At 30.8% G+C, this 57,671-nt stretch carries 40 protein-coding genes (2 of these 40 only partly in view); 25 read left to right on the top strand and 15 right to left on the bottom strand.

The genetic code is table 11. The features are described 5' to 3' along the window. Window positions 1-259, top strand: the 3' portion of a protein-coding gene (locus APAC_RS12030; protein ID WP_130233614.1) for a transposase. 917 nt of this gene lie to the left of the window's left edge; the window shows 259 of its 1,176 coding nt (coding positions 918-1,176); its start codon lies off the left edge, out of view; it ends in the stop codon at window positions 257-259. A 162-nt stretch (window positions 260-421) separates the two neighbouring features. Here APAC_RS12030 and APAC_RS13470 read toward each other — a convergent pair whose 3' ends face one another. The 10 genes from APAC_RS13470 to APAC_RS11980 form a co-directional block, all read right to left on the bottom strand. Then, window positions 422-673: a patatin-like phospholipase family protein gene (locus APAC_RS13470; RefSeq protein WP_130234340.1), complete on the bottom strand. Its 252-nt coding sequence runs from the start codon at window positions 671-673 to the stop codon at window positions 422-424. Between the two features lie 98 nt (window positions 674-771). Then, on the bottom strand, window positions 772-1,638 hold the full coding sequence (locus APAC_RS12020) for a lipid A-modifier LpxR family protein (protein WP_130234339.1): 867 nt from the start codon (window positions 1,636-1,638) through the stop codon (window positions 772-774). A 12-nt stretch (window positions 1,639-1,650) separates the two neighbouring features. Further along, complete coding sequence (locus APAC_RS12015; RefSeq protein ID WP_130234338.1) at window positions 1,651-2,232, bottom strand: MFS transporter; 582 nt, start codon at window positions 2,230-2,232, stop codon at window positions 1,651-1,653. Further along, on the bottom strand, window positions 2,229-2,843 hold the full coding sequence (locus APAC_RS12010; RefSeq protein ID WP_130234337.1) for an ABC-type transport auxiliary lipoprotein family protein: 615 nt from the start codon (window positions 2,841-2,843) through the stop codon (window positions 2,229-2,231). Before APAC_RS12010 ends, APAC_RS12015 begins: the two co-directional genes overlap by 4 nt. A gap of 3 nt (window positions 2,844-2,846) precedes the next feature. Next, window positions 2,847-3,806: an MlaD family protein gene (locus APAC_RS12005; protein WP_228255920.1), complete on the bottom strand. Its 960-nt coding sequence runs from the start codon at window positions 3,804-3,806 to the stop codon at window positions 2,847-2,849. A 1-nt stretch (window position 3,807) separates the two neighbouring features. Next, on the bottom strand, window positions 3,808-4,545 hold the full coding sequence (locus tag APAC_RS12000; protein ID WP_130234336.1) for an ABC transporter ATP-binding protein: 738 nt from the start codon (window positions 4,543-4,545) through the stop codon (window positions 3,808-3,810). Beyond that, complete coding sequence (locus APAC_RS11995) at window positions 4,545-5,666, bottom strand: ABC transporter permease (RefSeq protein ID WP_228255919.1); 1,122 nt, start codon at window positions 5,664-5,666, stop codon at window positions 4,545-4,547. The genes APAC_RS12000 and APAC_RS11995 overlap by 1 nt, the downstream gene beginning before the upstream one ends. Next, on the bottom strand, window positions 5,663-6,694 hold the full coding sequence (locus tag APAC_RS11990) for an AI-2E family transporter (RefSeq protein ID WP_130234335.1): 1,032 nt from the start codon (window positions 6,692-6,694) through the stop codon (window positions 5,663-5,665). The genes APAC_RS11995 and APAC_RS11990 overlap by 4 nt, the downstream gene beginning before the upstream one ends. Further along, window positions 6,681-7,262, bottom strand: coding sequence for a DUF2238 domain-containing protein (locus APAC_RS11985; protein WP_196781791.1), 582 nt, complete (start codon window positions 7,260-7,262; stop codon window positions 6,681-6,683). Before APAC_RS11985 ends, APAC_RS11990 begins: the two co-directional genes overlap by 14 nt. A 17-nt stretch (window positions 7,263-7,279) precedes the next feature. Then, window positions 7,280-8,122: a patatin-like phospholipase family protein gene (locus APAC_RS11980; protein ID WP_237673365.1), complete on the bottom strand. Its 843-nt coding sequence runs from the start codon at window positions 8,120-8,122 to the stop codon at window positions 7,280-7,282. A 459-nt stretch (window positions 8,123-8,581) separates the two neighbouring features. On the opposite strand from APAC_RS11980, the gene APAC_RS11975 reads away from it, so the two are divergent. The 4 genes from APAC_RS11975 (at window position 8,582) to APAC_RS13300 (ending at window position 11,048) form a co-directional block, all read left to right on the top strand. After that, window positions 8,582-9,502, top strand: a complete 921-nt coding sequence (locus tag APAC_RS11975; protein ID WP_130234332.1) for a transposase — start codon at window positions 8,582-8,584, stop codon at window positions 9,500-9,502. A gap of 63 nt (window positions 9,503-9,565) precedes the next feature. Next, window positions 9,566-9,862: a transposase gene (locus APAC_RS11970; protein ID WP_044416656.1), complete on the top strand. Its 297-nt coding sequence runs from the start codon at window positions 9,566-9,568 to the stop codon at window positions 9,860-9,862. Beyond that, the gene (locus APAC_RS11965; RefSeq protein WP_119173274.1) at window positions 9,820-10,740 is read left to right on the top strand and encodes an IS3 family transposase; all 921 of its coding nucleotides are present in this window, start codon (window positions 9,820-9,822) and stop codon (window positions 10,738-10,740) included. Before APAC_RS11970 ends, APAC_RS11965 begins: the two co-directional genes overlap by 43 nt. 164 nt (window positions 10,741-10,904) lie before the next feature. After that, window positions 10,905-11,048 (top strand): hypothetical protein, encoded by a 144-nt coding sequence (locus APAC_RS13300; RefSeq protein WP_170170167.1) that lies wholly within the window; start codon window positions 10,905-10,907, stop codon window positions 11,046-11,048. Between the two features lie 199 nt (window positions 11,049-11,247). Here the strand turns inward: APAC_RS13300 and APAC_RS11960 are convergent, their stop codons facing one another. Further along, a complete protein-coding gene (locus APAC_RS11960) occupies window positions 11,248-11,952 on the bottom strand; it encodes a response regulator transcription factor (protein WP_130234331.1) in 705 nt (234 codons plus the stop codon). 195 nt (window positions 11,953-12,147) lie between these two features. Between APAC_RS11960 and APAC_RS11955 the strand changes: the two genes are divergently transcribed. The 20 genes from APAC_RS11955 (at window position 12,148) to APAC_RS11865 (ending at window position 54,979) form a co-directional block, all read left to right on the top strand. Beyond that, the gene (locus APAC_RS11955) at window positions 12,148-13,980 is read left to right on the top strand and encodes a TolC family protein (protein ID WP_130234330.1); all 1,833 of its coding nucleotides are present in this window, start codon (window positions 12,148-12,150) and stop codon (window positions 13,978-13,980) included. A gap of 27 nt (window positions 13,981-14,007) precedes the next feature. After that, window positions 14,008-16,167: a type I secretion system permease/ATPase gene (locus APAC_RS11950; protein WP_130234329.1), complete on the top strand. Its 2,160-nt coding sequence runs from the start codon at window positions 14,008-14,010 to the stop codon at window positions 16,165-16,167. A 3-nt stretch (window positions 16,168-16,170) separates the two neighbouring features. Continuing rightward, window positions 16,171-17,736, top strand: a complete 1,566-nt coding sequence (locus APAC_RS11945) for an HlyD family type I secretion periplasmic adaptor subunit (RefSeq protein ID WP_130234328.1) — start codon at window positions 16,171-16,173, stop codon at window positions 17,734-17,736. 113 nt (window positions 17,737-17,849) lie between these two features. Continuing rightward, window positions 17,850-18,026: a hypothetical protein gene (locus APAC_RS13295; protein ID WP_170170166.1), complete on the top strand. Its 177-nt coding sequence runs from the start codon at window positions 17,850-17,852 to the stop codon at window positions 18,024-18,026. Window positions 18,027-18,040: 14 nt separating this feature from the next. After that, window positions 18,041-42,826 (top strand): Ig-like domain-containing protein, encoded by a 24,786-nt coding sequence (locus APAC_RS11940; protein WP_130234327.1) that lies wholly within the window; start codon window positions 18,041-18,043, stop codon window positions 42,824-42,826. 50 nt (window positions 42,827-42,876) lie between these two features. Next, entirely contained in the window at window positions 42,877-43,677 is an 801-nt protein-coding gene (locus tag APAC_RS11935; protein ID WP_130234326.1) for a sensor histidine kinase, read from the top strand. A gap of 85 nt (window positions 43,678-43,762) precedes the next feature. Further along, window positions 43,763-45,679 carry a transketolase gene (tkt, locus tag APAC_RS11930; RefSeq protein WP_130234325.1) on the top strand — a complete coding sequence of 639 codons (1,917 nt, stop codon included), beginning with the start codon at window positions 43,763-43,765 and terminating at the stop codon, window positions 45,677-45,679. Window positions 45,680-45,790: 111 nt separating this feature from the next. Continuing rightward, on the top strand, window positions 45,791-46,642 hold the full coding sequence (locus APAC_RS11925) for an NAD(P)-dependent oxidoreductase (protein ID WP_130234324.1): 852 nt from the start codon (window positions 45,791-45,793) through the stop codon (window positions 46,640-46,642). Between the two features lie 3 nt (window positions 46,643-46,645). Further along, complete coding sequence (locus tag APAC_RS11920) at window positions 46,646-47,038, top strand: tautomerase family protein (protein WP_130234323.1); 393 nt, start codon at window positions 46,646-46,648, stop codon at window positions 47,036-47,038. 124 nt (window positions 47,039-47,162) lie between these two features. Continuing rightward, window positions 47,163-47,480, top strand: a complete 318-nt coding sequence (locus APAC_RS11915) for a metalloregulator ArsR/SmtB family transcription factor (RefSeq protein WP_130234322.1) — start codon at window positions 47,163-47,165, stop codon at window positions 47,478-47,480. Next, on the top strand, window positions 47,481-47,834 hold the full coding sequence (locus APAC_RS11910; protein WP_130234321.1) for a gamma-glutamylcyclotransferase family protein: 354 nt from the start codon (window positions 47,481-47,483) through the stop codon (window positions 47,832-47,834). 1 nt (window position 47,835) lies between these two features. Beyond that, window positions 47,836-49,098 (top strand): arsenic transporter, encoded by a 1,263-nt coding sequence (locus tag APAC_RS11905; RefSeq protein WP_130234320.1) that lies wholly within the window; start codon window positions 47,836-47,838, stop codon window positions 49,096-49,098. Between the two features lie 12 nt (window positions 49,099-49,110). Further along, window positions 49,111-49,662, top strand: coding sequence for a manganese efflux pump MntP (locus tag APAC_RS11900; protein ID WP_130234319.1), 552 nt, complete (start codon window positions 49,111-49,113; stop codon window positions 49,660-49,662). Window positions 49,663-49,671: 9 nt separating this feature from the next. Beyond that, on the top strand, window positions 49,672-50,145 hold the full coding sequence (locus APAC_RS11895) for an arsenate reductase ArsC (protein ID WP_130234318.1): 474 nt from the start codon (window positions 49,672-49,674) through the stop codon (window positions 50,143-50,145). A 13-nt stretch (window positions 50,146-50,158) separates the two neighbouring features. Further along, on the top strand, window positions 50,159-50,560 hold the full coding sequence (locus APAC_RS11890; protein WP_130234317.1) for an arsenate reductase ArsC: 402 nt from the start codon (window positions 50,159-50,161) through the stop codon (window positions 50,558-50,560). A 1-nt stretch (window position 50,561) separates the two neighbouring features. After that, the gene (gene chrA / locus APAC_RS11885; protein ID WP_130234316.1) at window positions 50,562-51,704 is read left to right on the top strand and encodes a chromate efflux transporter; all 1,143 of its coding nucleotides are present in this window, start codon (window positions 50,562-50,564) and stop codon (window positions 51,702-51,704) included. Then, window positions 51,704-52,666: a permease gene (locus tag APAC_RS11880; protein WP_130234315.1), complete on the top strand. Its 963-nt coding sequence runs from the start codon at window positions 51,704-51,706 to the stop codon at window positions 52,664-52,666. The genes chrA and APAC_RS11880 overlap by 1 nt, the downstream gene beginning before the upstream one ends. Window positions 52,667-52,686: 20 nt before the next feature. After that, on the top strand, window positions 52,687-52,914 hold the full coding sequence (locus APAC_RS11875) for a thioredoxin family protein (RefSeq protein WP_130234314.1): 228 nt from the start codon (window positions 52,687-52,689) through the stop codon (window positions 52,912-52,914). 87 nt (window positions 52,915-53,001) lie between these two features. Then, entirely contained in the window at window positions 53,002-53,682 is a 681-nt protein-coding gene (locus APAC_RS11870; RefSeq protein ID WP_228255918.1) for a response regulator transcription factor, read from the top strand. Beyond that, a complete protein-coding gene (locus APAC_RS11865; RefSeq protein WP_228255917.1) occupies window positions 53,666-54,979 on the top strand; it encodes a sensor histidine kinase in 1,314 nt (437 codons plus the stop codon). Before APAC_RS11870 ends, APAC_RS11865 begins: the two co-directional genes overlap by 17 nt. Here the strand turns inward: APAC_RS11865 and ccoG are convergent. The 4 genes from ccoG to APAC_RS11845 form a co-directional block, all read right to left on the bottom strand. Further along, entirely contained in the window at window positions 54,972-56,315 is a 1,344-nt protein-coding gene (gene ccoG / locus APAC_RS11860) for a cytochrome c oxidase accessory protein CcoG (protein ID WP_130234311.1), read from the bottom strand. The genes APAC_RS11865 and ccoG overlap by 8 nt on opposite strands. Window positions 56,316-56,414: 99 nt before the next feature. Further along, window positions 56,415-56,627, bottom strand: a complete 213-nt coding sequence (locus tag APAC_RS11855) for a hypothetical protein (protein WP_130234310.1) — start codon at window positions 56,625-56,627, stop codon at window positions 56,415-56,417. Window positions 56,628-56,631: 4 nt separating this feature from the next. After that, window positions 56,632-57,474 carry a universal stress protein gene (locus tag APAC_RS11850; protein WP_130234309.1) on the bottom strand — a complete coding sequence of 281 codons (843 nt, stop codon included), beginning with the start codon at window positions 57,472-57,474 and terminating at the stop codon, window positions 56,632-56,634. A 1-nt stretch (window position 57,475) separates the two neighbouring features. Further along, on the bottom strand, window positions 57,476-57,671 hold the end of the coding sequence (locus APAC_RS11845; RefSeq protein ID WP_130234308.1) for a SulP family inorganic anion transporter. 1,295 nt of this gene lie beyond the right edge of the window; the window shows 196 of its 1,491 coding nt (coding positions 1,296-1,491); the start codon falls outside the window, past its right edge; its stop codon occupies window positions 57,476-57,478.

Below are 57,671 nucleotides of genomic sequence, written 5' to 3'. Positions count from 1 at the left end.
GAAGAACTCCAAAGAGTTAAAAGAAAAAATTCAACTTATAAAAGATGAAAAAAAGAAATTTAAAATTCTAAACCTTACTCAAAGTTTAGATACCCATCACTATAATCAAAGAAGTATGGTTGAGAGAGTCAATAAATACCTCAAAGAAGACTTTGGATGCAGTAATATTTATTATAAAGGAGCTACAAAAGTAGCTTCTGTTTTAGCATTTGGTATTTTATCAGTTTGTATTCATCAGAGTTTGAAACTGGTAACATAACTTTTAGCTAAAAACACTAAAAATTAGCCATTTTTAAAACTCAACCATCAAGCACGCACCCAATAATAGTTTTTTATCTAAAATTGACCCATAAAGCGGTAAAATGATTAAAAGTTTAAAAGATCTGCTTGATAAGCTTAGTAGGTTTACAAATTCACTAGTTTATGATGGTGGAATTTGCAAGCGGCTCTTATAAATATCATAATAGTTTAAAGTTAATATCCACTCTTTAAACTCTTGTAATTTTCTTGCTGCATAAAGTCCACCAATTAAAGCTCCCATAGATGAACCCGCTATTGATTTTATCTCATATCTTTGTGATTCAAGAGTCTCAATAACTCCAATATGAGCATAACCTCTAGCACCTCCACTTCCTAAAGCTAATGATATAGTTTTACTTTCTTTTATTTTCAAATATTTTTCCTCTTCAATTAGATTGTGAGCATAACAATAAACTGTTATTAAAACTAGGGTTAAAATTATTCTTATACTTTTTATTATCTATTTTAAATTTAATCGAAGATATAAGTATAAGAAAGACCAACCCATCTATCATAATCTTTATCCTGTAAAGCTGTATTCATCTGATCAAATTTTATAGAATAAATTGAATTACCATTATAATAATTAAATTTTATCCCCTCTCCAAAAAAATCTTTATCTCTATTTATATTGTATTGATCCTTATACTCATCTAGTATGTAAAAATAATCCAGATACTCATAATATATGTTAAAAGCAATATCCCAACCATTTGTTTTTTGAAGATTTATTTGTGAGTTAATGAAATTATCTGGATAGTTATTACCATATCTAAAAGACAAAATAGTTAATAAATCCCTTTTTGCATTACTTAATTCAGTATAAAAATTGTATGAAAAGTCTATTTTGTTTTTTTCAAACTCTTTTTTATATAACCTATGACCAAAATCATAAGAGACACCATAAATAGTTTTATCTCCTATTTGATTATCCCATCCTTGTGGATCATTTGCAGGAAGAATTGAATGTAGTCCCTCTTGAAGTTCTTGTGCATAAGCATACTTTCCTATATGTCCTAAAATAAGACCTAATGAATGATAATAGTTATTTGTAAATTTATAAAAATTATACTCTGTTTTTATGTATCCAGCATAGGGCATATCATAATCAGAAATATTTTTACTTTTAATATCATCAGGTGTATATATATCATGATTTATTAAAAAATTAAAACTATCATAATACTCACTGTCCATATTATCATACATCCATGACAACTTCATGTTATTTGTTAAATGCCTATCAGTATCATTGATAACATCATTTTCCATATGAAAAAGAAAAGAGTCGGCAAAAGTTAAATTAAAGCAAATTAAAAACAAAGCATATTTTTTCATTTAGTATCCCTATTATTTCACTTGTCCTACTTCATAAAATTTTCTAAAAAATTTATCAACTGGATTAATAAGTTTATAAATAACAGGAACAACTAAAAGTGTTAATATCATAGAACTAATAAGTCCCCCAATAATAGGTACTATCATAGGTGCAATCATCATAATCATAGATATGACAGAAAATACTTTTGCACCTTCTCTTCCATGATAGATATCCCTTACAATAGCACTGGTATTTACAACAGCAAATCCACCTCCAAGGGCTTGAAAAAATCTAAAAACCCAAAGTTGTTCAACACTAGAAGATAAACTAATTAAAAATGAGAAAATAATATATACAACTAATCCTGAAAAAATAAATATTTTTCTTCCATATCTGTCTGAAAGTGGACCACCTATTAATTGACCTAAGGCAAAACCTAAAAGGTATATGCTTAAAGTTATCTCTATTTGATCTATAGAGGTATAAAAATATTCAGACATCTGAATAAATGAGGGTAGATACACATCTATAGCCAAAGGAGTTATAGAAGTTAGCATAGCTAAAATCACTACAAAACCTTTTGGCATAATATATTTTTCATTTATATTCATTTAAGCTCTTTATTATTACAAATATTATTAAGCCAAAGTGAAACATTATTTAATATATTAAATAATGCATTATTTAGAGATTTGACTCCACCATATGAATCTAAAGTTTTAGTATCTATTTTGGATGTAAAAGTTTTTGAATCTACAATTTTATTTGTATGATTATCTATTAAAGATACTTGAATAACAGCTTTTACATAAGATGATTTTAAATCTTCACTGAAATATTGTTTAAAATCGATTATATTACTTTGTAAAATATAATCATCTTTAGTTATAGATTTATAACTTTGTACACTTTTAAAAATATCTAATTGATTTATCATATTAGTTAAATGAAATGAAACCATTTGATTAACGGGTGTGCTCCATCTAGCTTTTGAAAAAGGGTATTGTTTATGTTTTCCCTCAATATAGTTCATTTGTGTACTCATAAGAGTATTATCACTAAAGGATTGATTCACTTTGAGTGTTTTCTCTTTACACTGCTGTGAACCTTGGGCTTTTTGAAACTTTTCTATCTCAATTTTATACTCTGTGATATATGGCTGTTTTACAGCACATCCTGTCAATAAAATGATAAATACAAATACTGTAATAGTTTTTAACATGGGTTACTCTCCTGGACCTTTTTTAATCTCTTCTGTTTTAAAAATAATATCAGCTGGGCTTCTATTATAATTCTTCAATGACTCTTCAAGCTTTATCATAAGACTCTCTAGCTGTATCAAGGTATTATTAAGATTTGGTATGGTGTCTTTTGTGATCTCTTTAAAATTAAAATCCCCATTTACAATAGCTTTTTGCAGTTCGTTCATCGTAGCTCTTAAGGCTAAAAAACTTTGTGTGATCGAATCTAGATCTTGAAGAAAGCTTGTTTCAAAAGCACCTGTGTCACTTACTAGTTGATCTATTCTTGGGATAAGATTATCAGTTTTTTGAGTGATATTGTCTGCATTTTCTAAAATACTATGAAAATGGTTTATACTCTTTTCATCAAGGAGTTGTTCAAGTTTTGCCATAAATGATGCTGATTTGCTTAAAAGGATTGCTATTTGTTTTTGATTTTCATCATTTAAAAGATCTTCCCCTTTATTTAAGACATTGACAACCTTTTCAGAAACACTTCCCATAGAATTTTCAATATTTTTAAATAATGAAGGGGTTGTTTTTATAATAGGATACTCCTCCCCTTCTTTGGTTTTTAAAAATGGAGCATTATTATCTCCTAGATCAAGATTGATATAACTGAGTCCTGTGATCCCTTGGGAGGTAAGTTTTGCCACAGTTTGCTCTTTTACAGGGGTGGTTTTTAAAATAGTGATCAGGACTTCTACTTGTTCAGTATTTTTTGGATTTATTCTAATATCAGAAACTTTTCCTACATCAATACCTCTATATTTTACCACTGAATCAATATTAAGCCCCAAGACCGATTCATTAAAACGGATAAGGTATTGTTGTGTTGTATCTTCTTTGGCTGGTTTAAGTAACCAATAAGAAAATGAAAAAATCAACGTAAATCCGATAATTACTAAAAATCCTACAAATGTATAATTAACCTTATTGTTCATCTTAAATACCTTTTTTAAAAAATCTATCAATAAATGGACTCTGCACTGAGTCTATATGATCAAATGAGCCCTCATAAATAATCTTTTTATTATCAATAACCGCAAATCTATCCAAAGTATCATAGATAGATTTTAGATCATGTGATACCATCACTATGGTTAATCCCAACAGTTCTCTTAAGTTTAAGATCAAGCTATCAAAATCCCTTGCTGAGATAGGATCAAGTCCACTTGTAGGCTCATCTAAAAACAAAAGCTTTGGATCGAGAGCTAAAGCTCTTGCAAGAGCTGCTTTTTTTTTCATACCTCCACTTATCTGTGAAGGATAAAGATCAATATCGGAGAGTTGTAACCCTACGATACTAATCTTAAATTTAATGATCTCTTGTATCATAGTATCTTCTAGATCAGTATATTCTTTTAAAGCTAAAGCAATATTTTCTCCTATTGTTAAAGAGGAAAACAAAGCACCAAACTGGAAAAGCACACCCCATTTTTGTCTTAAAAACTGTGCGTCATCTACACTAATATGATTGAGATCATTTCCTAATATCTCTATAGTTCCCCCTTGGAACTCTTCTAACATAACTATTTGTCGTAATAAAGTAGTTTTCCCACAGCCACTTGGACCTAAGAGTCCATAGATTTCACCTTTGTTTATACTAAGGTTTAAACCATCATGAACCACTTTATCTCCAAAAACAGTTCTTACCCCTTGTACTTTTATGATCTCTTCCATTAGATACCCAAATTTGTAAAGATAATAGAAAATACCGCATCACAAATAATAACGGCAAAAATAGATTCCACTACACTTTTGGTCGTGTTGTATCCTATACTTTGTGTATCATCTTTTACCATCAAGCCTCTATAAATAGCGATAGATGCGATTAAGATAGCAAAAAATGGACCTTTAAAAATACCCACTAAAAAATGTCTTATCTCTATAACATTGCTAAACCTATCTAAAAATAGCTCAAAACTGATCCCCAAATTTACATTTGCGATCAACATCCCACCTAATATAGCAGAAATATCAGAGATAAAAATCAAAACAGGCATCATAATGATCAAGGCAAACACTCTTGGTAAAACCAAAAACATATGGGGATCAAATCCCATTGTACGCATAGCATCCAACTCTTGTGTGATCTTCATCGCTCCTATTTGTGCAGTAAATGCTGAACCACTTCGCCCAGCAATGATCACTGCAGTGATCACGGGAGACAACTCTCTTAACATAGAAAGACCTATCATATCTACTATAAAGATATTGGCTCCATACAGACTTAATTGATTGGCGGATTGATATGCTATCACTATCCCAACAAGAAAACTGCTCAGTGCAACTATAAAAAAAGCTTTTATAGCACTTTCATTTATCTCAAATAATATCTCTTTATATCGTATGGTTTTTGGTTTTTTTAGTATATAAAGTATATGGATAAATAACTCTCCCAAAAATGATAAAAAAGATAAAAGAGTCAGATAATAACTATACACTGTTTTTCCAAGTGATTTGATCATATTATCTTTCTTTTTCAAAGGTGTTGTTGAACTGCTTTGCATTGTATCTTGAATAAGTTTTAAGGTTTTTTCTACCTCTTCACTCTCAGTTTTTATTTGTATATTTTTGTTTTGTTGTAATAATTGATTATTGAGATCATGAATAAAGATTGCAGAAGCAGTATCTATAAAATCTAAATTTGTGAGATCAATTGTTATAGTAGTAACTTGAGAAAAATTTATATCATCAATCAAAAGCTGATATTTATGAATCTGATATAAGGTAAACTCTCCATTAAATAAAAGCGTCAAGCTATCATCTTGTATATCAAGTTTTAAAAATGAAGTTTTCAAGAGTTCCCTTTGTTTGATAAATTATCTTTTAAAAGCATTGAAACCCAATGGTATTTTTTAGAATTTTCACAAGCTAAATCAATAATCAAAGTTAAAGGGACAGCAAGAAACATCCCTAAAAAACCAAATATCCATCCCCAAATCACCATTGAACTAAAAACAACAAAAGTAGATAAGTTTAATCTATCTCCCATGATCTTTGGTTCTAAAAAATTTCCAACTACTATATTGACCACTAAATATCCCAATGAGATCAATACTGTATCAATCATAGTGAGTTGTAATAAAGAGATAAAAATAGCAAAAAATGCTGCTATAAGTGATCCTATACTAGGGATATAGTTTAATATAAAAGCTATTAAAGCGAAGAAAAAAGCATGGGGAAGTTGAAAATAAGATAATAATATCCAGATAAGAAACCCCGTCAATAAAGAGGTGAGTGTTTTAATTAAAAAATATCTATTGATGCTTTTAAAAAAAGTATCTATTATATTTTGATTCTCTTTTACATGTATAAGATGACTTAGCTTTTCTAAAATAGTATTTGATTCTAGTAATAAAAACATTAGTAAAAGAATAGTTAAAGATATATCCAAAAGGATATTCCCCATATTACTAAAAAAACCTGTGATATATCGGATCAGTTTGCCTGGTTCAATCGCTTTTATGACACTTCCCCATTCAAAAGATATATTAAACTGTTCAAAAAACAGGATAACTTTTGGGATCATCTCTTCATATTTATTTTGATAAAAACCAAGGTTTTGAATAATATCTTGATTTGTAGAGATAAAATAGGAGCTAAATAAAAATAGCATAAAAACAATAATAGAAAGTACCACTAAAGTACTGAATAGATTAGGTATAGAATATCTATTAAAAAACTTGATTAGTGGTAAAAATATAATAAAAAGAAAAAATGCTGTTAAAAAAGGCAAAATTATACTACTTCCTAGTTTTAATCCAACTATTATGATAATAAGATATGCCAAGGTAGCAAAAATATTTTTTTGTTCAGTGAGTATCATTGTTTTTCTCTTTTTTTAAATCTATAAACCAAAATAACCCTAAAGCAATTATCGCTCCAACCGTATCAGCTAACATATCCTTTTGAGCATCCCAAATATCCCCTTGAGAACCTAAAAACTCTATTCCTGTATTTCCGCCCTCTATTACAGCATATGCCCATTCTATTATCTCATAACTTGCTGCAATACTCATAATAAAAAACAAGCCAAAGAAAGAAGCGATAATTTTATTTGTATAGTGTTTTCGTACTAAAAACTCCACCATAGGATACGCATAAAAGCCTACCACAATATGACCTATTCTGTCAAAATGGTTTCTTTCAAAATGAAATAGCTCCGTTATAAAATCAAAAGGGACATTTGCAAAAGTATAATGTCCTCCAATAGTATGCCAAAACAGCCATAGTGACATTAAAGTATACGAAAGATTAGAAAATCGAAAGCTTTTATAAGTACTTATCAATAATAAATAGACAGCAACTACAGGGATAACTTCTACTATCCATACACTTCTATCAATAGGGTTTAAACCCAAAAGAATAAAAAATATTAAAAATATTACTGCCAAAATATGGGGGTAATGTCTCATTTTAAAACCTCTTTAGCTGCTAGTTTACCAATCTCTATCATTTGATATGCTTTTGTAAACTCATAAAAAGAACAACTTTCTCTTGATATATCAATGATAATATCAGCTTTATGATTTTGTATATAATATTTTGACAATACACTTTGAGCAGAATCTAAGGTCATACGTAATATTGAAGAGATATCATGTTTTATATCTTTTGGTTTTTGTTTATTTTTTTTACGTATCCAATTGAGTCGATATTTATCCGCAACACTACGTAACTCTTTTGGCAGTTTTTTTGGCAACAGACTTTCTGCTTTATTTAATAAAGTATTAAATTCATTATATAAAATCTCTTCCCTTGTAAACTGCTCTTTAGGAATTTCTATTATGTAAGTGTTTTTAATATTTGCATCTAAGTTAACGGCTATTTTTAAATCTGTTGCATCTTGTGAGATGAGATTTATAGGTAATGGGTTTAAAACTCCCCCATCTACTAAAATTTTATCATTTTTGTATACGGGAATAAAAATAGTGGGAATAGCGATAGAGGCTCTTATTGCATCTATTAATCTTCCTTTTTCAAATACTATGGTTGTTTGTGTGTTTAGATCTGTTGCTACTGCTTTGTACTTTATGGGTAAATCTTCAATATTAACATCCCCTATAAATGTTTTGATTTTATCAAATACTTTTTCAGCATCTACAAGTCCCCCATCAACGAGTGAAATCCCCAACAATTTGTATATATCGTAATAGTCAAGATTTAATACCCATTGTTTATACTCTTCTAGTTTTCCAACTGCATACAAGCCCCCTATCAAAGCTCCCATGGATGATCCAGCTATTGACTTTATCTCATAGCCTTTTTTTTCTATAGTTTCAATTACCCCTATATGAGCGTATCCCCTTGTCCACCACTGCCTAAAGCTAATGATACTGTTTTATTATTTTGTAGATCCAAAGTAGTTTCCTTTTTTAATCAAAAAATATAAGTATAAGAGATCCCAAACCATCTATCATGATCTCTTTTTTGTAAATGTATATTCATATGCTCAAAATTTAAAGAATAAATAGAGTCATCTCTGTAAAGGTTAAACTTAATTGATCCTCCCGTCAAGGTTTCATCTCTGTTTATATTATACTGCTGTTCATATTCATCCGTTATATAAAAATAATCCATATAATCGAGCCACTTGCAGATTATAAAAAACAACCCGTAATTTAAGCTGATTTAAATTTTAAAAAGTTGAATCAAACTTCAGATAAGTTATAATTTTTTACTACAAAAATTTAACAGAAGAGCGATTCAACTTATGGAAATTATTCTACCAAAAATATCTTCAAGTCTATCTAAAATGTGGACTAAGGTTTTAAATCTTGAAAATTCACTTTTTCCTTCTTTGAAAAGAGAGCTTCAATTAGAAGAGTTGTCAAATAAAGAGCAAAAGCTTATTAAGATATTAGACTTTGCTGCGATTGAAAAAAATATCACTGTCGTATCTATTACAAACACTCCAAAGCATAGAGAAGAGATTGCACGAGCATTTATTGCAAAGAGTGTTTACAATATCCAAACAACCAGAGACCTTATCGATAGACTTCATAGTGATAGAACGCTGAGGATCTTGTGTGGGTGGAGATATAAAAACGATATTCCAAGTGAGTCTAAATTTAGTAGAGTCTTTAAGGAGCTCAGTGAGCTTAAAATTGCACAAAAGACGCATGAGCAGTTTGTGAAGGAGTATCTAAGGGATACACTCTTTTTTTATAATGCAAGTGATGCAACAAAAATACCACTGAGAGAAAAACCTGTAAAAGTAGAAAAAGAAAAGTTTAAACCAAAAAGAAGAGGACGACCTAAAAAAGGTGAAACAAGAGAGCCTAAAACACCCAGTATCTTGCAGCAACAAGAAGATATGAAAACCACAAAGCAGATGCTATCTTTGGTATCAACGCAGTGTGGAGTTGGAAGAAAACAGAATTCCAAAGGCAACTTTGAAACATGGATAGGAGGGAAACTCCATATCAGTGTAGTAGATGGAGATATCCCTATTACTGCTATTTATTCAGGGGCAAATGTTCATGATAGCTCAGTAGCACTTCCTCTTATAAACGAGACAAGCAAAAAAGTATCATATCTTTATGACTTACAAGATGCAGGATACGACAGCAATATTATCAGAGATTTTTCCAAAAAACTAAATCATAGACCGCTTATTGATATGGAGTGGTAACATAAATTCAGACAAAGAATTTTAGAGATTCTGCGTTAAAATAAAAAATGAATAAGGGTTACCATGAGAAAATATAGTCAAGAGTTTAAAGACTCAACAGTACAATTAATTATTAACAATAATGAAAATGTAAAAGATATAGCAAAAGATTTAGATTTAAATCCAAAAACATTATATGCATGGGTTACTGCATATAAAAAAGAACATAATATTCCAATGAGGAATATTGAAATAAAAAGTACACTCAAAGAGAGTGAAGCTGAAGAGCTTAAACGCTTACGTAAAGAGAATAAGATTTTAAAGCAAGAAAGGGATATATTAAAAAAAGCAACAGCATACTTCGCAAAAGAAACTCTATAAAGTATGCCTGGATACAAAAACATACAAAGAGTTTCAATATCAATAAAATGTGTAAAATTCTAAAAGTAAATAGAGCTTCATATTATCATTGGGTAAAAGCTGGTTGTATTGTAAAAAAAGTAGATATTCAACTTAATGAACTTGTAAAATCTATATTTGTTTTTGGTAGAAATAATTATGGCAGTAGAAGAATTCAAGATAAACTAAAAGAACTCTATGGGCTTATTGTATCAAGAAGACGTATTTCTACTATTATGAAAGATTTGAATCTAAAAGTGAATATTAAAAGAAGATATAAAAATACTACAGATTCAAATCATAATCTACCAATAGCACCAAATATTTTAAATAGAGATTTTTATGCTTCAAATCCTAATGAGAAATATGTTGGTGATATTACTTATATTCCTACTGGAGAGGGATGGTTGTATCTTGCAACTGTAATTGATTTATATTCAAGAAAAGTTGTTGGATGGTCTATTGATGATAGTATGAAAGTATCACTTGTAAATGATGCTTTAGATATGGCAATTAAACATAGAAATCCACCTAAAGGACTTATTTGGCATACAGATCGAGGAAGTCAATATGCTTCTTATAGTCATAAAGATTTATTGCAAAAATATGGAATAATTCAAAGTATGAGTAGGAAAGGAAATTGTTGGGATAATGCAGTAGCAGAGAGTTTTTTTAAATCATTAAAAAATGAGTTAATTTATCAGAAATATTTCTATACTAAAAAACAAGCAAAACAAGAGATTTTTGAGTATATTGAGTTTTATTATAATAGAACAAGATCACATAGTTATCTTGGAAATTTATCACCTGTTAGATTTGAAGAAATCAATTTGATGTTACAAAATGAAATAGCTGCATAGAATTATAAAAAAAGTGTCTTATTTTAAGTTACCACTCCAATATCAATCCGAAGAACTCCAAAGAGTTAAAAGAAAAAATTCAACTTATAAAAGATGAAAAAAAGAAATTTAAAATTCTAAACCTTACTCAAAGTTTAGATACCCATCACTATAATCAAAGAAGTATGGTTGAGAGAGTCAATAAATACCTCAAAGAAGACTTTGGATGCAGTAATATTTATTATAAAGGAGCTACAAAAGTAGCTTCTGTTTTAGCATTTGGTATTTTATCAGTTTGTATTCATCAGAGTTTGAAACTGGTAACATAACTTTTAGCTAAAAACACTAAAAATTAGCCATTTTTAAAACTCAACCATCAAGCACGCACCCAATAATAGTTTTTTATCTAAAATTGACCCATAAAGCGGTAAAATGATTAAAAGTTTAAAAGATCTGCTTGATAAGCTTAGTAGGTTTACAAATTCACTAGTTTATGATGGTGGAATTTGCAAGCGGCTCAATTATTAATTAATATTCTAGTCTAAAACCTACCCCTGAAATATTGATTATGGTTTCTTTACCTATTTTTTTTCTTAGTTTATTCATTAGATTTTTTAGTGCTGAGTCTGTAGCTTCAAATTCATCATCCCAAAGATTTAGTTTTAACTCTTCATGTGAAACAACTCTATAACTATTTTTTATTAAAAAATCTAAAAGCATTAGTTCTTTTGAAGTTAGAGTAATGATCTCTTTTGTTTCTTTACTTGATAATATTTTTTTTGAAACATTATACTCAATACCATTATTGAAATCTATCATATATCTTGAATTGTCAATTATATCTTGAACACATTTTAATAAAGAATTTTTTAAAGTGTTAAAATCAATTGGTTTTGTTAAATAATCTACTAGTTTTAATTTTGTTGCTTCTAATAAATATTTTTTATCAGTATACGCACTTAGTAATATAACAGGTATTGTTTTATCTATTTTTCTTAACTCTTTAATGAAATCTATACCACTTAAAGTAGGAAGATTAATATCAGAGATAATTATATCTATTTTTTCTTTTTCTAGTATTTGCTTAGCTTCTTCTACATTATCCACATCATAAATGACATTACAAAATAATTCCAAAACTTTTTTTACATTTACTCTAATATTTTCTTCATCTTCCACATATAGTATTGATAAATTTTTTAAAATATTGCTTAATTTAGTATTTTCATTCATTTAGACTCTTAAAAAATAATAATAAAGGATATAATAATAAAATATAGATTAAACTAAGCAATGTTATAACAGTAAATATGTTTTTACACATAAAAATCTAATAAATATTTATGAAAAGCAAATATTAAGTAAAATCTAAGTAAAGTAACTCAAAAAATTATTCCAAATTATGTTTCAAAAAATTAGGAGAAAAATATGTTAGTTAAAAGAATACTTAAATATGCCTGTGTTTCTTTACTTCTTAGTTCATCTTTACATGCATTGAGCCTAAAAGATAGTGTTGAAAAAGTTATGGCTACAAATCCTGAAATAATTGCTGAAAAAAATAATCAGCAAGCGTTTAGGAAATATATTGATGAACGGGAAGCAAACTACCTTCCTAGAATTGATATTGATGGAAGAATAGAACAAAGTAGTATTGAAAGAGATTATGATGATAATAGAAATGGAACATTAACTGATGGTTCTGTTCAAGAAGATGGATATAATTTTGGAATTGCTTTAAATCAAATGCTTTATGATGGAGACTTAACACCAAGTCAAGTTAGAGAAGCAAAACATAATGATTTAGCTAATAAATACAGAACAACACTAAATATCGAGAATGTAGTATCTGATACAGTTAGTGCTTACACAGGACTTATCCAATATAAAGAAATGCTACAACTAACAAGAGACATGATTGAAACTAACCAAGATAATCTTCTAATAGCAAGAGAAAAAGAGGCTATTAGTGGAGAGGTTTTAGAAACTTATCAAGTTGAATCAAAATTAAGTTTTGTAAAAGAGAAATACTTAGAAGAAAAAGATTTACAAAGCTCTAGAATTAGTACTTTTAAAAGATATGTTGGTGTAGAACCAGATGGAAAAGAGTGTAGACCTTTTATAGATGAAAGTAAAATTCCTTCTTCTTTACAAGAAGCAGTAGAGTTAGCAGTTCTTAGAAATAGTGAAATTTTAGAACAAATTGAAAGAGTGAAAGCACAAAGAGAAAAAATAGCTCAAGCAGATGCTAAATTTTTACCAAACCTTAGTTTAGAATTAAAAGCTTTAACTGATAATGATTTATCATTAGATGAAAATGGTAAGGAAGATCAAGCTTTTGGTAGAATTAACTTAGCATGGAATTTATATAATGGTGGTGGAGACCATGCAGTTTCACAGCAAGAAGAATTATTCTTAGCTGAACAAAAAGAAAGACTAGATGCTATTACAAATAAAATTGTTGAATCGGTAAAAGTTAATTACCAAAGATATAACAAGAACAAAGATAGAATTAATGTTTTAAAAGATTATGTTGTAGCAAATGAAAATATTGTACAAGTTTATAAGAGTGAATTCGAAGCTGGAACTAGAACATTTGTAGATATTTTAGATGCTCAAACAGTTTTATATGAAGCGAAAAAAAGTTTATTAAATAGAGAATACGAACTATACTCTAATTACTATGAGATTTTAAATAGTTTCTCTATGTTAAGTGATACAATTTTAACATCAGAAACTCAATCTTGTTCAAATGAGATTAATACAACAACTACTGTTGCAAGTAATATAACTAATGAAGAAGTGGTAGAATCAAAACCTGTAAAAACAGCTGCTGTATCAGATGAGTTAAGTGCATTACTAGGGGATGAAACAGTTGAAGAAAAAGTAGAAGATACAGTTGAATCTCAAGTTGTTGAAACACAAGATATTCAAGCTTCTGAAAGCTTTGTAGATTCATCAAGTGTAGTTTCTTACACATCATTTTTAGATGCACCAGAAAAGAGTTATACATTAAATATTACAACTACTAAAGGTTTATCAGCAGCTAATCAATTTGTAATAAATAATGGATTAGATGATAATAACTCATTTAGATATGAATTTGGACCTGGAATGAAAAGTGCAAAGGTTATTTATGGTATATTCTCTTCTGTTAAAGAAGCAAAAGAAGCTATGAAGTCTTTACCAGCTTCAGTATTAGCTCATAAACCATATATTGATAATGTTAGTAAACATAAAAAATTATATGCAAAATATCACTAGGATTTACTAATATAAAAAAGGGATTTCTTGGAAAAGAGTCATTCAAATACAATTGAAAATGAAACACTAACAAACCTTAAAGACAGAAGAAAAGTAGATGACCTTTTAGGTTGTCTACTTTTTTTATCTAAGTACCACAATAGAGAAACTTCAGCAGAATCCTTAACTTTTGGATTACCTATTCATAAATCTTCTATGAATATTTCAATGTTTCATCAAGCTGCTTCAAGAATAGGTTTAAAAACAAAAACAGTTAAACGTACAAACATAAAGGATATAACAAAACTAGCCTTACCTTCAGTATTGATTTTAAATAAGAATAGAGCTTGTGTTCTTCTTGATTATGATTTAGAAACTGGAATAGCAAGTGTTATTTTACCTGGATTAATTGCTGGCGAAACTCAGATGCCCATTGAAAAATTAGAATCAGAGTATACAGGTGAAGTTATAATTATAAAGCCTGAATATAATTTCAATAATAGAATTGAAAAAGAAGTAAAAGTAGAAAATCCTAAAGAATGGTTTTGGGGAACACTTTTTAGAAATAAAGGAATTTATAAACAAGTAATTATAGTATCTTTATTTATTAATTTATTTATTTTAGCAACACCTTTATTTACTATGAATGTTTATGATAGGGTTTTACCTAATAATGCTATTGAAACACTTTGGGCACTATTTATAGGGATTGCTTTAGTAATGTTTTTTGACTTATTATTAAAGGTTATTCGAGCTCACTTTTTAGGAATAGCTAGTAAAAGAGCTGATACTATTATTTCAAATAAGATATTTAATCATTTATTAAATATAAAACTTGATGCTAAGCCTGCTTCAACAGGTCAATTTGTTAGTAGATTACAATCTTTTGAGAATGTTAGAGAATTTTTTACTAGTGCAACAATTGCAGCTTTAGTGGATTTCCCTTTTGTTATAATATTTATATTAGTTATATATTATATTGCTGGACCTCTTGCTTTAATTACTATTGCAACTGTTCTTATATCAATTATTTTATCTTGGTATTTACAAAGACCTTTAAAAACTATTATTGAAAAATCAGTAAAAGAAGAGCAGATTAAACAAACTACTTTAATTGAAGCAGTTGCAGGGTTAGAAATTATAAAAAGTGTGAAAGCACAAAATAGAATGAAAACTCATTGGGATCAATCTGTAAATAAAACTGTACATTATGCTGATAAAGGACATTTTTTATCGCAATCAATTACTTATACAACTGCTTTTATATCTCAATTTTCTAATATAGCGATTGTTGTTGGTGGAGTTTATTTAGCGCAAGATGGAGACATTACAATGGGTGCTATAATTGCTGCTATGATTTTGAACGGTAGGGTTATTGCTCCAATTTCTCAAATAGTAGGAATGATTATTCGATTTGATAGGACAATGTTGTCTTTAAATAATTTAGATGAAATTATGAAAATGCCAGTAGAAAAAGAGAATAAAACATACATTAGTAGACCAAATCTATCAGGAGATATAGAGTTAAAAGATGTTGAGTTTTCTTACAAAGACCAAAACCATCAAACACTTAAGAATATAAATTTAAAGATTAAAAAAGGTGAGAAAGTAGCTATTTTAGGAAAGATAGGTTCTGGTAAATCAACTTTATTAAAATTGATTAATAATTTATATGAACCTACAAAAGGTTCTGTTTTAATTGATAATTTAGATACTAGACAAATTGATCCAACAGATTTAAGGCATGCTATTGGATCTGTTCCTCAAGAACCATTTTTATTTATGGGTACAATTAAAGATAATTTAACTATTGGAGAACAATATGTTTCAGATGAAGAGATTTTAAGAGTTTCTAAAATTGCAGGACTTGATGAATTTTTAGGTAAGCATGAAGCAGGATATGATTTACTAGTAGGTGAAAGAGGTGAAGGATTAAGTGGAGGTGAGAGACAATCTGTTACTTTAGCAAGAGCTTTGATTTCAGATCCAAATATAATTATGCTTGATGAACCAACAAATTCAATGGATAGACAAACAGAGAAAGCATTTATTAATAGATTGCAAAATATAGTTGCTGATAAAACATTAATTGTAGTGACACATAAAACATCATTACTTCAATTAGTTGATAGAATTATTATTGTAGAAAATGGTAAAATTGTTGTTGATGGACCAAAAGAAGAAGTTTTCACCGCAAAAGTAGGTTAAAGAATGGACAAAAAATATGATAATTTAGATGATATTCTTAGTTTAGAAAATAATGAACATCTTACAATAGTAGAACCAACAATAAAAAGTAATTTAAACAATGAAGAAAAATCACAACAAGAGAAATTAAATAAATCAATAGAAACAAGTTTTGAAGAACCCAAATTAGAAAAAAAAGAAAAAACAGGTTTTATTAATTGGGTTAAAAGACTTTATGGCTTAGAAGAGGATGAAAAAGAAGATTTAAATTTTATTTACTCAAGCTATGCAACTTCAAATGAGGAGCCAGGAAGAGTATCTAATACTATTTTTCTTATTATTATTTTTGTTTTTATCTCTTTACTAGCATGGGCTGCAATTGCCGAAATTGATGAGTTAGCTAGGGGTGATGGTAAAGTAGTTCCTACTGATAAAATTCAAACTGTACAATCTTTAGATGGAGGTATAATTTCAGAGATTTTTGTAAAAGAAGGAGATACTGTAAAAAGAGATAATCCTTTAATGAAAATTGACACTACAAGATTTCAAGCAAGTTTGGAAGAGAGTAAACAAGAATACTTAGCTCTTTTAGCAGTAAAAGCAAGATTAGAAGTTGAAGCAAATATCAATATAGATGATCCTTTACCTAAACTTGAGTTTGATAAAAAAGTTTTAGATGACAGCTCAAGATATGATATTACTGAAAAAACACTTTTTGAAAACAGGTTTAGAGAGCTTCAATCTTCAATAAGAGTTTTAACAAGTCAAAGAAATCAAAAAAGACAAGAATTAAGAGAAATTCAAAGTACAATTTCAAAATTAAGTGATAGTTTAGGATATATAGAAGAGCAAAGAAAAACTATAAAAAAACTTGTTGCTAGAGGTGTTAAGTCAAAATATGATTTATTGGATATTGAAAAAGAGTATACTCAAACCAAAGGTGATTTAGATACTGCTAGATTATCTATATCAAGATCAAGATATGCAATTAATGAATCTGAAAGTAGGATTAATGAAAAGATAAATACATTTAGATCTGAAGCTTCAAATGAACTACAAAAAACAGTTAGTCAAATTAATAGATTTGAAGCTAAATTAGTAGGTGATCAAGATAAAGTTGCAAAAACAACTATAGTTTCACCAGTTGATGGTATTATTAAGCAATTGAACTTTAATACAATTGGTGGAGTTGTTCAATCAGGTGTTGATTTAATTGAAATAGTTCCATTAAGTGATGCTTTAGTTGTAGAAGCAAAAATTGATCCTCGAGATATTGCTTTTATTAATCCAAGTCAAAAAGCAATTATAAAAATTACAGCTTATGATTTCTCTATTTATGGGGGACTTGAGGGTAAGATTATTGATATTTCTGCAGATAGTATTATAGATAAAGAGTCTAAAGAAGGAAGAAGTTATTATAGAGTTTTAGTAAAAACAAATAAAAACTATTTAGAAAAAGATGGTAGAAAGCTTCCTATTATTCCTGGAATGGTGGCATCAGTTGATATTGTAACAGGAAAGAAAACAATTTTAGATTTTATTTTAAAACCTATACTTAAAGTAAAACAAGACTCACTTCATGAGAGATAATTTCATCTCTCACAAATTAAAAAAACACTACAAAATTAAAAAAAAACTTTTTAGAGACTTTATTTTTGTAATATATTAGAATATAAATATGTATTCTAATTAAGGCAAGAAATATGTACCAAAAAGATGACTTACTTATTGAAGATGAAATACTTGATATAAACGATATGGAGTGGATTAGAGAGTCTACAGAAATATTAGACAATGTTAAGTATAACGTATACCAAGGTGTTGGAAATAACTCATTGGTAAAATTACACATCATAGATGAAATATTATTTGAACTATAAATCTGGAGATAAAAATGAAATTAACTATTAAAACTGGAAGTAACCTAAAAAAAGTTGTAGAACTAAGTAAAGACTTAGAGTTTGATGTATCAAAAGGAGAGCAATATATTTTCTCTAGTGGATTTTCAAATTACATTTTAAACTTTGAAGATAATCAACAAACTATATTATTAGTATTTAATGTTGATGGAAAAACTGTAAAGGTTCAATTAAAAGGTATTGTTCCATTATTAAATGAAAATACTCCAAATATGGAAAATCCTACAGCAGTAATTATAAATAAGAATGTTAATGATAAAGATCTTGATGAACTTATTGAGAATAGTCAATTTAGTGGAAGTGAGATTATTGATAGATTAGAGATTATAGCATCAAGACCAGTAGAAACAGGTACAGGTGATAATTTAGCTTTAATTACGAATTTTCAAACATTAATTGAATCATTAGATGCAGCTGCAGCTGGTCCAGAGGCTGGAGAAGCAACAGGTAATGGTTCAACATTTAACTCAATTTTTGGTTCAACTTCTGATAATTTAAATGAAATTGCTCCATCAGATCAGTGGGTTAATTTAACAGAAAGTATTTCTTCTATTCCAGTAGATCCAGGTGATACTGATCCTGTTACAATTCCTGGAATTGTAGTTTCAGATTCAGCTGTAAATGAAGAAGATGGAGTATTAACATTTACAATATCATTGTCAAATCCAAGTAGCCAGATAGTAAGTGTAGATTATACAACAGCAGATGGGACAGCAGTAGAAGGAAGTGATTATTTAGGGACAGTAGGAACAATAACATTTGCACCAGGAGAGACAAGTAAAACAATAAGTGTACCAGTAGTAAATGATGATGTATATGAAGACTCAGAGAGTATGTATGTAAACTTGTCAAATGCAGTAAACGCAGAGATATCAGATGAACAAGGTGAAGGAAGAATCAGTGATGAGAGTGATAAACCAAGTATAAGTGTAAGTGGGACAGAAGTAGTAGAGGGTGGATATGCAGTATTTAATATACAATTGTCAAACCCATCAACGCAAGATGTAATATTTGATTTAACACCAAAAGAGGGTACAGCAAAAGAAGATGAAGATTATGTACCAGTAGTAGAAGTATCATATGATGGTGGAGTAACATGGGAAGAGACAACTGAAGGTAAAATACCAGCAGGTGAGACAGAGATTCTTGCAAGAGTAAAAACAACACAAGATGATATCGATGAGCCAGTAGAAGAGTTTAAATTAGAAGCAACAGTAACATCAGGGAATACAACAAATGAAGTAACTGAAGGTACAGCATCAATTTTAGATAATGATGGAATTCCACAAATAGTAATCAGTGATTCTTCAGTAAATGAAGAGGATGGAGTATTAACATTCACAATATCATTAAGTAACCCAAGTAGTGAGACAATAACAGTAGATTATGTAACAGCAGATGGGACAGCATTAGAGAATGGGGATTACTTAGGAGTAAATGGGACAATAACATTCGCAGCAGGAGAGACAAGTAAAATAATTACAGTACCAGTTGTAAATGATGATGTGTATGAAAATCCAGAGAGTATGTATGTAAATCTTTCAAACCCAGTTAATGCAGAAATAGCAGATGAACAAGGTGAAGGAAGAATTCAAGATGAAGCAGATAAACCAGAATTAACAGTTTCAAATACAGAAGTAGTTGAAGGAGAATACGCAGTATTCAATATTCAATTAAGTAACCCAAGTGAAGAAGATGTAACGTTTGACTTATTACCAAAAGAAGATAGCGCAACAGAAGATGATTATACTCCAGTAGTAGAAGTATCATACGATGGTGGACAAACTTGGGAAGAAGCAACAGAAGGGACAATTCCAGCAGGTGAGACAGAGATTCTTGCAAGAGTAAAAACAACACAAGATGATATCGATGAGCCAGTAGAAGAGTTTAAATTAGAAGCAACAGTAACATCAGGGAATACAACAAATGAAGTAACTGAAGGTACAGCATCAATTTTAGATAATGATGGAATTCCACAAATAGTAATCAGTGATTCTTCAGTAAATGAAGAGGATGGAGTATTAACATTCACAATATCATTAAGTAACCCAAGTAGTGAGACAATAACAGTAGATTATGTAACAGCAGATGGGACAGCATTAGAGAATGGGGATTACTTAGGAGTAAATGGGACAATAACATTCGCAGCAGGAGAGACAAGTAAAATAATTACAGTACCAGTTGTAAATGATGATGTGTATGAAAATCCAGAGAGTATGTATGTAAATCTTTCAAATGCAGTAAACGCAGAGATAGCAGATTCTCAAGGTGAAGGAAGAATAAATGATGAGAGTGATAAACCATCAATAAGTGTAAGCAATCCAGAAACAGTAGAAGGGGAATATGAAGTATTCCATATTCAATTAAGTAATCCATCAACAGAAGATGTAATTTTTGAATTAAGTACAACAGAAGGAAGTGCAACACAAGATGATTATGCACCAGAGACAGAAGTATCATATGATGGTGGAGTAACATGGGTAGAAGCGACTGAAGGAAGAGTTCCAGCAGGTGAGACAGAGATTCTAGCAAGAGTAAAAACAACACAAGATGATACAGATGAACCAGTAGAAGAGTTTACATTAACAGTAGATGTAACATCAGATAATACAACAAATGTAAGTTCAACAGGAACAGCAAGTATTATAGATAATGATGGGATACCACAAATAGTAATCAGTGATTCTTCAGTAAATGAAGAGGATGGAGTATTAACATTCACAATATCATTAAGTAACCCAAGTAGTGAGACAATAACAGTAGATTATGTAACAGCAGATGGGACAGCATTAGCAGGAAGTGATTATGTATCTGATAGTAATACAGTTACTTTTTTAGCTGGTGAAACTTCTAAAACAATTTCTATTTCTGTATTAGATGATAGTATTTATGAAAATCCAGAGAGTATGTATGTAAATCTTTCAAATGTAGTAAATGCAGAGATAGCAGATTCTCAAGGTGAAGGAAGAATTTATGATTCTGGAAATAATGATGATATTCCTACCTTATCTATTTCAGACTCTGTTGTAACAGAAGGAGACTATAACATCTTTACTGTTCAGATTTCAAATCCTTCAACTGAGGATATTAAATTTGATTTTTCAACAACAGATGGAACAGCTACAGCTAATGAAGATTATAGACCTGATTTAATGGAGTCATATGAAGTTTCATCTGATGGAGGTATTACTTGGTCACCGGCAACAAGTGGTATTATAAAAGCGGGTGATACTGCAATTTTAGTAAGAATTCCAACAGTAGAAGATAATATATCAGAAAGTACAGAAAACTATACTTTTACAGCTACAGTTACTGAAGGTACAACTACTAATAATACATATCCAACTGGACTAAATGCCACTGGTAAAGCTACGATTATAGATGATGATGGAATACCATCAATAATAATAGGTGATGCAGTAGTAAATGAAGAAGATGGAACAATCACATTTAAAGTAAGTTTAACAAACCCAAGTGATAGTGAGATAACAGTAGATTATGAAACAGTAGATGGAACAGCATTATCAGGGAGTGACTATACAACAACAAGTGGGAAATTAACATTCCCAGCAGATACAACAGTACAATATATAACAGTACCAGTATTAGATGATAGTATCTATGAAGATGATGAGAGCTTTAGCGTATTGCTAAGTAATGCAGTAAATGCAGAGATAGCAGATGAAGAGGGAGTAGGTACAATAAAAGATAATGACCTACCAAGTATAGAGATAACAGATACACAAACAACAGAGGGAGATTACGCAGAGTTTGTAGTAAGCTTAAGTAACGCAAGTGAAGAAGATATCAAAGTAAGCTTAACACCAACAGCAGGAACTGCAACAGAAGGTGATGACTATAATCCAACAGTAGAAGTACTAGTAAATGGAGTATGGACAGCAGCAAGTGAAGCAATAATACCAGCAGGTGAGACACAAGTAGTAGCAAGAATTAAGACAGAAGAAGATGCAGTATCAGAGAGTACAGAAGAGTTTACATTAACAGCAACAGTAATAGAAGGTACAACATCAAATACAGAAGTAACAGGAACAGCAGAGATATTAGATGATGATGAGATACCATCAATAATAATAGGTGATGCAGTAGTAAATGAAGAAGATGGAACAATCACATTTAAAGTAAGTTTAACAAACCCAAGTGATAGTGAGATAACAGTAGATTATGAAACAGTAGATGGAACAGCATTATCAGGGAGTGACTATACAACAACAAGTGGGAAATTAACATTCCCAGCAGATACAACAGTACAATATATAACAGTACCAGTATTAGATGATAGTATCTATGAAGATGATGAGAGCTTTAGCGTATTGCTAAGTAATGCAGTAAATGCAGAGATAGCAGATGAAGAGGGAGTAGGTACAATAAAAGATAATGACCTACCAAGTATAGAGATAACAGATACACAAACAACAGAGGGAGATTACGCAGAGTTTGTAGTAAGCTTAAGTAACGCAAGTGAAGAAGATATCAAAGTAAGCTTAACACCAACAGCAGGAACTGCAACAGAAGGTGATGACTATAATCCAACAGTAGAAGTACTAGTAAATGGAGTATGGACAGCAGCAAGTGAAGCAATAATACCAGCAGGTGAGACACAAGTAGTAGCAAGAATTAAGACAGAAGAAGATGCAGTATCAGAGAGTACAGAAGAGTTTACATTAACAGCAACAGTAATAGAAGGTACAACATCAAATACAGAAGTAACAGGAACAGCAGAGATATTAGATGATGATGAGATACCATCAATAATAATAGGTGATGCAGTAGTAAATGAAGAAGATGGAACAATCACATTTAAAGTAAGTTTAACAAACCCAAGTGATAGTGAGATAACAGTAGATTATGAAACAGTAGATGGAACAGCATTATCAGGGAGTGACTATACAACAACAAGTGGGAAATTAACATTCCCAGCAGATACAACAGTACAATATATAACAGTACCAGTATTAGATGATAGTATCTATGAAGATGATGAGAGCTTTAGCGTATTGCTAAGTAATGCAGTAAATGCAGAGATAGCAGATGAAGAGGGAGTAGGTACAATAAAAGATAATGACCTACCAAGTATAGAGATAACAGATACACAAACAACAGAGGGAGATTACGCAGAGTTTGTAGTAAGCTTAAGTAACGCAAGTGAAGAAGATATCAAAGTAAGCTTAACACCAACAGCAGGAACTGCAACAGAAGGTGATGACTATAATCCAACAGTAGAAGTACTAGTAAATGGAGTATGGACAGCAGCAAGTGAAGCAATAATACCAGCAGGTGAGACACAAGTAGTAGCAAGAATTAAGACAGAAGAAGATGCAGTATCAGAGAGTACAGAAGAGTTTACATTAACAGCAACAGTAATAGAAGGTACAACATCAAATACAGAAGTAACAGGAACAGCAGAGATATTAGATGATGATGGAATACCATCAATAATAATAGGTGATGCAGTTAAATATGAAAATGAAGGTACGATTTCTTTTGAAGTAAGTTTATCTAATCCTTCTTCTTCTGATATTACAGTTGATTACACAACACAAGATGATACAGCGTTTGCTTTAAAAGATTATATTGCACAAAATGGTACGATTACATTCTTAGCAGGTGAGACATCTAAGACTATAACTATTGATTTAGTTAATGATGATATTTATGAGTTTGATGAAAACTTCAATATTATTTTATCTAATCCTGTAAACGCTCAAATTGCAGATGAATTAGGTGTAGGAACAATCAAAGATGATGAAACAGCTCCAGAAGTTTCAATTGAAGCAGTTAATCCTTCAATTACTGAAGGTGAAGAAGCAGAATTTATTATCAAAATTGATACACCTGCTGATAAAGATATTACAGTAACATTTACAATTGGTGGTGAAGTAGCAGGAGATGATTATGTTGCTCCCTTAACATACAGTGTTGTAATTCCAGCAGGTCAAACAGAAGTACCTTTAGATATTGCAACTTTAGTTGATGATAAATATGAAGGAACAGAAGATTTAACTGTTGAGTTAAAAGATGCAACAGGGGCTAATGCTGTAATTGATACAACTAAAGATGATGCAACGGTTGAAGTAAATGATTCTTTAGATGCACCAAAAGTTTCTATTATCACAAATCAAAGTGAAATTCCAGAAGGAACAACTGCAGAGTTTGTAGTAAAAATTGATACACCATCAGATGAAGATATTACTGTAACATTTACGATAACTGGAGATGTAGATGGAGATGATTATGTAGCTCCTGTATCATATACAGTAGTTATTCCAGCATATCAAACTGAAGTGCTATTAAACATTGAAACAATTAATGATACTGTATTTGAAAATACAGAAGATTTAGTTGTAAATTTATTAGATACAGTTGGAGCTGATTCTACAATTGAAGTTGATACAGCAAAAGTTGCATTATTAGATGATGATTTAAGTGCAACAATCACATTAGATGAAAACATTACACCAGATGATATTATCAATGCAGCAGAATCAACACAAAATATTCCAGTAACAGGAAAAGTAGGTGGAGATGTACAAGAAGGTGATACAGTAACATTAACAGTAAATGGAAAAGAGTTTACAGGAACTGTAGCAGCAGATAAAACATTCTCAATTAATGTACCAGGAGCAGATTTAGCAGTAGATCCAGACTTAACAATTGATGCAAAAGTTACAACAACAGATGCAGCAGGAAATAGTGCAACTGCAACAGATACAGAAACATACTCAGTAGATACAGAGATTACTGCAACAATCACATTAGATGAAAACATTACACCAGATGATATTATCAATGCAGCAGAATCAACACAAAATATTCCAGTAACAGGAAAAGTAGGTGGAGATGTACAAGAAGGTGATACAGTAACATTAACAGTAAATGGAAAAGAGTTTACAGGAACTGTAGCAGCAGATAAAACATTCTCAATTAATGTACCAGGAGCAGATTTAGCAGTAGATCCAGACTTAACAATTGATGCAAAAGTTACAACAACAGATGCAGCAGGAAATAGTGCAACTGCAACAGATACAGAAACATACTCAGTAGATACAGAGATTACTGCAACAATCACATTAGATGAAAACATTACACCAGATGATATTATCAATGCAGCAGAATCAACACAAAATATTCCAGTAACAGGAAAAGTAGGTGGAGATGTACAAGAAGGTGATACAGTAACATTAACAGTAAATGGAAAAGAGTTTACAGGAACTGTAGCAGCAGATAAAACATTCTCAATTAATGTACCAGGAGCAGATTTAGCAGTAGATCCAGACTTAACAATTGATGCAAAAGTTACAACAACAGATGCAGCAGGAAATAGTGCAACTGCAACAGATACAGAAACATACTCAGTAGATACAGAGATTACTGCAACAATCACATTAGATGAAAACATTACACCAGATGATATTATCAATGCAGCAGAATCAACACAAAATATTCCAGTAACAGGAAAAGTAGGTGGAGATGTACAAGAAGGTGATACAGTAACATTAACAGTAAATGGAAAAGAGTTTACAGGAACTGTAGCAGCAGATAAAACATTCTCAATTAATGTACCAGGAGCAGATTTAGCAGTAGATCCAGACTTAACAATTGATGCAAAAGTTACAACAACAGATGCAGCAGGAAATAGTGCAACTGCAACAGATACAGAAACATACTCAGTAGATACAGAGATTACTGCAACAATCACATTAGATGAAAACATTACACCAGATGATATTATCAATGCAGCAGAATCAACACAAAATATTCCAGTAACAGGAAAAGTAGGTGGAGATGTACAAGAAGGTGATACAGTAACATTAACAGTAAATGGAAAAGAGTTTACAGGAACTGTAGCAGCAGATAAAACATTCTCAATTAATGTACCAGGAGCAGATTTAGCAGTAGATCCAGACTTAACAATTGATGCAAAAGTTACAACAACAGATGCAGCAGGAAATAGTGCAACTGCAACAGATACAGAAACATACTCAGTAGATACAGAGATTACTGCAACAATCACATTAGATGAAAACATTACACCAGATGATATTATCAATGCAGCAGAATCAACACAAAATATTCCAGTAACAGGAAAAGTAGGTGGAGATGTACAAGAAGGTGATACAGTAACATTAACAGTAAATGGAAAAGAGTTTACAGGAACTGTAGCAGCAGATAAAACATTCTCAATTAATGTACCAGGAGCAGATTTAGCAGTAGATCCAGACTTAACAATTGATGCAAAAGTTACAACAACAGATGCAGCAGGAAATAGTGCAACTGCAACAGATACAGAAACATACTCAGTAGATACAGAGATTACTGCAACAATCACATTAGATGAAAACATTACACCAGATGATATTATCAATGCAGCAGAATCAACACAAAATATTCCAGTAACAGGAAAAGTAGGTGGAGATGTACAAGAAGGTGATACAGTAACATTAACAGTAAATGGAAAAGAGTTTACAGGAACTGTAGCAGCAGATAAAACATTCTCAATTAATGTACCAGGAGCAGATTTAGCAGTAGATCCAGACTTAACAATTGATGCAAAAGTTACAACAACAGATGCAGCAGGAAATAGTGCAACTGCAACAGATACAGAAACATACTCAGTAGATACAGAGATTACTGCAACAATCACATTAGATGAAAACATTACACCAGATGATATTATCAATGCAGCAGAATCAACACAAAATATTCCAGTAACAGGAAAAGTAGGTGGAGATGTACAAGAAGGTGATACAGTAACATTAACAGTAAATGGAAAAGAGTTTACAGGAACTGTAGCAGCAGATAAAACATTCTCAATTAATGTACCAGGAGCAGATTTAGCAGTAGATCCAGACTTAACAATTGATGCAAAAGTTACAACAACAGATGCAGCAGGAAATAGTGCAACTGCAACAGATACAGAAACATACTCAGTAGATACAGAGATTACTGCAACAATCACATTAGATGAAAACATTACACCAGATGATATTATCAATGCAGCAGAATCAACACAAAATATTCCAGTAACAGGAAAAGTAGGTGGAGATGTACAAGAAGGTGATACAGTAACATTAACAGTAAATGGAAAAGAGTTTACAGGAACTGTAGCAGCAGATAAAACATTCTCAATTAATGTACCAGGAGCAGATTTAGCAGTAGATCCAGACTTAACAATTGATGCAAAAGTTACAACAACAGATGCAGCAGGAAATAGTGCAACTGCAACAGATACAGAAACATACTCAGTAGATACAGAGATTACTGCAACAATCACATTAGATGAAAACATTACACCAGATGATATTATCAATGCAGCAGAATCAACACAAAATATTCCAGTAACAGGAAAAGTAGGTGGAGATGTACAAGAAGGTGATACAGTAACATTAACAGTAAATGGAAAAGAGTTTACAGGAACTGTAGCAGCAGATAAAACATTCTCAATTAATGTACCAGGAGCAGATTTAGCAGTAGATCCAGACTTAACAATTGATGCAAAAGTTACAACAACAGATGCAGCAGGAAATAGTGCAACTGCAACAGATACAGAAACATACTCAGTAGATACAGAGATTACTGCAACAATCACATTAGATGAAAACATTACACCAGATGATATTATCAATGCAGCAGAATCAACACAAAATATTCCAGTAACAGGAAAAGTAGGTGGAGATGTACAAGAAGGTGATACAGTAACATTAACAGTAAATGGAAAAGAGTTTACAGGAACTGTAGCAGCAGATAAAACATTCTCAATTAATGTACCAGGAGCAGATTTAGCAGTAGATCCAGACTTAACAATTGATGCAAAAGTTACAACAACAGATGCAGCAGGAAATAGTGCAACTGCAACAGATACAGAAACATACTCAGTAGATACAGAGATTACTGCAACAATCACATTAGATGAAAACATTACACCAGATGATATTATCAATGCAGCAGAATCAACACAAAATATTCCAGTAACAGGAAAAGTAGGTGGAGATGTACAAGAAGGTGATACAGTAACATTAACAGTAAATGGAAAAGAGTTTACAGGAACTGTAGCAGCAGATAAAACATTCTCAATTAATGTACCAGGAGCAGATTTAGCAGTAGATCCAGACTTAACAATTGATGCAAAAGTTACAACAACAGATGCAGCAGGAAATAGTGCAACTGCAACAGATACAGAAACATACTCAGTAGATACAGAGATTACTGCAACAATCACATTAGATGAAAACATTACACCAGATGATATTATCAATGCAGCAGAATCAACACAAAATATTCCAGTAACAGGAAAAGTAGGTGGAGATGTACAAGAAGGTGATACAGTAACATTAACAGTAAATGGAAAAGAGTTTACAGGAACTGTAGCAGCAGATAAAACATTCTCAATTAATGTACCAGGAGCAGATTTAGCAGTAGATCCAGACTTAACAATTGATGCAAAAGTTACAACAACAGATGCAGCAGGAAATAGTGCAACTGCAACAGATACAGAAACATACTCAGTAGATACAGAGATTACTGCAACAATCACATTAGATGAAAACATTACACCAGATGATATTATCAATGCAGCAGAATCAACACAAAATATTCCAGTAACAGGAAAAGTAGGTGGAGATGTACAAGAAGGTGATACAGTAACATTAACAGTAAATGGAAAAGAGTTTACAGGAACTGTAGCAGCAGATAAAACATTCTCAATTAATGTACCAGGAGCAGATTTAGCAGTAGATCCAGACTTAACAATTGATGCAAAAGTTACAACAACAGATGCAGCAGGAAATAGTGCAACTGCAACAGATACAGAAACATACTCAGTAGATACAGAGATTACTGCAACAATCACATTAGATGAAAACATTACACCAGATGATATTATCAATGCAGCAGAATCAACACAAAATATTCCAGTAACAGGAAAAGTAGGTGGAGATGTACAAGAAGGTGATACAGTAACATTAACAGTAAATGGAAAAGAGTTTACAGGAACTGTAGCAGCAGATAAAACATTCTCAATTAATGTACCAGGAGCAGATTTAGCAGTAGATCCAGACTTAACAATTGATGCAAAAGTTACAACAACAGATGCAGCAGGAAATAGTGCAACTGCAACAGATACAGAAACATACTCAGTAGATACAGAGATTACTGCAACAATCACATTAGATGAAAACATTACACCAGATGATATTATCAATGCAGCAGAATCAACACAAAATATTCCAGTAACAGGAAAAGTAGGTGGAGATGTACAAGAAGGTGATACAGTAACATTAACAGTAAATGGAAAAGAGTTTACAGGAACTGTAGCAGCAGATAAAACATTCTCAATTAATGTACCAGGAGCAGATTTAGCAGTAGATCCAGACTTAACAATTGATGCAAAAGTTACAACAACAGATGCAGCAGGAAATAGTGCAACTGCAACAGATACAGAAACATACTCAGTAGATACAGAGATTACTGCAACAATCACATTAGATGAAAACATTACACCAGATGATATTATCAATGCAGCAGAATCAACACAAAATATTCCAGTAACAGGAAAAGTAGGTGGAGATGTACAAGAAGGTGATACAGTAACATTAACAGTAAATGGAAAAGAGTTTACAGGAACTGTAGCAGCAGATAAAACATTCTCAATTAATGTACCAGGAGCAGATTTAGCAGTAGATCCAGACTTAACAATTGATGCAAAAGTTACAACAACAGATGCAGCAGGAAATAGTGCAACTGCAACAGATACAGAAACATACTCAGTAGATACAGAGATTACTGCAACAATCACATTAGATGAAAACATTACACCAGATGATATTATCAATGCAGCAGAATCAACACAAAATATTCCAGTAACAGGAAAAGTAGGTGGAGATGTACAAGAAGGTGATACAGTAACATTAACAGTAAATGGAAAAGAGTTTACAGGAACTGTAGCAGCAGATAAAACATTCTCAATTAATGTACCAGGAGCAGATTTAGCAGTAGATCCAGACTTAACAATTGATGCAAAAGTTACAACAACAGATGCAGCAGGAAATAGTGCAACTGCAACAGATACAGAAACATACTCAGTAGATACAGAGATTACTGCAACAATCACATTAGATGAAAACATTACACCAGATGATATTATCAATGCAGCAGAATCAACACAAAATATTCCAGTAACAGGAAAAGTAGGTGGAGATGTACAAGAAGGTGATACAGTAACATTAACAGTAAATGGAAAAGAGTTTACAGGAACTGTAGCAGCAGATAAAACATTCTCAATTAATGTACCAGGAGCAGATTTAGCAGTAGATCCAGACTTAACAATTGATGCAAAAGTTACAACAACAGATGCAGCAGGAAATAGTGCAACTGCAACAGATACAGAAACATACTCAGTAGATACAGAGATTACTGCAACAATCACATTAGATGAAAACATTACACCAGATGATATTATCAATGCAGCAGAATCAACACAAAATATTCCAGTAACAGGAAAAGTAGGTGGAGATGTACAAGAAGGTGATACAGTAACATTAACAGTAAATGGAAAAGAGTTTACAGGAACTGTAGCAGCAGATAAAACATTCTCAATTAATGTACCAGGAGCAGATTTAGCAGTAGATCCAGACTTAACAATTGATGCAAAAGTTACAACAACAGATGCAGCAGGAAATAGTGCAACTGCAACAGATACAGAAACATACTCAGTAGATACAGAGATTACTGCAACAATCACATTAGATGAAAACATTACACCAGATGATATTATCAATGCAGCAGAATCAACACAAAATATTCCAGTAACAGGAAAAGTAGGTGGAGATGTACAAGAAGGTGATACAGTAACATTAACAGTAAATGGAAAAGAGTTTACAGGAACTGTAGCAGCAGATAAAACATTCTCAATTAATGTACCAGGAGCAGATTTAGCAGTAGATCCAGACTTAACAATTGATGCAAAAGTTACAACAACAGATGCAGCAGGAAATAGTGCAACTGCAACAGATACAGAAACATACTCAGTAGATACAGAGATTACTGCAACAATCACATTAGATGAAAACATTACACCAGATGATATTATCAATGCAGCAGAATCAACACAAAATATTCCAGTAACAGGAAAAGTAGGTGGAGATGTACAAGAAGGTGATACAGTAACATTAACAGTAAATGGAAAAGAGTTTACAGGAACTGTAGCAGCAGATAAAACATTCTCAATTAATGTACCAGGAGCAGATTTAGCAGTAGATCCAGACTTAACAATTGATGCAAAAGTTACAACAACAGATGCAGCAGGAAATAGTGCAACTGCAACAGATACAGAAACATACTCAGTAGATACAGAGATTACTGCAACAATCACATTAGATGAAAACATTACACTAGATGATATTATCAATGCAGCAGAATCAACACAAAATATTCCAGTAACAGGAAAAGTAGGTGGAGATGTACAAGAAGGTGATACAGTAACATTAACAGTAAATGGAAAAGAGTTTACAGGAACTGTAGCAGCAGATAAAACATTCTCAATTAATGTACCAGGAGCAGATTTAGCAGTAGATCCAGACTTAACAATTGATGCAAAAGTTACAACAACAGATGCAGCAGGAAATAGTGCAACTGCAACAGATACAGAAACATACTCAGTAGATACAGAGATTACTGCAACAATCACATTAGATGAAAACATTACACCAGATGATATTATCAATGCAGCAGAATCAACACAAAATATTCCAGTAACAGGAAAAGTAGGTGGAGATGTACAAGAAGGTGATACAGTAACATTAACAGTAAATGGAAAAGAGTTTACAGGAACTGTAGCAGCAGATAAAACATTCTCAATTAATGTACCAGGAGCAGATTTAGCAGTAGATCCAGACTTAACAATTGATGCAAAAGTTACAACAACAGATGCAGCAGGAAATAGTGCAACTGCAACAGATACAGAAACATACTCAGTAGATACAGAGATTACTGCAACAATCACATTAGATGAAAACATTACACCAGATGATATTATCAATGCAGCAGAATCAACACAAAATATTCCAGTAACAGGAAAAGTAGGTGGAGATGTACAAGAAGGTGATACAGTAACATTAACAGTAAATGGAAAAGAGTTTACAGGAACTGTAGCAGCAGATAAAACATTCTCAATTAATGTACCAGGAGCAGATTTAGCAGTAGATCCAGACTTAACAATTGATGCAAAAGTTACAACAACAGATGCAGCAGGAAATAGTGCAACTGCAACAGATACAGAAACATACTCAGTAGATACAGAGATTACTGCAACAATCACATTAGATGAAAACATTACACCAGATGATATTATCAATGCAGCAGAATCAACACAAAATATTCCAGTAACAGGAAAAGTAGGTGGAGATGTACAAGAAGGTGATACAGTAACATTAACAGTAAATGGAAAAGAGTTTACAGGAACTGTAGCAGCAGATAAAACATTCTCAATTAATGTACCAGGAGCAGATTTAGCAGTAGATCCAGACTTAACAATTGATGCAAAAGTTACAACAACAGATGCAGCAGGAAATAGTGCAACTGCAACAGATACAGAAACATACTCAGTAGATACAGAGATTACTGCAACAATCACATTAGATGAAAACATTACACCAGATGATATTATCAATGCAGCAGAATCAACACAAAATATTCCAGTAACAGGAAAAGTAGGTGGAGATGTACAAGAAGGTGATACAGTAACATTAACAGTAAATGGAAAAGAGTTTACAGGAACTGTAGCAGCAGATAAAACATTCTCAATTAATGTACCAGGAGCAGATTTAGCAGTAGATCCAGACTTAACAATTGATGCAAAAGTTACAACAACAGATGCAGCAGGAAATAGTGCAACTGCAACAGATACAGAAACATACTCAGTAGATACAGAGATTACTGCAACAATCACATTAGATGAAAACATTACACCAGATGATATTATCAATGCAGCAGAATCAACACAAAATATTCCAGTAACAGGAAAAGTAGGTGGAGATGTACAAGAAGGTGATACAGTAACATTAACAGTAAATGGAAAAGAGTTTACAGGAACTGTAGCAGCAGATAAAACATTCTCAATTAATGTACCAGGAGCAGATTTAGCAGTAGATCCAGACTTAACAATTGATGCAAAAGTTACAACAACAGATGCAGCAGGAAATAGTGCAACTGCAACAGATACAGAAACATACTCAGTAGATACAGAGATTACTGCAACAATCACATTAGATGAAAACATTACACCAGATGATATTATCAATGCAGCAGAATCAACACAAAATATTCCAGTAACAGGAAAAGTAGGTGGAGATGTACAAGAAGGTGATACAGTAACATTAACAGTAAATGGAAAAGAGTTTACAGGAACTGTAGCAGCAGATAAAACATTCTCAATTAATGTACCAGGAGCAGATTTAGCAGTAGATCCAGACTTAACAATTGATGCAAAAGTTACAACAACAGATGCAGCAGGAAATAGTGCAACTGCAACAGATACAGAAACATACTCAGTAGATACAGAGATTACTGCAACAATCACATTAGATGAAAACATTACACCAGATGATATTATCAATGCAGCAGAATCAACACAAAATATTCCAGTAACAGGAAAAGTAGGTGGAGATGTACAAGAAGGTGATACAGTAACATTAACAGTAAATGGAAAAGAGTTTACAGGAACTGTAGCAGCAGATAAAACATTCTCAATTAATGTACCAGGAGCAGATTTAGCAGTAGATCCAGACTTAACAATTGATGCAAAAGTTACAACAACAGATGCAGCAGGAAATAGTGCAACTGCAACAGATACAGAAACATACTCAGTAGATACAGAGATTACTGCAACAATCACATTAGATGAAAACATTACACCAGATGATATTATCAATGCAGCAGAATCAACACAAAATATTCCAGTAACAGGAAAAGTAGGTGGAGATGTACAAGAAGGTGATACAGTAACATTAACAGTAAATGGAAAAGAGTTTACAGGAACTGTAGCAGCAGATAAAACATTCTCAATTAATGTACCAGGAGCAGATTTAGCAGTAGATCCAGACTTAACAATTGATGCAAAAGTTACAACAACAGATGCAGCAGGAAATAGTGCAACTGCAACAGATACAGAAACATACTCAGTAGATACAGAGATTACTGCAACAATCACATTAGATGAAAACATTACACCAGATGATATTATCAATGCAGCAGAATCAACACAAAATATTCCAGTAACAGGAAAAGTAGGTGGAGATGTACAAGAAGGTGATACAGTAACATTAACAGTAAATGGAAAAGAGTTTACAGGAACTGTAGCAGCAGATAAAACATTCTCAATTAATGTACCAGGAGCAGATTTAGCAGTAGATCCAGACTTAACAATTGATGCAAAAGTTACAACAACAGATGCAGCAGGAAATAGTGCAACTGCAACAGATACTGAGGAATATGATGTTGATACAGAAGCAACACCAGCTCCAACAGTAGAAATTACAGAAGATGTAAATGATGATGAATTAATTTCTGCAGATGAATTAGATGGAAAAGTAGATGTATTAATTACATTACCAACTGGGACTGAAGTAGGTGATACATTAACAGTAACAAACCCAGATGGAAGTACAACAGATTACCCAGTAACACAAGATATTATAGATAATGGATTACCATTAGAATATCCAGCACCAGCAGAGGGTGAAACAATCACTGTAAGTGCAACAATTACTGATAAAGCAGGGAACACTTCTCCAAAAGGTGAAGATAGTGCAACAATCGATACAGTAGCAACACCAGCACCAACAGTAGTAATTGGTGAAGATACAAATAATGATGGAATCATTAGTGCAGATGAATTAAGTGATGATGGAATCGTAGATGTAACAGTTACAGTACCAGCAGAGACAGAAATTGGTGATACATTAACAGTAACAAACCCAGATGGAAGTACAACTGAATACCCAGTAACACAAGATATGTTAGATAATGGATTACCATTAGAATATCCAGCACCAGCAGAGGGTGAAACAATCACTGTAAGTGCAACAATTACTGATAAAGCAGGGAACACTTCTCCAAAAGGTGAAGATAGTGCAATTATTGACTTAATTAGCTCGTCTAATGATACATTTGTTGCAAAAGAAGAAGGAAGTGAGTGGGTAAATAATACATTAGTTACAAATTCTCCAACTGAAGGATATGACGCAACTGGAAATGTATTTACTAATGATAATACAGTATCAAGTGCAACAATTACTGCTATTGTAGTAGGTGGTGTAGAATATGCAGTAGCACAAGATGGAACAAATACAGTTATTACAACTGATAAAGGTACGTTAACAATTGATAATAGTGGAGAGTTTACATATGATGTAAATGAAACTTACACTGAATCAATGAATGAAGGTGATTCAATGAGTGATGCATTTACATATATTGTAAATGGAGATTCAAGTGAAAGTGCAACTTTAACTATAAATATTGAGGGAACAAATGACGCTCCTGTAATTAATTCAATAGATGTTAACAATCAAGCTACAAAAGTAATTGATGGATTATTAGATATTAATCAAGATGGAATTGCAGATACTTTAGATCCATCTCATTTATTAGCAAGAGATAGTGATGAATATTTCTCAGCTGATAATGGAAATATCACAATTGATTTAGGTTCTGGTGGAACTGATATGGCTGTTGAGTACTTAGGTGGTCAAGTGTCATACAATAATGTAATTGGATTCTATGAATATGATGATAATGGTAACCCAACAAATCCAGTTATTATTTATGTAGAAGATCAAAGTTTTGTAGGAGAAGTTAGTGAATTCTTAGGTACATTAGATAATTTAGAAGGAAAAGTTGGCTTCTTTATTATTCCAAATGGTGCAACTACAGTTAATATTAATACAACATTGACATTTGATGGTAATACATTACAAGCAAATGGAACTGATTTACCAAATGTTTATTACACAGATAATAACTTAAGTACTGATGGTAAAGACCATGCTATTATTGCACAAGATGTAGATGGAACAGGATTAGTTATTGCATTTGAAGATTTATCTTTAGGTGATCAAGATTATGATGATGTTGTTATTAAAATCAAACCTTGTTTAGATTCATCTGATATGAATATTATTGATAATATCAATATATCAGATATAGATGATGCAAACTTAGAGAGCGCAACAGTTACATTAACTAATTATAAAGCTGGTGATGTTATTGATGCAAGTAATTTACCAAGTGGAATTACTGCAACAATTACTGAAGTAAATGGAGAGTTAGTAGTAACATTAACAGGTAGTGCAACAGTTGCGGATTATGAAATTGCAATTGAGTCATTAACATTTGAAAGTTCAAGTGATGATAGAACACCAAGAGATTTCGAAATCGTTGTAAATGATGGAGATAAAACAGATACAACTGAAGTTACTGTTGATATTGGTGGTTGTTCTATTACTCCTTATACTCCTGAGAATACGAATAGTGTTGTGGCTGTTGATGACTATGGATATGAAACTGATTCACAAGGTGAAGTTGAAGTTACTACAAATGGTGGAACACAATCTGATATTACATACCTAAGTGATGGTGGATTTGTTATTGTATGGACAGATGGTGATTCAAGTGGTACGGGAATCTATGCCCAAAGATATGATTCTGATGGAGATAAAGTAGGTGAAACTATTTTAGTAAATACTGTTGAAGATAGAGATCAGGATACTCCAAATGTAACAGCTCTTGCAAATGGAGGATACTTAGTAACTTGGCAAGCTGAAAACTATTATGAAGATGTAGATCCAAATGATGGTGGAAGTATTTATATTGTTGGTAGAGTTTATGATTCAAACAACAATCCAACTTGTAAAGAATTTGTTATATCTAGAGCATTATATGATCCAATAGTTGGAACATCTGATGGTGGCTTTATTGTAACTTGGTCTGCTACAAACTTAGCAGCAAATGGAGATGTTGTTAATAATACTGAATTTGATTATAATGGTTTAACTAACCCTATCTACACAGATGCCCATGATGGTGATGAGTATGGAATTATTGCACAAAGATTTGATGCTTATGGAAATGAAATTGGTGATAGAGTTGTAGTTAATTCAATTACAACAGATAATCAAATAAATTCCGATATTGTTATGCTTGACAATGATACTGCTATTATGACATGGCAAAGTCAAACATCAGATGGTAAATATGATATTTATATGCAAAAACTTGAATTAACTTCAAATGGATTAGAAGTTGTTTCAAATAGTGATGTTGCAGTTAGTACAACAAGTGCAAATGAAACAAATGCCCAAATAACTGCATTAAGTAATGGTATGGCAATTATTACCTATGAATCAGGTTCATCAATTAAAGCAAAATTAGTTTTAGCCAATGGAAGTGTTGATAATACTGAATATGAAATTACAACAAATGGAAATTATCCTGCAATAGATTCTTCAGATACAACAATTATTTTTGCTTATAATAAAAATGGTGATATTTATGTTCGAACATTTGATGTATCAAATAATACATTTTCATCTGAAATTAATGTAGGTGAGGCTCAAGGAAATAATAGTGAACCTGCAATTGCTATTCTTGAAGATGGAACTTATGTTATTACTTGGACTAATGATAGCGGTGAAGTGGTATTTGAAAGATTTAATTCAGATGGTACAGAATATCACCAAAATAATTTTGATATGATGGAAGATACTTCTATTACTATTACTTTTGCAGAAATCTTAGCAAATGATTATGACCCTGAAAATGATACTTTCTCAATTGTTGATGGTTCAATTACAAATGCTACAAATGGAACTATTGTAGTTGATTATACAGCTCAAACTGTAACATTTACACCAGATAAAGATTATGTAGGGGCTGCAACATTTGATTATTCAATTGTTGATTCAAAAGGAGCAACAGATGATGCAACTGTACATTTAGTAGTAAAAGATGCAGCAGAACCATCTATATTTGTAGGTACAACTTGTGATGCAGATATCCATGGTCATGATGTTGTTGTTGATGAAGGTGAAGATGTTATATTTGCAATTAAAATTGGTGGAGTTACATCTGGTACATTACAATTGGCATTAGCTGATGGTACAGCACTTGATGCTGATTACAATGAATCTACTTATAAATATAGTACTGATTTTGGTGTAACATGGATTGATGTTCCATTAAATGGTCAAATAAATAATGTAACAAATGGTGATGTAATTTTTGTTAAAACTGATACTGTAAATGATACAGAAGTTGATAATGGAGAAAAATTCACATTAACTGGTACTTTAACTGAAGGAACAATAACTGTAAGTGATACAGGAACAGCTACTATTTTAGACAACGACTTAAGTGGAATAGTTACAAATGAAGATACCCAAAAAATATTGACATTAAGTGACTTTGGTATCTCAACTAGTGATGGAATTGTATCTGTTAAAATTGAGACATTGCCAACAAATGGAAGTTTAATAATAAATGGTAATGTTATTTCTTCAGGAACAATATTAACAGTTGGTTCAATAGTAAATGGTAATTTAAAATTTGTACCTTCAAATAATACTGATACAGATAGTTCATTCAATTTTAGTAAATATACTAATACAAATACTAGTAAAATATACACTATGGGTGTGGAAGTAATTGCAGATGCAGATATTCCAACTACTTCTATTAGTGTTGATGACGGAACATTAATTAGTAACACTGTAGAGTATCAAGTTAATATAACTGCTGCATTAGCAGATTTAGATGGAAGTGAAACGTTAAGTGTTGTAATTAGTGGAGTTCCAAGTGAGGGTGTTCTAACAAGTGATACTTATACAGTTAATTATGATAGTGTAAATGATAATTGGATAGTTACAGTGCCTGATAATCTAACTTCAATTAGTGATTCATTAACATTAAATGTACCAGAAAGTTCTACAGATTTTGATTTAACAATTACAACTAGAGCAACAGAGACAAATGGGAATGATTATGAAGAAGTTACTGATACAGCAACAGTTGAAGTAGTTGATTCTTGTGCATCATATAAACAAAATGTTATAGGTTATTGGTCATTGGGTGAAGATAATGATGGAGGTACAATTGCCGATGACAAAACTTCATTAGATAATGATATGACATTACATGCAAATTATGAACTAGGTCAAACTAATAGTATTAATGGTGATGATACTGCTGTTAAATTTTATACAAATGGTTATGGATGGGGGACTATTGAACATGATAGTTCTTATGAAATAGAAAATGGAACAATATCTTTTTGGATGAAAGATACAGGTCATATCGCTGATAATGCAGGTCTATTTAGTAAAGATTCTCAAAATTATGATGATGGTGGACATTTAACTATAATGACTATGAGTGATGGAAGTATTTTAGTTAGACTTCAAAGTGATTCTGCTTCATATGAAGTTAGATCTGCAGCTGGAAGTATTTCACTTGATGAATGGGCACAAGTAACATTTAGTTTTGGCGAAGAAGGTATGAAACTTTATATAAATGGTGTTTTAGCTGATACAAATTCATATACAGGTGGAATTGAGGATAATACTTCTGATATAGTAATAGCTGCAAATGCATGGAATACTGCAGATGCAGGAGAGTGGGATACTACTACTGATGATTATTGTGAGACAGGTTTATCAAATTTTTATTCTGGTCTTATAGATGAAATTGCAATTTTTGATAAAGCATTAAGTCAAGATGAAATTACAACTTATACTTCTAATAGTCAGTATTGTAGTGATACAACACTTGATACTAGTAATGAAACAGATCAATATGCTCAAGCTGCAGGGACTGTTTTAATTACAGAAGATTTTGAAAATGGTTCAACAGGTTGGTCTGATAATACTGTTACTGAGACTAATACAAATGCAACGGACTTCTTAGGTAACTTTGGAGGAACAGGAGGTTCTGAAGGAGTGTATAAAAAATATTATTTTGGTTCAATGCATGCAGGAGAGAGTGTAACTATAGAGTTTGATATGTATGAAATTGATAGCTGGGATGGTTCTTATCATGGTGATAATTTCTATGTATTTGTAAATGGATATGAAGTTCAAGTTGATTCATATTCATATGTAGAAGGAGAAGATAATTCAGATACTACAAATGATACCGATTTAGATAATATTGGTACAACAGGAGTTTATTGGTCAGAAAATGATGAATCACATCACTATACTATTACTGGCACAGTTGATGAAGATGGATATATTAGATTAGGATTTGGTTCAGGTTTAAGTCAAGAATTATCTGATGAATCATGGGGTATTGATAATATTGTAATAACTGCAGGAGATGATTGGAGTAGTAATACTTCAGAAGAGATTAAAAATTCTAATGACACTGATGATTCTGAAAGCTTAGTAGCAGAAGCTTCATTATTATTAACTGTAGGTGAAGTAACACAAACAGGTACAACTATAAGTATACCTTCAATTACTGCAGGTACTTCTGATTTAACAAATGTTACTAATTATGGTAATGCTTCTTCTGGATATACTGAAATTTATTCAGGTAATAATGATGATAATGTAATAGCTGGTGATGATTGGGATAAAATCGATACTGGAGCTGGTAATGATAATATTCTTGTGGGGAACAACTCTTCAACCATTGACTTAGGTAGTGGAAATGATAATGCAACTATTGGAAATGCTGATTCAACTGTAAGTACATCTATCTCTTCTGCAAGTGGTGATAACACTATAGTTGCAGGAAATGATTGGGATAAAGTTTCTACAGGTAATGGAGATGACCAAATTCAATTAGGAAGTGGTGCAAGTGAAATTTCTACAGGTGGAGGAAATGACTTACTTGTAGTTTCTGATGCGAATACAAATGCAACTGCATCAATTAACACAGGAACTGGAAATGATACAGTTTATGCTGGTAATAGTTTTGATAGTGTAGATTTAGGAAATGGAGACAACACTTTAAATATAGGAACAGCAGATGCTTCATCATATAGTTCAATTTTATCAGGAACTGGTGTAGATAATATTGTAGCTGGTGATGGTTGGGATAAAGTACAAACAGGTAATGGTAATGATACTATTGAGCTTGGAGAAGGTTCAAAAGAAATTAGTACAGGAAGTGGAGATGATACTTTACTTGCAGGAAATGCAGATGCAAATTCATACACAACAATTCAAACTGATGATGGAAATGATACAGTAGTAGTTGGAAATGATTGGGATTCTATTGATACAGGAAGAAACAACGACAGAGTTGAAGCTGGTGATGGTACAAGTACAGTTAATCTTGGAAGTGGTGATGATACCTTAAAAATTGGTGATGCAAATGCTTCTGCTTCTACATCTATTTATGGAGATGATGGTGATGATACTATTGTAGCTGGTGATAACTGGGATACTGTAAACACTGGTGATGATAATGACCAAGTTCAAGTTGGAAACAATGTTGGTGTAATTGACTTAGGAAGTGGAGATGATATTTTAGTTGCAGGTGATGCTAATTCATCTTCTTATGCTACAATCAATGCAAGTTATGGAAATGATAATGTAACAGCTGGTGATAATTTTGACTATGTTGATTTAGGAAGTGGAAACGATACATTAAATATTGGTAATGCTGACCTTATTGATAGTTATGCTACAATCAATGCTGGTGATGGAGATGATAATATTACAGCTGGATATGGTTGGGATGAGATAAATGCCGGAAGTGGTAATGATACAGTTACTTTTAAAGGTTCTCAATCAGAATATACTGTTACTCAAAATAATAGTGGTGATGTATTTGTTACTCACATAGCAACAGGATACACAACAAAAGTTACTGATGCTGAAACAATTGCATTTGAAGGAACTGATTCAACTCAAACAATTTCTTTAGCAAGTATTGTAATTGCATCTTCATCAGTAAATTATGAGTATCCATTGACACTGCAAGCTAGTTTATTTAAAGTCACAGGCTTGGAAACACTGTCTAGTATTACATTATCAAATTTACCAACTGGAGTCTCAATTGAAGAGAGTTCTTCAATAGTAAAAAATACAAATGAAACATATACTATAAGTATTGATAGTGATGGTGAGACTCTATCTGTTACATTAGTTAGTGATCATGAATTAACATCTACAGAAATAAATAATATAAATGCTACTATGAATGTTTTAGATTCAAGTAATAATATTATCTCTACTGTGGATATAAATGCAAATCTTGGAATTGAAGGTACTTCATTAGATGATAACATTAATGGTACATCTGCAAATGAGTATATAGATGGAAAAGAGGGAAGTGATTACATCAATGCAGGAGATGGAGATGATGTTATTGTTTATGACGCAAATGATATAGTTGATGCAGGAACTGGGGTAGATAAATTACAAATTGATTTAAATGATAATGAATTAATTGATTTAAGTACAGCTCTTACAAACAAAGATGGATTTGAAGAAGTTGATATAACTGATAATCAAGGACAAACATTAAATATTGATTTATCAGATGTTGTTGATTTAGTTGATGGGGATAGTCAGCTAATTATTAGAGGTGATTTAGAAGATACTATTGATCTTGATTCAAGTGAGTGGACAAATGCAGGAAATCAAGAGGTTGATGGTGTTAACTATAATGTATTTAATGGAACAGGTGCTAATTCAACAATTAAATTACTAATTGAAGATGACATTGATACAAATATTTAATAAATAGGAGAACCTTCTCCTATTTATATCTTTTGTGATAAACTTACAATATGAGACAAACACAATTAGAAGATTTCTTACAATTAGAAGAGCATAATAAAGAGCTTGAAAAAAGAATAGAGCAAGAATTACAAAAAAATAGAGAAAAAGATAAACTTCTTTTTCAACAAAGTAAAATGGCAGCTCTTGGTGAAATGTTAGGAAATATTTCACATCAATGGAGACAACCATTAATGGAAATCAATTCTTTATTCTTACCAATTGAAGCAAAATTAAATCTTGAAATTCCCCTTGATAATGAAGAGTTATTAGAATCTATTAAAAAACTAAATGATATTACTAAATATATGTCTAATACTATTGATGATTTTAGAGATTTTTTTGTAAAAGATAAAGAAAAAATAGAGTTTAAATTACTTGATCAAATAAATTCAACCATTAATATTATTAGTGGTGGATTAAAAGCACATGATATAAAACTTGATATTATAATTCAAAAAAACCCTACTTTAGTTGGATTTAAAAATGAGTATTCACAAGTTTTGATTAATATAATTAATAATGCAAAAGATATATTAGTTCAACGAAATGTAGAAAATCCTTATATAAAGATTTCAATTTATGAAAAAGAGAAGAATATTATTACTACAATTGAGGATAATGGTGGAGGTATAAAAACTACTCCCATTGAAAAAGTATTTGACCCTTTTTTTACTTATGAAAAAATAAATGGTTCAGGAATTGGACTTTTTATGTCTAAATTAATAATTGAAAATAACATGAATGGAAAGTTGCAAGTAGAAAATACAGCAAAAGGTGCATTATTTACTATTTCAATCCCTAAAATATAATATTAAAAACACTTCATATTGTATTTAATCAATTTTAGATATAATCCAAAAAATCACAAAAACTTCATTAGAAAATAGGATTATTATGCCAAAACAATTACTACAAAAACAAGCTGATACAATCAGATTCTTAGCAGCAGATATGGTTCAAAAAGCAAACTCAGGACACCCAGGTGCGCCTATGGGACTTGCTGATATTGCAACAGTATTAAGTAATCACTTAAATTTAAACCCAGCAAATGAAAAATGGTTAAATAGAGATAGACTAGTATTCTCAGGTGGTCATGCTACGGGATTAGTGTATTCTTTATTACACCTTTGGGGATTTGATGTGTCAATTAATGATATGAAAAACTTCAGACAAACTCACTCTAAAACTCCAGGTCATCCAGAGTATGGACATACTCATGGTATTGAAATAACTACTGGTCCTTTAGGTCAAGGTATTGCAAATGCTGTTGGTTTTGCTGCAGCTGCTAAATATGCTCAAAACACTTTAGGAAAAGATGTAATCAATCACAAAGTTTACTGTTTATGTGGAGATGGAGATTTACAAGAGGGTATTTCATACGAAGCAACTGCAACTGCAGGTCATTTAAACTTAGATAACTTAGTAATTATTTATGATTCAAACTCTATTACAATTGAAGGTGATACTTCTATTGCATGGTCTGAGAATGTTAAGAAAAGATTCCAAGCTATTGATTTTGAAGTAATTGAAATCGATGGACATAATTTTGACCAAATTGATAAAGCTTTAGTATCTGCTAAAACTTGTGATAAACCAGTATTAATCATCGCTAAAACTGCTATTGCAAAAGGTAGTGCAACTATGGAAGGAAGCCATCACTCACATGGTGCTCCATTAGGTGAAGATGATATTGCTGCATCTAAGAAAAATGCAGGATTTGACCCAGAAGAAAAATTCTTTGTTCCTGCTGATGTAAAAGGTGCATTTGATAAATTAATCAAAGGTTCTATTGCAGAAAATGAGTGGAATGAATCTTTAAGTGCAGAAACTAAAGCAAAAATTGAAGAGTTACAAAACCCTAACTTTGACTCTGTTGAGTACCCAACTTTTGAAGCTGATTCAAGTGTAGCTACAAGAGACTCAAACCATAAAATCTTAAATGCAATCGCTGCAGCAGTTCCTGGATTCTTAGGTGGAAGTGCAGACTTAGGACCATCTAATAAAACTGAGTTAAAAGGTGAGGGTGATTTCCCAAATGGTAGAAATATTCACTTTGGTATCAAAGAACACGCAATGGCAGCAATTGCAAATGCAATGAATTTATATGGATTATTTAGAGTATACTCAGCAACTTTCTTTGTATTTAGTGATTACTTAAAACCATCTGCTAGAATAGCAGCTCTTGCAGGTATTCCTCAACACTTTGTATGGACACATGATTCTATTGGTGTAGGTGAAGATGGACCAACTCACCAACCAATTGAACATTTATCTCAATTTAGAGCTTTACCAAACTTCTATACATTTAGACCTGCTGATGCAACTGAAAATGTTGAGTCTTGGAAAGTAGCACTTAAAATGAATGCACCTACTGCATTTGTATGTTCAAGACAAGGTTTACGAGTATTAAAAGATGAGAGAGCTTACGGTGAAGTAGCAAATGGTGCATACTTAGTTAAGAAAAGAGACAATGCAAATATTACTATTATGGCAAGTGGTTCAGAGTTAATGTTAGCATTACAAACAGCTTGTAAATTAGAAGATGAAGGTATTTTTGCAAATATCGTTTCAGTACCTTGTTTTGATTTATTAATGGAACAAGATAAAGAGTATGTTTCAAAAATTATTGACCCTTCAACTAAAGTATTTGCTGTAGAAGCTGCAAGAGGTTTAGAATACTACAAATATGCAGACTTTGTATATGGTATGGAAACATTTGGAGCTTCAGGACCAGCTGGTGATTTATTTGAAGAGTTCGGATTTACTATTGATAAATTAAAAGCTAAAATCATAGCTGACTTTAAAAACTAACAACACTTTACGGATGAGAGTTTTTCTCATCTGTTTATAATTCATATATTACTATCATCTATTTTTTATTTTTTCTGCTTATAATATGCTATAAACTTTTAAGGAGATTTTATGGCAATAGGATTTATTGGATTAGGAAATTTAGGTAGAGCTATTACAACAAGACTTAATGATGTTGGTGAGCAGCTTGTAGTATATAATAGAAATCAAGATAAAATTAAAGATTTACCTTACGAAAAAGCTCAAACTCCAAGAGAACTATATTCAAAATGTGACGTGATTTTTATGTGTCTGTTTGACTCAAATGCAGTTAGTCAAATTTTCTCTATGGAAAATGGATTATTATGTGATGAAATTAAAGGTAAAACTATCATTGACTTGACAACAAATCACTATGATGATGTTTTAAAATTTCATGACATAGTAAATTCTATGGGTGGAAACTATTTAGAAAATCCAGTATTTGGTAGCGTGGCTCCTGCATTACAAGGTGCTTTAACAGTAGTTAGTTCTGGTAAAAAAGAGGTATTCCAAAGTGTTAAACCAATTTTAGAAAAAATTGCAAAAGAGATTTTCCACTTAGAAACGCCATCAAGTGCTACAAAAATGAAACTTATTAATAATCTTTGTTTAGGTTCATTTATGGCAACACTTGCAGAGTGTACTGCAATGGCTGAGAATTGTGAAATACCAAAAGATAAAGCTTTAGAAATTCTTGGAGTTGGTGGTGGTCAATCACTAGTACTTAAAGCTAAAACTCAAAAGTTAATTGATGAAGATTTCTCAGCACATTTTTCAAATAATGCAATAAATAAAGACTTACATCTATTACAGGATTTAGCTTTTAAAATGCAAAAGCCACTATATAGTGCAGCAGTTCCTAAGGAGTTGTTTTCTAAAATGAAAGATATGGGTAAAGGAGAAGAAGATTTCTGTTCAATTTATCAATTATTTAAAGGATAAGTTATGCCACATCTACAGTTTGAAATAAATAAAAAAGTTGCAAAAGAAACAAAAGAAAATTTTGTAATTGAGATTAGAGAGTGTTTTAGTGAAGTTATGGATACAGGAACTGACCACATAGCAGTATCTATTAGAGAATATGATAAGTATAGTCTTAGTATTGGAAGAGCTGATTTTAAAGATGATATTTGTTTAATGAACCTTGATATTAGAGAAGGGCGAACAATTGAAAAAAGAAGAGAATTAGCTCTTAGATTTATGGATATTGTAAAAAACAATTTTGGGATAATCCAAAAAAATCAATACCTTACTTTCACTGAACATAAAGGTGAAGATTTTCATTTAGTTGAGAAATATTTAGCTTCATGGGAGAGTGGGGAAGACCCACTTGTATAAATAAAGATAGTGAATTTTCACTATCTTGTAACCTATTAGTAACTTATTTATATTAATATATCAACATATCTTGATATATTAAACTTATTTTTGATACAATCACAAAAAAAATCAAAGGACAACTATGGATATATTTTTAAAATCAGTTAGTGCCTTAAATGATGAAACAAGAGTAAAACTTCTAAAATTTATAAACATTCATGGTAAGTGTTGTGTTTGTGATTTAGAAAATTCATTTGATATGATTCAATCACGTCTTTCTAGACATTTAAAAATCCTAAAAGAAGCTGGGTTTTTAAGAGTTGATAGGCAAGGTCGATGGGCTTATTATAGTGTCAGATTTCCACTTGATGAGTTTAGAACATCTTGCATAAAAGAGATTGAAACACTACAAATGGAGTTACCATCATTAAAAAAAGTTTGTGAAAATAAGGAAGATTAATTGAAAGAGACACTATTTGTATATGGAACACTAATGCCAAATTGCCCAAATGGACACGTATTAGAAGAGATTGTTGGAAAATTTGTACCCGCAACTGTCAAAGGAAAATTGATAGATGCAGGTTGGAGTGCTAGTATGGGATATCCTGGAATTAGACTTGATGCAGGAAATGACACAATACATGGGTATTTGTTTTATAGTGATAATTTAATTGATAAATGGGATTATTTAGATGAGTTTGAAGGTGATGAGTTTGAGCGAACACCTGTAACTGTTGAGAGATATGATGAGCTTGAAGTTGATACTTTTATTTATACTTTAAAGCCTGAAATTATGGATATGGCAGAGGAATAAAATGTTTATTGCTAGTTTAATTTTTATTGTAACTTTAGTGTTTGTTATTTGGCAACCAAAAAATTTACAAATTGGTACAACAGCAGTTATTGGAGCAATTGTTGCTTTAGTTGTTGGTGTTGTAAGTTTAGATGATGTTTTTATTGTAACTGATATTGTGTGGGATGCCACTTTAGCTTTTATTGGAATTATTATTTTATCTATGGTTTTAGATGAGATTGGTTTCTTTGAATGGTGTGCTTTAAAAATGGCAAAGTTTTCAAATGGAAATGGAACTTTGATGTTTATTTATTCTATTTTACTTGGAGCTTTTGTTTCTGCATTATTTGCAAATGATGGGGCGGCACTTATTTTAACTCCAATTTTACTTGCAAAAATGAGAATATTAAATTTAAATATGAAATCAATCATTGCATTTTTACTTGCAGGTGGTTTTATAAGTGATAGTGCATCTTTACCTTTTGTATTTTCAAACCTTACAAATATTGTAACAGCAAACTATTTTGATATTGGATTTATGGAGTATTTACAAAATATGATTATTCCTTATATTGTAAGTGTGTTTGTTTCAATAATATTTTTATATTTAATTTTAAGAAAAGATATACCAAAAACTATTGACACTTCTTTATTAAAAGAACCAAGTAGTGTTTTAAAAAATGTAAAACTGTTTTATTTAGCTTGGATATTTTTAGCTGTTTTATTAGTGGGGTATTTTGTAGGAGATGCTTATGATTTACCAGTTTCTGTTTTTGCTTTAGGTGGAGGAATTATCTTTTTAATTATTGCAAAATTATTTAATGCTGTAAAACCTGTACATATTATAAAAGAAGCACCATGGCAAGTAGTTTGGTTTAGTATAGGTTTATATATTGTTGTTTATGGATTAAAAAACGAAGGTCTTACGGATTATTTAACTTTAGTATTACATGATTTAGCTCAAAGAGGAGATACAATTGCAATTATTGGAACAGGGTTTTTATCAGCATTCTTATCTGCAATTATGAACAATATGCCAACAGTTATGATTATGGATATAGCTTTACAAAATATGGGCGAGTCAATGAATCAAGCCTTAGCTTATGCAAATATTATAGGTTGTAACTTAGGACCAAAAATGACACCGTTTGGTAGCTTAGCTACGCTATTATGGCTTCATGTATTGGCTAAAAAAGGTGTTAATATATCATTTGCTCAATATAGTAAATTTGGACTTATAATAACACCACCTGTATTATTTATAGTTTTATTATCATTGGTGTAAGAAGTAGTAGTTATGGAATTAATTTTAATAGCAATTGCATTAGCTATGGATAGTGTAGCAGTTAGTATAGCAAGTGGAAGTAAATATAAAAATATTAGCTTTGGTACAACTTTAAAAATAGCTGCTTTTATGGGAATATTTCAAGGGCTTATGCCTTTAATTGGATATTTTGCTGGAAGTTTATTTGCAGATTTTGTTGATAGTTTTGATCACTTTATTGCTTTTATAATTCTTGTTTATTTAGGATATAGAATGATAAAAGAAGCACAAGAAGATGATTTTGAAGATGAGTTAAGTGATTTAAAAACTAAAACACTTTTTTTCTTAGCAATAGCAACTAGTATTGATGCTTTAGCAGTAGGGATTACTTTTTCTTTTGGAGAAGTTAACATTTGGTATGCAGTTATTTTAATAACACTAATTACTTTTGTTTTATGTTTAATAGCTGTTTATATTGGAAAGAAGCTTGGAGGATTTTTAGAATCTAAAGCTGAGTTTTTAGGTGGAATTATCTTAATAATTCTTGGATTTAAAATTTTATTAGATGGATTAAATTTAATATAGGGGAAATAGTTGAAAACAAATGTTTTATTTATTTGTAGTCATAATACTACAAGAAGTCAAATTGGTGAAGCTTTATTAAGAAAATTTGGTGGTGAAGATTTTATAGTTGAAAGTGCTGGAATTGAACCAGGAAGTTTAAACCCAATGGCAGTTGAGGTTTTAAAGCAGACAGAAGATATGGATATCTCAACTTATACTACAAATAAAGTATTAGATTTATACAAAGATGGAAAACATTTTCACTATGTTATTACTGTTTGTGATGAAGCTAAAAAAGAGCCTTGTCCAATTTTCCCTGGACTTGATGGAGTACTTCATTGGAATATTACAAGTCCTGCATGCGATGGAACTTATGAAGAAAAAAAAGAAAAAGTTATAAATTCAAAAAATGAATTAAAAGAAAATGTTTTAGAGTTTATATCTTTAGTAAAAAATCAACATATAAAATCTGGTTTTCCCCTAAAATGGCGTTTAAATCAATAAAAGGAAAAATATTATGGATAAAAAAGTTTTAATTTTATGTACGGGTAACTCTTGTAGAAGTATAATCGCAGAAGCATTAATCAATGCAAAACTTGATGGTATAAGTTCTGATTCTAGTGGAGTTAAGGCAAGTGGTAGAGTAAATCCAAATGCTCAAAAACTATTGACTGAAAAAGGTATTTGGAAGGAAGAGTATCACTCAAAGACTATAGATAAAGTAATTGATAATGAGTATGATTTAGTAGTAACTGTTTGTGATCATGCTAATGAGACTTGTCCAATGTTTCCAAAAGCTGTAAAAGTTATTCATGTAGGTTTTGAAGACCCAGATGGAAAAGGTTTTGAAGCATTTGAAGAGACATATAAAGAGATTGAAGAGATTTTACTTCCAAAAGTTGTTGAAGCATTAAAATAGTATGAAACAGTTAAATATTTTTTGGCAATTCTTTGTTCTAGGACTTTTTAGCTTTGGTGGGCCAATGGCTCATATTAGTTTTTTTAGAAAAAGATTTGTTGAAAAATTAAACTGGTTAAGTGATGAGGATTTTTCAAAAATAGTAGCACTTAGTCAGTTTTTACCAGGACCTAGTTCTTCTCAGGTTGGTTTTACAATAGGACTTAAAAAAGGTGGAGTAATTGGAGCTATAATTGCTTTTATTGCTTTTACAATACCATCTTTTTTACTTTTATATTTTGCAGCAATTTTTCAAAGTCAATATTCTGAAAATAACTTAGTAATTGCATTAATTTATGGGCTTAAACTTTTTGCAGTAATTGTGGTTGCTGATGCAACAATAGGGATGTTTAATAGTTTGTGTAAAACCTCAATAAGTAGAATAATATTTGTATTTAGTGTATTAATATTAATACTATTTCAAAGTTTTTATATTCAATTACTTGTGATTATTTTATCTGCGTTACTTTCTCTTGTTTTTTCAAAAAAGATAGAGAATAAAAAAGATGAGAAAAGATATATAAAACCTTATTTTTTACCTCTTTTCTTGTTTTTTATTTTTTTAATTGTTTTTCCAATTATTGAAAATCAAAATAGTTTGTTAGAATTATTTAACTCTTTTTATCAAGTAGGAAGTTTAGTCTTTGGTGGAGGGCATGTTGTATTACCTCTTATTAGTAGTAATGTAGATATTGAACAAAATAGTTTTTTAACTGCATATTCTTTAGCCCAAGCAGTTCCTGGTCCAATGTTTACAATAGCTAGTTACATTGGAGCTATATTTTATGAGAACTCTCCTTTTGTTGGAAGTCTTGTAGCAACAATTGCTATATTTTTACCAGGCTTTTTATTAATACTTGGTTTTTACAAAAGTTTTGAAAGTTATTCAAGTAATTTAGTTGTTTCAAGAATTATTGTTGGAGTAAATGCAAGTGTTGTTGCAATACTTTTTGTTACACTTTGTTTAATTGTTATTCCTAGTGCAGTTTTTGATATATATGATTTATCTTTTGCACTAATGGGGGTATTTTTAATGAGAAAATATAAACTACCAATTTTACTTTTAATTGTTGTTTATTGTTTATATGGAATAGGATTTAATTGATGTTTTATTATTGGGAAAAACTTTTAGATTATTTAATATATGATATTTTTGGTATGACTAAAGATAGTCATTTAACTTCAGCTTTGCACTTTTTTATTTATGATACAGTGAAAATCTTGTTTTTATTAGTTGTTATTATTTATATTGTGACTTTTTTAAGAAGTTATTTTCCTGTTGAAAAAATAAGAGACTATTTAAGTGGAAAACATAAATTATTAGGTCATGTTTTTGCAGCATTTTTTGGGATATTAACTCCCTTTTGTTCATGTAGTGCAATACCTTTGTTTTTAGGTTTCTTACAAGCTAGAATTCCTCTTGGAGTAACTTTTTCATATCTAATTTCTGCTCCTTTAAGTGATGCTGTTGTAATTGCTTTATTATTCTCATTATTTGGAGTTAAAATTACACTTTTATATATGGCTTGTGCTTTATTAATAGCTATTATCGCAGGACTTGTAATTGACAGTATGAATTTAGAAAAAGAGGTTTTATTAGATGTAAAACCAGCTAATTGTTGTAGCTCAAATAGTGATGAAACTACTATATCAATAAATCAAAGGACTAAAGAGGCTTGGAGGGATAGTTTTGATATTCTAAAGAAAATTTATATCTATGTAATTATTGGTATTGGAATAGGTGCTTTTATTCATGGATATATACCTTCTGAATTAATTTCAAAATATGCAGGTGGAGATGTATGGTATGCACCAATTTTAGCTGTTATTATGGGAATACCTATGTATTCAAGTGCAGCGGGTATGTTACCACTTATTGAAGTATTAACATCAAAAGGTATGCTTTTAGGAACAGCATTATCATTTATGATGGCTGTTGTTGCACTTAGTTTACCAGAAGCTATGATTTTAAAAAGAGTATTATCTATGAAATTAATTTCTATATTTTTTGGAACAGTTGGATTTGCTATTTTATTGGTTGGTTTTATATTTAATGCTATATTATAAAAATTTAAAGGAGAATAATTATGAAAATTGAGATTTTAGGAACAGGATGTTCTAAATGTGAGGCTTTAGTTCAAAATACAAAAACTGCAGTTGCTCAAGCAGGTATTTTTGCTCAAATTGAAAAAGTTGAAGATTTAGTAAAAATTATGGAGTATGGTGTTATGAATACACCTGGTTTAGTTATTGATGGAGAGGTTAAATCTACTGGAAAACTTTTAAGTGCAGAAGAGATTAAAAACTTTTTTTAATCTCTATTATTTTAACACTAAATAAACACCATTTATTGATATCCTTTGAAAAATAATATATACTAAAAAAAATCAATGGATATCAATGTGGTAAATTATAATAATATAAAAGTTTTAGTTGTTGAAGATGATGACATAGCAAGAGAAAATGCAGTTGAATTACTTCAAGACTATTTTGAGAATATTTATGAATCTAATAATGCTATAGATGCTTTTAAAATCTACAAAGAAAAAAATCCACATATTATAATTACAGATATTCAAATGCCAAAATTAAATGGCTTAGAGTTTGTATCTAAAATTAGAGAAAAAGATGATGAGGTTCAGATTATAATTCTAACAGCATTTTGTGATAAAGATTATTTGCTTCGAGCTGTAGAGTTAAAGCTAGTAAAATATTTAGTAAAACCTGTAAATGAAAAAGAACTAGAAAAAGCTTTAAAAACAGCCTGTGATAATATAATAAAAAAAGAGTCTAATATTATACTTTTAGATAAAAATACAAAATTTGATATGTATAATCTAACTTTAGTATGTAATGATGAATTAATTAAGCTAAGATCAAAAGAGATTGACTTTATTTATTTACTTTTAAAAAACAAAAATAGATATGTAACTTATAGTGAAATTGAAAGTTTTGTTTGGGATGGAGAGGTTATGAGTAAAGATGCTTTAAAAACTCTAGTAAAAAATATAAAGAAAAAAATCCCAAAAGAGCTTATTTCTAATCTAACAGGAACAGGATATAAAGTTGATATTAGATTATAGTATTTTATATTTTGGGGTTATTTTTGGGATAGTTTTTATGACTATTCTTTACACTTTGATTAGATATATTTATTCAAAAGAGTTATTTTATATTATATATTGTTTTATGCAATCCTTTTCTCTTTTTTTTATTATAGGATATAGTAAGCTTTTTTATAATAATAGTTTTTATGATGAATTAGCTTTAACTCTATCAAGTATTAGTGCTATTATATTTGCGGCAAACTTTTTTGAAGGAAGGTTTTTACCTAAAATTACAAATTATAAAGAGTTGATTTTAAATACTTTTTTATTAAATATAGTTATTTTAACCTCTTTTTATCACTACTATTTATTTGAGTATTTACCCTATACTATTGTATATGGAATTTTATTTATCTCATTGATTTTTAACTTGAAAAATACAAATAAACCAGCACTTATATATGTCGTTGGTTGGTCGATTTTATGTATATTCCTATTTGTAATTGATTTTAAAAATTATTATGAAAGTAGGGGATTTACTGATATTGTTTTAGTTGCCTTTTCTATTGAAGCAGTTTTATTTACGGTTTTTTTATCTTCAAAATATAGTAGTTTAAAAAAAGAGAATAAAGAGTATGAAGATATTGTTTTCCAACAATCAAAGCTAGTGAAAACTGGAGAGATGATTGCAAATATTACCCACCAATTTAGGCAACCTTTAAACAACTTATCATATATACTAATTAATTTAAATAAGAAGTATAAATCAAATAATCTTGATGAAGTTTATTTTGATAAAAAACTATCTCAAGCAAATACTCAAATAGAGTTTTTATCAAAAACAATTGATGATTTTAAAGAGTTTTATACTCCAAAAAAAGAAAAAGAGTGCTTTGAAGTTAAAGCTTGTATTGATATGGTTTTATCAATAATAAGTGCAGATTTAAAAAAGCATAATATTGAAGTTTCTCAAGATTTTAGAAGTTTTGAAAATATCCAAATATTTGGATGTAAAAATGAGTTCTCTCAAGTTTTATTATCACTTATTTCAAATAGTATTGACACTCTAAAAGATATAGAAAATCCAATTATTGATATTCAAATAGATACAAATAGTTCTGATGTGATTATAAAAATAAAAGATAATGGCAAGGGAATAAGTGGTTCACTTGAAAAGATTTTTGAACCATATTTTACAACTAAAGTTGAAGGTACTGGCTTAGGACTTTTTTTAGTAAAACAGATTATTGAAGAGTCATTTCATGGAAAGATTGAAGTTAAAAATTTAAAAGAGGGGTGTATTTTTTCCCTCTTTATTGAAAAAGCTATTTAATTAAATCATTTCTTGGATAGATAAATGATACTTCTCTAGTCATAGTATATTCGTTATTTTCTAGGGTTTTAATATCAATTTTTAGTTTTAATGGAGTATCTTTTTTATCAGAGATAAACATTCTTTTTTTGGTTTGAACTATCACAACTTTTTTTACTCTTTGGTTTGGTTTTAGTTTAAATGGTTTTACTCTAACTACTTCAAAGTTTTCTTTATCTTGCACATCTATATCAAAAGTATACTCTTTATCTAATCTATTTTGAATAGTAAATACGTAGTTATTTGCAATATGTTCACTTGATTTTATATTATATAGTTGTGTTGTTTTATTTATATTTACTATGAAATATTCTTTTTGTGTTGCCATACTTATTGCAAAAACAATACATAAAATTAAGCTGGCAAAATAAGCGATATTTCTTTTTGAGAATATTGAGACAAACTTTTTATTTATAACTTTATTTGTACTTCCCCATTGAATAAGATTCTCTTTCCCTAATTTCCCCATAACCGTTTCACATGCATCAGAACACTCTAAACAGTTGATACACTCAACTTGTAAACCTTTTCTAATATCAATATGAGTTGGACAGACTTTTACACATGCTTCACAAGTAGTACACTCTTCATTTGCACTCCATTGTTTCATATTTAAAATAGATTTTTCTCCATTTTGATAAATATTTCCACCTCTGTTAGTGTCATAAACAACTTGCTTTGTATTATCATCATAAAGTACTGACTGGATTCTAGAATAAGGACAAACATACATACAAAAGTTCTCTTTCATAAATACAATATCATATACTAAAAATAGTGCAATACTAAGAACAAACATAATCATAAATGAGTGATTTAAAGGGTCTTGTAAATATGCAAAAAAGTCTTCAGGTGGAACAAAATACCACATAAAATTTGAAGCAATAATAAGTGTAATACCAAACCATAAAAGTAAACCAATATATTTTTTAATTTGATTTTTTCTTTTACTATAATCAATATCTTTTTGTTTATTCTTGATTCTTCTTAAATCTAAAAGTGTACCTTCTATTAAGTCTCTGTAAATAACTCTAAAGATAGTTTGAGGACATGCCCATCCACACCAAACTCTACCAAACATAGTTGTTATTGCAAAGATTCCAATAAATAAAAGCATAAGTAAAAATGGCATTATAAATAGTTCATTCACATTGTATGAAAAACCTAAAAAATGAAACTCCAATTTTTCAAATGAAAGTAAAAGCATATGATTTCCATTTATTTTTATAAATGGTAAAACCATAACAAAGATTGTTATAAGACCATAAGTTAAGTATCTTTTTTTTGAATAGCTCATAATAAACTCCTTTTAAAGAAGTTTAATTTTTTTTGGTGTTTCTTTGGTGGTTTTAAAGTTTTAGGAAATATAGATGATTAAAAAGTAAGAATAATTTTCTTACTTTTTGTTTTCTTCTTCATCTTCTGTAGTTTGTGTTAAAGCACCTATTCCATACATTGTGCCTCCAATAACTAAGCCCACACCAGCTGCAATTGGATCACCTTTTCCACTAAATGCAATTTCTCCACCATATTTTTTTAACTCTTTACTTGTACAAGCAGTAAATGAATTAATTAATAGGATAAAAAATAATATTTTTAAATAAAACATTTCTTTATCTATAAAGCAAAATTGGTTTTTTCATTTTTGATAAAACCTTTTCTGTGAAGCTTCCAAGAACTAGTTGCTTAATCCATGAGTGACCAAATGCTCCCATACATAAAACATCAAACTTCTCTTTTTCAAAATAATCAGTGATTAAAACTGGGCTTTCACCTCTTGCACCATAAGTATCTACTTCGATACCATTTTGTGCGTAGATATTTTTTGCTTCATTTAAAAGTTCTCTTGATGAGCTTTCGTGTTTGCTAAGATTTATAATAGTTCTTGAAACTTCTTTTTTAAATATTGGTTTAGATGAAGTTGCTTGTAGTAGTTTTTTTGATTCATTTGAACCATTGTAAGCTACTAATAGTTTCTTTGGTTCTACAAAGTCATTGTTTACAAGTAATACTGGTTTATGAATTGATTTGATGATATCTTTTACATTATCCCCAACTAATTCTTTATCATGGCTATTTAGTCCTATAATTAGTATTGCAGTATCTTCTTCAAATTCAACAATATTTTCAATAATATCACCATGAACTTGTGAAGTTACTACTTCATTTGTACATTGTGATTTGATTTGCTCTTTTAGAGATTTTAAAAGCTCTTTTCCTGCACTAATAGCACATTTACTCTCTTTTGCTTCTTCATTTACAAGTTTTTCTAAGATATCTTCTTTTGCCCCAAATCCAATATTTCCACTCATATCTACTTGCTTTGCATTGTGGTTGTGTTCAACCACATTTAACAGTCTAAGAGGTAAATTCATATTATTTGAAATCATAACTGCATAGTCCATAATAGCTTGCGTATATTTTCCACCATCAACACAACATAATACATAACTCATCTTAGTGTCCTCCCATTACTTTTTCAATCTCTTCAGGTTTATCATGAACTCCAAATCTATCGATAATTGTAGAACTTGCTTCATTTTGCCCAATAACCTCTACATCAGTTCCTTCTCGTCTTAATTTGATAACTGCTTTATCAAGTGCATAAACTGCTGAAACATCCCAAAAGTGTGCCCTTGAAAGGTCTATTACT

This window comes from Malaciobacter pacificus, assembly GCF_004214795.1.
GTDB classification, from domain to species: Bacteria; Campylobacterota; Campylobacteria; order Campylobacterales; family Arcobacteraceae; genus Malaciobacter_A; species Malaciobacter_A pacificus.
Note: the sequence above shows the minus strand (reverse complement) of the source record. Positions and strands in the feature narration are given on the sequence as shown.

Coding starts and splice junctions, on each gene's coding strand:
- APAC_RS11855 (WP_130234310.1), bottom strand. CDS start 56,627: ATGTTTTATTTAAAAATATTATTTTTTATCCTATTAATTAATTCATTT.
- tkt (WP_130234325.1), top strand. CDS start 43,763: ATGCCAAAACAATTACTACAAAAACAAGCTGATACAATCAGATTCTTA.
- APAC_RS12005 (WP_228255920.1), bottom strand. CDS start 3,806: ATGAACAATAAGGTTAATTATACATTTGTAGGATTTTTAGTAATTATC.
- APAC_RS11925 (WP_130234324.1), top strand. CDS start 45,791: ATGGCAATAGGATTTATTGGATTAGGAAATTTAGGTAGAGCTATTACA.
- APAC_RS11960 (WP_130234331.1), bottom strand. CDS start 11,952: ATGAATGAAAATACTAAATTAAGCAATATTTTAAAAAATTTATCAATA.
- APAC_RS13300 (WP_170170167.1), top strand. CDS start 10,905: ATGGTTGAGAGAGTCAATAAATACCTCAAAGAAGACTTTGGATGCAGT.
- APAC_RS11850 (WP_130234309.1), bottom strand. CDS start 57,474: ATGAGTTATGTATTATGTTGTGTTGATGGTGGAAAATATACGCAAGCT.
- APAC_RS11880 (WP_130234315.1), top strand. CDS start 51,704: ATGTTTTATTATTGGGAAAAACTTTTAGATTATTTAATATATGATATT.
- APAC_RS12000 (WP_130234336.1), bottom strand. CDS start 4,545: ATGGAAGAGATCATAAAAGTACAAGGGGTAAGAACTGTTTTTGGAGAT.
- APAC_RS11875 (WP_130234314.1), top strand. CDS start 52,687: ATGAAAATTGAGATTTTAGGAACAGGATGTTCTAAATGTGAGGCTTTA.
- APAC_RS11890 (WP_130234317.1), top strand. CDS start 50,159: ATGGATAAAAAAGTTTTAATTTTATGTACGGGTAACTCTTGTAGAAGT.
- APAC_RS11915 (WP_130234322.1), top strand. CDS start 47,163: ATGGATATATTTTTAAAATCAGTTAGTGCCTTAAATGATGAAACAAGA.
- APAC_RS11900 (WP_130234319.1), top strand. CDS start 49,111: ATGGAATTAATTTTAATAGCAATTGCATTAGCTATGGATAGTGTAGCA.
- APAC_RS11990 (WP_130234335.1), bottom strand. CDS start 6,694: ATGATACTCACTGAACAAAAAAATATTTTTGCTACCTTGGCATATCTT.
- APAC_RS12015 (WP_130234338.1), bottom strand. CDS start 2,232: ATGAATATAAATGAAAAATATATTATGCCAAAAGGTTTTGTAGTGATT.
- ccoG (WP_130234311.1), bottom strand. CDS start 56,315: ATGAGCTATTCAAAAAAAAGATACTTAACTTATGGTCTTATAACAATC.
- APAC_RS12010 (WP_130234337.1), bottom strand. CDS start 2,843: ATGTTAAAAACTATTACAGTATTTGTATTTATCATTTTATTGACAGGA.
- APAC_RS11945 (WP_130234328.1), top strand. CDS start 16,171: ATGGACAAAAAATATGATAATTTAGATGATATTCTTAGTTTAGAAAAT.
- APAC_RS11975 (WP_130234332.1), top strand. CDS start 8,582: ATGGAAATTATTCTACCAAAAATATCTTCAAGTCTATCTAAAATGTGG.
- APAC_RS13295 (WP_170170166.1), top strand. CDS start 17,850: ATGTACCAAAAAGATGACTTACTTATTGAAGATGAAATACTTGATATA.
- APAC_RS11920 (WP_130234323.1), top strand. CDS start 46,646: ATGCCACATCTACAGTTTGAAATAAATAAAAAAGTTGCAAAAGAAACA.
- APAC_RS11935 (WP_130234326.1), top strand. CDS start 42,877: ATGAGACAAACACAATTAGAAGATTTCTTACAATTAGAAGAGCATAAT.
- APAC_RS11970 (WP_044416656.1), top strand. CDS start 9,566: ATGAGAAAATATAGTCAAGAGTTTAAAGACTCAACAGTACAATTAATT.
- APAC_RS12020 (WP_130234339.1), bottom strand. CDS start 1,638: ATGAAAAAATATGCTTTGTTTTTAATTTGCTTTAATTTAACTTTTGCC.
- APAC_RS11905 (WP_130234320.1), top strand. CDS start 47,836: ATGTTTATTGCTAGTTTAATTTTTATTGTAACTTTAGTGTTTGTTATT.
- APAC_RS11955 (WP_130234330.1), top strand. CDS start 12,148: ATGTTAGTTAAAAGAATACTTAAATATGCCTGTGTTTCTTTACTTCTT.
- APAC_RS11940 (WP_130234327.1), top strand. CDS start 18,041: ATGAAATTAACTATTAAAACTGGAAGTAACCTAAAAAAAGTTGTAGAA.
- chrA (WP_130234316.1), top strand. CDS start 50,562: ATGAAACAGTTAAATATTTTTTGGCAATTCTTTGTTCTAGGACTTTTT.